Genomic DNA, 57,671 nt, shown 5'->3' on the forward strand with positions numbered 1-57,671 from the left:
AGTTCAAAAAGATATGATAATAAAAAATCAGATTATAAAAATAAGCGAAAAAGACAACACTACAATCACTATGTGAAAATGAACAGGAGTGTATGTATGCTTGGTGTTCTGATTAATGAGAAGGAACTGAAGGAGCTAGAATATTTAATAAAGAGGGAGATGGATGAAATCCTATTCGATCTCAAGGATGATCGCATTGATCATGTAGTGAAGAGATCCATGAAAGAAAGATATCAAATTCTGTTTTCTCTTTTTAAAAGAGTAGCATCACCAAAGGAATGTCTTAAGTATATGCCAGCAAAGAAAAGCATGTATAAAGGTCAATAAACAAGCGGGAAAACTTTTTTCGTAATTTTTATTGACGGAAAGAAATTATCCTGTTATATTAATAAACGTCGCTGCTGAGCCACTCGGAAACACGGTGATTCGGCGGTAAAAATAATAAAAATGTGGTTGACACTAAATCGGTCACATGTTATATTATGAAAGTCGCTTATGAGCGGCAAGACAACGAAATTGCTCTTTGAAAACTAAACAAACAAGCGTCAACAAACAATAAATGATCATGTTTCTTCTATAAGAACATGAGCCAACGTTTTAACTTATGAGCTAAACTCATAACTCTTTTTTGGAGAGTTTGATCCTGGCTCAGGACGAACGCTGGCGGCGTGCCTAATACATGCAAGTCGAGCGGATCTTCATTAGCTTGCTTTTGAAGATCAGCGGCGGACGGGTGAGTAACACGTGGGCAACCTGCCTGTAAGACTGGGATAACTTCGGGAAACCGGAGCTAATACCGGATAATCCTTTCCCTCACATGAGGGAAAGCTGAAAGACGGTTTCGGCTGTCACTTACAGATGGGCCCGCGGCGCATTAGCTAGTTGGTGAGGTAACGGCTCACCAAGGCAACGATGCGTAGCCGACCTGAGAGGGTGATCGGCCACACTGGGACTGAGACACGGCCCAGACTCCTACGGGAGGCAGCAGTAGGGAATCTTCCGCAATGGACGAAAGTCTGACGGAGCAACGCCGCGTGAACGATGAAGGCTTTCGGGTCGTAAAGTTCTGTTGTTAGGGAAGAACAAGTACCGGAGTAACTGCCGGTACCTTGACGGTACCTAACCAGAAAGCCACGGCTAACTACGTGCCAGCAGCCGCGGTAATACGTAGGTGGCAAGCGTTGTCCGGAATTATTGGGCGTAAAGCGCGCGCAGGCGGTTCCTTAAGTCTGATGTGAAAGCCCCCGGCTCAACCGGGGAGGGTCATTGGAAACTGGGGAACTTGAGTGCAGAAGAGGAGAGCGGAATTCCACGTGTAGCGGTGAAATGCGTAGAGATGTGGAGGAACACCAGTGGCGAAGGCGGCTCTCTGGTCTGTAACTGACGCTGAGGCGCGAAAGCGTGGGGAGCGAACAGGATTAGATACCCTGGTAGTCCACGCCGTAAACGATGAGTGCTAAGTGTTAGAGGGTTTCCGCCCTTTAGTGCTGCAGCAAACGCATTAAGCACTCCGCCTGGGGAGTACGGCCGCAAGGCTGAAACTCAAAGGAATTGACGGGGGCCCGCACAAGCGGTGGAGCATGTGGTTTAATTCGAAGCAACGCGAAGAACCTTACCAGGTCTTGACATCCTCTGACAACCCTAGAGATAGGGCGTTCCCCTTCGGGGGACAGAGTGACAGGTGGTGCATGGTTGTCGTCAGCTCGTGTCGTGAGATGTTGGGTTAAGTCCCGCAACGAGCGCAACCCTTGATCTTAGTTGCCAGCATTCAGTTGGGCACTCTAAGGTGACTGCCGGTGACAAACCGGAGGAAGGTGGGGATGACGTCAAATCATCATGCCCCTTATGACCTGGGCTACACACGTGCTACAATGGATGGAACAAAGGGCCGCAAAACCGCGAGGTCGAGCCAATCCCATAAATCCATTCTCAGTTCGGATTGCAGGCTGCAACTCGCCTGCATGAAGCCGGAATCGCTAGTAATCGCGGATCAGCATGCCGCGGTGAATACGTTCCCGGGCCTTGTACACACCGCCCGTCACACCACGAGAGTTTGTAACACCCGAAGTCGGTGGGGTAACCTTTTGGAGCCAGCCGCCTAAGGTGGGACAGATGATTGGGGTGAAGTCGTAACAAGGTAGCCGTATCGGAAGGTGCGGCTGGATCACCTCCTTTCTAAGGATATTGCCGTAAAGGCAATCGGAATGCGAATCTTTCGATTCGTACTGTGGATGTAATCCACATAGTTGTACGCTTGTTTGTTTAGTTTTGAGGGAGCAATTCTCTCAAAGCTTTTTTGTTCCTTGAAAACTAGATAATCGTAAGTAAGAAGAACCAAGAAAAAACCGAGTGATCGCCATTTTAGTTTTTCTCTCTATTTAATAGAGAAATGACCTTTTAGGTTAAGTTAGAAAGGGCGCACGGTGGATGCCTTGGCACTAGGAGCCGATGAAGGACGGGACTAACACCGATATGCTTCGGGGAGCTGTAAGTAAGCTTTGATCCGGAGATTTCCGAATGGGGAAACCCACTGTTCGTAATGGAACAGTATCTTTGCCTGAATACATAGGGCATTGAAGGCAGACCCGGGGAACTGAAACATCTAAGTACCCGGAGGAAGAGAAAGCAAACGCGATTCCCTGAGTAGCGGCGAGCGAAACGGGACATAGCCCAAACCAAGAGGCTTGCCTCTTGGGGTTGTAGGACACTCAACATGGAGTTACAAAGGAACGGGGTAGATGAAGTGGTCTGGAAAGGCCCGTCAGAGAAGGTAAAAACCCTGTAGTTGAAACTTCGTTCCCTCCTGAGTGGATCCTGAGTACGGCGGGACACGAGAAATCCCGTCGGAAGCTGGGAGGACCATCTCCCAAGGCTAAATACTCCCTAGTGACCGATAGTGAACCAGTACCGTGAGGGAAAGGTGAAAAGCACCCCGGAAGGGGAGTGAAAGAGATCCTGAAACCGTGTGCCTACAAGTAGTCAGAGCCCGTTCATGGGTGATGGCGTGCCTTTTGTAGAATGAACCGGCGAGTTACGATTACATGCAAGGTTAAGTTGAGAAGACGGAGCCGCAGCGAAAGCGAGTCTGAATAGGGCGAATGAGTATGTGGTCGTAGACCCGAAACCAGGTGATCTACCCATGTCCAGGGTGAAGGTTGGGTAACACCAACTGGAGGCCCGAACCCACGCACGTTGAAAAGTGCGGGGATGAGGTGTGGGTAGCGGAGAAATTCCAATCGAACTTGGAGATAGCTGGTTCTCTCCGAAATAGCTTTAGGGCTAGCCTCACGTTGTAAGAGTCTTGGAGGTAGAGCACTGTTTGGACTAGGGGCCCTCATCGGGTTACCGAATTCAGACAAACTCCGAATGCCAAAGACTTATCCGTGGGAGTCAGACTGCGAGTGATAAGATCCGTAGTCAAAAGGGAAACAGCCCAGACCACCAGCTAAGGTCCCAAAGTATACGTTAAGTGGAAAAGGATGTGGAGTTGCTTAGACAACCAGGATGTTGGCTTAGAAGCAGCCACCATTTAAAGAGTGCGTAATAGCTCACTGGTCGAGTGACTCTGCGCCGAAAATGTACCGGGGCTAAACGTATCACCGAAGCTGTGGATTGACATCTTAGATGTCAGTGGTAGGAGAGCGTTCTAAGGGCGTTGAAGTCAGACCGTAAGGACTGGTGGAGCGCTTAGAAGTGAGAATGCCGGTATGAGTAGCGAAAGATGGGTGAGAATCCCATCCACCGAATGCCTAAGGTTTCCTGAGGAAGGCTCGTCCTCTCAGGGTTAGTCGGGACCTAAGCCGAGGCCGAAAGGCGTAGGCGATGGACAACAGGTTGATATTCCTGTACCACCTCTTTATCGTTTGAGCAATGGGGGGACGCAGGAGGATAGGGTAAGCGCGCTGTTGGATATGCGCGTCTAAGCAGTTAGGCTGCAAGTGAGGCAAATCCCGCTTGCGTGAAGGCTGAGCTGTGACAGCGAGGGAAATATAGTACCGAAGTTCCTGATTCCACACTGCCAAGAAAAGCCTCTAGCGAGATAAAAGGTGCCCGTACCGCAAACCGACACAGGTAGGCGAGGAGAGAATCCTAAGGTGAGCGAGAGAACTCTCGTTAAGGAACTCGGCAAAATGACCCCGTAACTTCGGGAGAAGGGGTGCTCATTTGGGTGAATAGCCCGGATGAGCCGCAGTGAATAGGCCCAGGCGACTGTTTAGCAAAAACACAGGTCTCTGCGAAGCCGCAAGGCGAAGTATAGGGGCTGACGCCTGCCCGGTGCTGGAAGGTTAAGAGGAGGGGTTAGCTCACGCGAAGCTCTGAATCGAAGCCCCAGTAAACGGCGGCCGTAACTATAACGGTCCTAAGGTAGCGAAATTCCTTGTCGGGTAAGTTCCGACCCGCACGAAAGGCGTAACGATCTGGGCACTGTCTCAACGAGAGACTCGGTGAAATTATAGTACCTGTGAAGATGCAGGTTACCCGCGACAGGACGGAAAGACCCCGTGGAGCTTTACTGTAGCCTGATATTGAATTTTGGTACAGCTTGTACAGGATAGGTAGGAGCCTGAGAAACCGGAGCGCCAGCTTCGGTGGAGGCGTCGGTGGGATACTACCCTGGCTGTATTGAAATTCTAACCCACGCCCCTGATCGGGGCGGGAGACAGTGTCAGGTGGGCAGTTTGACTGGGGCGGTCGCCTCCTAAAGAGTAACGGAGGCGCCCAAAGGTTCCCTCAGAATGGTTGGAAATCATTCGCAGAGTGTAAAGGCACAAGGGAGCTTGACTGCGAGACCTACAAGTCGAGCAGGGACGAAAGTCGGGCTTAGTGATCCGGTGGTTCCGCATGGAAGGGCCATCGCTCAACGGATAAAAGCTACCCCGGGGATAACAGGCTTATCTCCCCCAAGAGTCCACATCGACGGGGAGGTTTGGCACCTCGATGTCGGCTCATCGCATCCTGGGGCTGTAGTCGGTCCCAAGGGTTGGGCTGTTCGCCCATTAAAGCGGTACGCGAGCTGGGTTCAGAACGTCGTGAGACAGTTCGGTCCCTATCCGTCGTGGGCGCAGGAAATTTGAGAGGAGCTGTCCTTAGTACGAGAGGACCGGGATGGACGCACCGCTGGTGTACCAGTTGTCTTGCCAAAGGCATCGCTGGGTAGCTATGTGCGGACGGGATAAGTGCTGAAAGCATCTAAGCATGAAGCCCCCCTCAAGATGAGATTTCCCATAGCGCAAGCTAGTAAGAACCCTGAAAGATGATCAGGTTGATAGGTCAGAGGTGGAAGCGCGGTGACGTGTGGAGCTGACTGATACTAATCGTTCGAGGACTTAACCAAATTGATTACTCGATCTTCTTGTTTTCTTCTTACAAACATTATCTAGTTTTGAGGGAATAAAGTTTTCTTGCGATAGCAAAATATCTTAAATTACCTCTTGAAAAATGCATAAAAGGCAGTATAATAAATATTGTCCTTAAAAATTGTCTGGTGGCGATGGCGAGAAGGTCACACCCGTTCCCATACCGAACACGGAAGTTAAGCTTCTCAGCGCCGATGGTAGTTGGGGGTTTCCCCCTGTGAGAGTAGGACGCCGCCAGGCAATGATGCATGATCATCTTGGATAAGTTCTAAGATGTGGCATTCGAATCATCTGCAAGAGTTATGAAAAATACCATTATTCCGCAGTAGCTCAGTGGTAGAGCACTCGGCTGTTAACCGAGCGGTCGTAGGTTCGAATCCTACCTGCGGAGCCATTATCTCTAAATGACGTAAGTCATTTGAGCTGGCAGCAAAATGCTTCCATAGCTCAGCAGGTAGAGCACTTCCATGGTAAGGAAGAGGTCAGCGGTTCGAGCCCGCTTGGAAGCTCTGAAAATACTATTATATGGCCCCTTGGTCAAGCGGTTAAGACACCGCCCTTTCACGGCGGTAACACGGGTTCGAATCCCGTAGGGGTCACCAAGATTTTTTTGCGACAGCGAAGTTGAATATGGAGGATTAGCTCAGCTGGGAGAGCATCTGCCTTACAAGCAGAGGGTCGGCGGTTCGATCCCGTCATCCTCCACCATTTATTCTTATATAACTTTCCTTAATGCCGGTGTAGCTCAATTGGTAGAGCAACTGACTTGTAATCAGTAGGTTGGGGGTTCAAGTCCTCTCGCCGGCACCATCTTTCTAACTTACCTGAATAAACTTCAGCGGAAAGATGCGAAAAGTCCCGAAGGGATTTTGAGCATGTACCTAGTTAGGAAGTTCTATTATGTGGAGGGGTAGCGAAGTGGCTAAACGCGGCGGACTGTAAATCCGCTCCCTCAGGGTTCGGCGGTTCGAATCCGTCCCCCTCCACCATTTTAATACATATTAAAATTGGACAAGCTACTAATGTCCTTTTTATTTTTTCATTGGGCTATAGCCAAGCGGTAAGGCAACGGACTTTGACTCCGTCATGCGTTGGTTCGAATCCAGCTAGCCCAGCCATTTTTGAGCCATTAGCTCAGTCGGTAGAGCATCTGACTTTTAATCAGAGGGTCGAAGGTTCGAGTCCTTCATGGCTCACTCATGTTAAGACCCCTAAGAATGAACTTAATCCTTTATTTTTAGGGGTCTTATCTATATAATAAAATCATGCGGAAGTAGTTCAGTGGTAGAATACAACCTTGCCAAGGTTGGGGTCGCGGGTTCGAATCCCGTCTTCCGCTCCAAATGGGGCCTTAGCTCAGCTGGGAGAGCGCCTGCCTTGCACGCAGGAGGTCAGCGGTTCGATCCCGCTAGGCTCCACCATCACACTACATAAATACCATTTCAGCCATAAATCCAACGGATTTATGGCTTTTTTATTTTTATCCAATAGAGTTTAGACAAGTTTGAAGGAGAAGAGACCAAAGCTATCAAGAAAAAGCCGTTATTCTGACAGTTTACAGGGGGTAAAGCCTAGAGCTGTCCAGAATACTACCTATTAATCCGACAGCATTTGCTTTTTCTCATTTTTCTCATATTTCAAGTCTATTCCAATTCGCCGGTGAAGCTGTTATAAATTTTTCATATTAAGTATCCTTACCCAATAAATTCGCTCAATTCCAAACCGTATATATATTCATGAAATTGTCCGGTTGAGTCATTTGAATGAAAGCGTTTAAAATAAGGAGTAGACGAGAGATAGCAAGGGGGAGAAAACAATGAAGAAACTTTCGATTATTGGTATGCCGATGGATTTGGGTCAGATGAGAAGGGGAGTCGACATGGGCCCAAGTGCAATCCGTTATGCTGGAATAAATGAAAGACTGAGAGTGTTATTTGATGAGATAGAGGATTTGGGAGATATCGCAGTTGGCAGACCTGAGGTGAAGATTGATCCTAACAGCAATCTTCGCAACCTGGAATTAGTTGCTGAGAAAAATAGTTTGCTTGCTGATGAGGTAGACAGGATTATAGAATCAGGATCATTCCCGCTTGTATTAGGCGGTGATCATAGCATTGCGATCGGGACATTGGCAGGTGTATCCAAGCATTATAAGAACCTGGGTGTCATCTGGTATGATGCGCATGGTGACTTGAATACAGCGGAAACTTCTCCGTCTGGTAATATCCACGGAATGCCGCTGGCTGCGAGCCTGGGTTTGGGTCATGAAATGCTGACTCAATTAGGCGGATTCGCGCCAAAAGTAAAGGCGGAAAACATTGTCATTATCGGAGCACGTGCGCTGGATGAGGGTGAGAAGGACCTGATTAAGGAAATGGGCATTAAAGTGTTCACAATGCACGAAATCGATCGCCTAGGAATGGCAGCGGTCATTGAGGAAACAGTCAACTATCTTAAAGATAAGACGGATGGTGTCCACCTTTCTCTTGATCTGGATGGGCTGGATCCAACAGATGCACCTGGTGTCGGTACGCCGGTAACGGGAGGCATCAGTTATCGTGAAAGCCATCTGGCAATGGAGATGCTGGCTGAATCAAAAATCATCACATCAGCTGAATTTGTCGAAGTCAACCCAATCCTTGATGAAAAGAACAAGACAGCTGTCGCGGCAGTGGCGTTGATGGGGTCTTTATTTGGTGAAAAACTTCTGTAATGTCCATATAGTTTGGGAATAGACTCATATTAGTGAGAAAAAATAGGAGCAGCGGCCAGGTGGCTGCTGCTCTCTTATTATTAATATAGGAATGTCTTTTTTGAAGATAAGTGATAATATTTATTTAGTAAATGGTCGAGTTTAGTGCTGATGTCTACAACCCGTTGATTTGCCAGCGAGGTTTTTGCGGCTAATTCAACCATTTCTTTACGGCAATTTTCAATATCCTTCAGCAACGTTTCTGCACACATTGATTATTTCCTCGCTTTCACTGAAATATAGTTCATTTATACCCCTGAAAAAAACTTTTTAAACCAAACTGGTAAAAATTTGTTAAAATTGACTTAGCGTGCTTTTTCGCAAAATAAGTCAGTTAGTAGATGATTTTGTCAATTACATACATAAATAAAGTTTTTATAAAAAAAAACGAAACCTTTTACGGAATCGATTCGTATATCGATTAGCCGCATGAAGCGCGGAGGTAAACTAATGGAGACAATCGTAAAACACAGAATAAAGCAAGTACTCAAGGGAGACCAGAATGCCTATGGAGAGATTGTTGAGGTATACAAGGACAAGGTATTCCAACTTTGCTACCGTATGCTCGGGAATCGGCACGAGGCAGAAGATATTGCACAGGAGGCTTTTATCCGTGCATATATCAATATTAACAGCTTCAATCAAAACTTGAAGTTTTCTACATGGCTGTATAGAATAGCTACTAACCTATGTATTGACCGGATCCGCAAAAAGAAACCGGATTATTTCCTTGATGCGGAAGTACCTGGAACAGAAGGCTTGACGATGTATTCCCAGGTTCCATCTGAAACACCCTTACCAGAGGATGAAGTAGAAAGTATCGAATTGCATGATACCATCCAAAAAGAAATATCAAAACTACCCGATAAATATCGGTCTGTAATCGTATTAAAGTATATTGAAGAACTTAGCCTCAATGAGATCAGTGAAATACTGGATTTGCCGCTTGGCACGGTGAAGACGAGGATCCATCGAGGAAGAGAAGCCTTAAGGCAGCAGTTGCGACACGTATAAGGTGAGGTGAAAGAATATGAAATGTTCCGAACAAATTATCGACTATATGCATGAATACTTAGATGAAGAAATCTCCGAAGAACATGAAAAGGTACTAAGAGAGCACCTGCAAAGCTGTTCAGATTGCCAGGAATACTTCAGGGAGATGAATAAGTCAATCGCTCTTGTGCAGAGCACTTCCCATATCCAGGCACCAGATGATTTTACTTCAAAAGTGATGGCCGGCCTGCCGAAGGAAAAGAAAAAGACGGAAATCCAACGCTGGTTCAGGAGCCATCCATTTATAACGGCTGCCTCGCTTTTCCTGGCGTTGATGACTGGCAGCATCTTTTCGACTTGGAATGAAGAACACCAGTTTTCCGTATCGAAGCAGCCTAATCTGATTGTTGAGAATGATACGGTTATCGTACCTGAAGGGGAAGTCGTCAAAGGAGATGTCGTTGTCAGGAATGGCAAGGTGAAAATAGAAGGCGAGGTCCAGGGTAATGTCACAGTGATCAACGGTGAGCTGATCAATGCTGAGAATTATATGGCATCAGCCGGAAATGTCACCGGTGAAATAACAGAGGTTAATGAAGTGTTCGAGTGGATCTGGTACCATATTAAAAAAACAGCTAAAAACACGGCAGATCTTTTTGAGAACGACGAAAAGGAACAGTCATTCCAATAGGAATGGCTGTTTTTTAAGGCTCCCTTTTGCAAGGGTTGGTTGGGGGTCAGCAGCCAAGGTGACATCATTATAATTTGAACAAAGCTTATGGTATAATAAAAAAGTTACCTTTGTTTATAGCTGAAACAGATTGGTCATCTTTTGTATTTTTTACAAAGGGCGATTTTGCTTTGTATGATTTTTTACACCGCATTTTGAAAGGTTTCATCTTTCTGGCTGCTCATTAACTGTGTGCACTCGAAAACCTTGAAGCTGATTTTTTACTTTTCTATAGTTAACAACAAAGATACAAAGAAGCCTTTAAAAAAGGCTGATGAACCTTCAGGGCAGTCTTAGAGACTTCTGAAGGAGCCTTACTAAACTACTGGAGGAAGTGCAATGTCGTTTGCGGATTTCGATTTTTTAGAATATCTAGCTAATATTGTTGACATTCTCCTGGTTTGGTTCGTCATTTACAAGCTGATTGCAATTATTCGAGGTACGAAGGCTGTCCAGCTTTTAAAAGGGATTTTTGTCATCCTGATTGTAAAGTTTATCAGTGATTACTTCGGATTGAATACGCTCAGCTGGATGATGGAACAAGTACTAACCTGGGGATTCCTGGCCATTATCATCATCTTCCAGCCTGAATTGCGGCGGGCACTCGAACAGATCGGCAGAGGGCGGCTTTTTTCCAGAACAGGTCTGCAGGAAGAAGAAGACGAAGAGAAGATGGTGGAGGCTATTATCAAGGCAACCGATTATATGGCCAAGCGCCGGATCGGGGCATTGATCTCAATTGAAAGAGAAACAGGAATGAGTGATTACATAGAGACAGGCATCCAGCTTCAATCAAAAATCTCCTCTGAACTGTTGATTAATCTTTTTATACCGAATACGCCGCTTCATGATGGAGCTGTGGTGATACAGAAAAACATCGTCGCTGCGGCTGCTTGTTATTTGCCGCTGTCGGAAAGTCCTTTCATTTCGAAGGAACTGGGTACAAGGCACAGAGCCGCGCTCGGAATCAGTGAAGTAACCGACAGTATCACAATTGTCGTGTCTGAGGAAACAGGGAATGTATCGGTTACCCGGAATGGCGAACTTTACAGGGACTTGAGCGGGGAAACGCTAAGGGAACTGCTTACAGCCGAGCTGGTTTCGCCATCAAGAATCAAGCAGGCAGCTTCTACCCGCTGGAATTGGAGGGGGAAGAAAAATGGATAAATGGATGGATAATCCCTGGTTCATAAAAGTCGTTGCCCTTGTTCTTGCTGTCCTGCTGTTTGGATCTGTACCTAAAAACGATCCAGATAAGCCTGGCGATGTGAATGTACCATCAGATGAAAAGGTGGAGACGATTGAAGAAGTGCCGGTAAAAAGGATTTATGATACCGATACTTTGGTAGTATCAGGTGTTCCTGAAACAGTTTCCGTCACGCTTCAAGGACCGAAGAATTTGGTGCAGCAGGCGAAGACACTGAGGAACTTCGAAGTGTTCGTTGATTTAACAGATGCCGAAATCGGCAATCAGCGAGTGCCGATCACGATTAAAGATGTCTCAGACCGCCTGACCGTAACCATCGAACCTGGGTATGCAAATGTTTCAATCCAGGAAAAGGTTACGAAGGAATTCAGTGTGGAGGCAGAATTCAACGGGAATATAGTGGAGGAAGGCTATATAGCTGAAAAGCCGTCAGTAAAGCCTAATAAAGTCCAAATAACAGGTGCAAAGGATGTTATCGACAGAATCACGTATGTGAAAGCAACTGTCAATTCTTCCGGGAAGGTGTCAGACACCATCACGCGAGAAGCAAGTATTCTTGCGCTGGATAAAGATATGAATAAACTTGATGTTGTTGTCGAACCTGGCGTTGTCGAGGTAACGATTCCGATTAAAAGCTCAAGCAAAAAGGTACCAATTGATATTGTCCGGAAAGGAACTCCTCCAAGCGGGGTAACAATCGATTCAATCACTTTGGAAACGAAGGAAGCTGAGATCATCGCTGACCCAGGTGTTCTCGAGAAATTTGATCGTGTCAGGGTCGAAGTGGATGTAAGCAAGATTGAGGAGGATACGGAAATCACCCTTCCAGTCATTATTGGTGAAGGAATTGTCCGGGTTTCCCCTGAAACGGTAAAAGTGGCTGTAAAAGTCACAACGGCTTCCGAGATAAACATCTCTAATGTTCCAATAGAAATTGATGGGATGGATGCCGGCTATGAAGTCAATTTCCTTGATCCCGCAGATGGCCAGACTAATTTGACCGTTTCTGGACCGAGTGAGATTGTTTCGGCCCTGTCATCCGATGATTTTAAAGTCTTGATCGATGTGTCGGAACTTGAGGAAGGGAATCATGAAGTCGAGATGAAGGTGACAGCACCTCAAAATATAACGTGGAAGCTGGCTAAAGAAACGGCCAGTATATCGGTTGCGAAAAAAGATGCGTAATGACTGCAATTTTTCATACAAGGAGAGATTCTAAGAATGGGTAAATATTTCGGTACAGACGGAGTACGTGGTGTTGCGAACAGCGAATTAACGCCAGAATTAGCTTTCATGCTTGGACGCTTTGGAGGCTATGTCCTGACAAAGGAGCATGATCGTCCTAAGGTATTGATCGGAAGGGACACTCGTATTTCCGGACATATGCTTGAAGGTGCGCTGGTAGCCGGCCTATTATCAATCGGAGCAGAGGTCATGAGGCTCGGCGTTATCTCAACTCCAGGGGTGGCCTATTTAACGAAAGCTCTTGGCGCGCAGGCTGGCGTCATGATTTCTGCCTCTCACAATCCAATAGCTGATAATGGAATTAAATTCTTTGGGCCGGATGGATATAAGCTGTCTGATGATCAAGAGAATGAAATCGAACAATTGATGGATATGGACAAGGATGAGCTGCCTCGCCCAGTAGGTGCTAATCTTGGACAGGTAAATGATTACTTTGAAGGCGGACAAAAGTACCTTCAGTATCTAAAGCAATCTGTAGATGAAGAATTCACAGGTCTTCATATCGCGCTTGACTGCGCACATGGAGCAACTTCATCATTGGCTACGCATTTATTTGCTGACCTTGATGCTGATACTTCTACAATGGGTGCATCGCCTAACGGTTTGAACATTAATGATGGCGTCGGATCGACACATCCGGAAGCACTTGCTGAATTCGTAAAGGAAAAGGGAGCGGATTTAGGCCTTGCTTTTGACGGAGATGGCGACCGCCTGATTGCGATTGATGAAAAAGGAAACATCGTTGACGGCGACCAGATCATGTATATCTGCGGAAAATTCATGAAGGAACGCGGACAGCTGAAACAAGGTACTGTTGTATCAACTGTGATGAGCAATCTTGGTTTTTACAAAGGCCTTGAGGAAAATGGAGTTCAAAGTGTTCAAACAGCGGTTGGTGACCGTTATGTAGTGGAAGAAATGAAGAAGAACGGCTATAATCTCGGCGGCGAGCAATCCGGCCACATCATCTTCCTGGACTACAACACGACTGGTGATGGCCTGCTTACTGGCCTGCAGCTTGCCAATATCATGAAAGCTACGAAAAAGCCGCTTTCAGAGCTGGCAGGGGAAATGAAGAAATTCCCTCAGGTTCTCGTGAATATCAGAGTGACGGATAAGCACCACGTAACAGATAACGAGAAGGTAAAAGAAGTAATCGAACAGGTTGAAGCAGAAATGAACGGCAACGGCCGTATCCTTGTTCGTCCTTCAGGAACAGAGCCTTTGGTACGTGTCATGGCAGAAGCAGCAACAGCAGAGCTTTGCGAAGAATATGTAAGACGAATTGCTGTCGTGGTTGAAGAAGAAATGGGATTAAAAGAATAATAATCAGTCATATGCATAAGGGCTTCGTCACATAAAAGAGCCCTTATGCATATTTATTTAGGAAGGGAGTTTTCAGTCGTCCGGTATAGGGTAATTGTACGGGAGGGCTGTTTTCCTTTGTTTTCTATTGACGGATAGGTATGTATCATGTATGATAATCCTGTTTTTGAAAAAGGTTGTTTTTTGCCTTGAAAACAATTTTTCGAAAGGTGGGCAGAGGTAGATCAATGGAAAACTAAAAGCGCCAGGACTAATCCCTGACCGAAATTGTGGATTAGTTGACGAGGTGGAGGTTTATCGAAGTTTCGGCGGATGCCTCCCGGCTGAAAGCACAGCCGCGAATTCCATCTTCAAAACATTAGGGCAACTTAATGCACAAAAAGATGGGGATGCTAAAACTAAAGAGGATTGGATTTTTGAAGTCTGACCTCAAACCAATTATATGAGATAAGGGGGCAAGCTGCCCCTATATAAGAGGCTTCTTGCCCCCTGTCGTACAGGAGGAAAAGAAGTTATGTGTGGAATCGTTGGATATATCGGAAGTAATGACTCGAAAGAGATTTTATTAAAAGGTCTGGAAAAGCTTGAGTATAGAGGGTATGACTCTGCGGGGATCGCAGTCATGAACGAAAAAGGAGTTCACGTTTTTAAGGAAAAAGGACGCATCGCGGACCTTCGCAATGCAGTGGACAATGATGTAATGGCCAACGCTGGAATCGGCCATACTCGTTGGGCAACTCACGGTCCTCCAAGCAAGGTGAACGCTCACCCTCACCAGAGCACAACTGGCAGACTGACTCTTGTCCACAATGGTGTCATCGAGAACTATGATCTATTGAAGCGCGAGTATTTGCAGAATGTCGAATTGAAAAGTGAAACAGACACTGAAATTATCGTCCAGTTAATCGAACTGTTCGTAAAAGAAGGTCTGAGCCTGGAAGAAGCCTTCCGTAAGACGCTTACACTTTTACATGGTTCATATGCACTTGCCCTTATAGATGAGCAAAACGAAGACACGATTTTTGTGGCAAAAAACAAGAGCCCGCTTCTAGTCGGCCTTGGCGATGGCTTCAATGTTGTTGCCAGTGATGCAATGGCAATGATTCAGGTAACAAACCAATACGTTGAACTGATGGACAAGGAAATGGTCATTGTCACGAAAGACGAAGTGACAATCAAGAACCTTGAGGGAGAAGTGGTTTCACGCGCTCCTTACACTGCAGAACTTGATGCAAGCGATATTGAAAAGGGAACATACCCGCACTACATGCTCAAGGAAATCGACGAGCAGCCGCTTGTGATGCGTAAAATCATCCAGAACTACCAGGATGGCGAAGGCGCGCTTGAAATCGACTCTGACATCGTCGCTGCGATGAAGGAAGCAGATCGCATCTATATTATCGCTGCTGGTACTTCTTATCATGCAGGTCTTGTCGGCAAGCAGTTCATCGAGAAATTGGCGAAGATTCCTGTTGAAGTTCATATCTCAAGTGAATTCGGCTACAATATGCCACTTCTATCTGAAAAGCCATTGTTCATCTTCATTTCACAGAGCGGAGAAACTGCGGACAGCCGCCAGGTTCTTGTTCAAGTGAAGGAAATGGGCTACAAGGCTTTGACGATTACGAACGTACCAGGTTCAACACTTTCCCGTGAAGCAGATTACACTCTTCTTCTTCATGCTGGTCCGGAAATCGCGGTAGCTTCAACAAAAGCATACACAGCACAGCTTGCTGTCCTGTCAATTTTGGCTGAAGTGACAGCTCGCGGTATGGGCCATGAAGTTGACTTCGACCTTGTACAGGAGCTGGGAATCGTGGCAACAGCGATGGAAGCTCTTTGCGATGACAAAGAAGAATTCGAAAGCATTGCACACGAATACCTGACTGTTACAAGAAACGCATTCTTCATCGGACGCGGAATTGACTTCTACGTGGGACTTGAAGGCGCGTTGAAACTGAAGGAAATCTCGTACATCCAGGCGGAAGGCTTTGCTGGCGGAGAATTGAAGCATGGAACAATTGCTTTGATCGAAGAAGGCACACCAGTCATCGCCCTTGCAACACAAGAATTTGTTAACCTGAGCATCCGTGGAAACGTCAAAGAAGTCGTTGCCCGCGGAGCAAACCCGTGCATCATCTCCATGAACGGACTGGAAACAGACGAAGACCGCTTCGTCATCCCAGAAGTGCACAGCCTATTAACACCTCTTATCTCAGTAATCCCGCTGCAGTTGATCTCATACTACGCAGCGCTGCACCGCGACTGTGACGTCGATAAGCCACGTAATCTGGCTAAATCAGTTACGGTTGAATAAATGTGTGTTGGAACCCAGTCAGCATTTGATGCTGGCTGGGTTTTTTTTGTTTTATTTAAGCCTCTGCATTGCCCGAAAAAGGAGACTGAGCATTAAAACGGTAAAAGAAATGCCTCTTCATTTACCGAAAAAGGAGACTGAGCATTAAAACGGTAAAAGAAACACCTCTGCATTTACCGAAAAAGAAGAATGAGCATTAAAACGGTAAAAGAAATGCCTGTTCATTTACCGAAAAAGGAGACTGAGCATTAAAACGGTAAAAGAAATAGCCTGTTCATTTACCAAAAAAGAAGAATGAGCATTAAAACGGTAAAAGAAACACCTCTGCATTTACCGAAAAAGAAGACTGAGCATTAAAACGGTAAAAGAAATGCCTCTTCATTTACCTAAAAGGGGACTGAGCATTAAAACGGTAAAAGAAACCTCTTCATTACCTGGGACTGACATTAACGTAAAAAAAGCCTGTGCATTACCGAAAAGACTGAGCATTAAAACGGTAAAAGAAATGCCACTCATTTACCTAAAAGGGACTGAGCATTAAAACGGTAAAAGAAACACCTCTGCATTTACCGAAAAAGACTGAGCATTAAAACGGTAACAGAAATGCCTGTTCATTTACCGAAAAAGGAGACTGAGCATTAAAACGGTAAAAGAAATGCCACTTCATTTACCTAAAAAGGGGACTGAGCATTAAAACGGTAAAAGAAACACCTCTGCATTTACCGAAAAAGAAGACTGAGCATTAAAACGGTAAAAGAAACACTTCTGCATTTACCGAAAAAGAAGAATTAGGATTAAAATGGTAAAAGAAATGCCTGTTCATTTACCGAAAAAGGAGACTGAGCATTAAAACGGTAAAAGAAATGCCTCTTCATCCTAAAAAGGGGACTGAACATTAAAACGGTAACAGAAATGCCTGTTCATTTACCGAAAAAGGAGACTGAGCATTAAAACGGTAAAAGAAATGCCTGTGCATTTACCGAAAAAGAAGAATGAGCATTAAAACGGTAAAAGAAATGCCACTTCATTTACCTAAAAAGGGGACTGAGCATTAAAACGGTAAAAGAAACACCTCTGCATTTACCGAAAAAGAAGAATGAGCATTAAAACGGTAAAAGGAGCGTCTCTTCATTTACCGAAAAAGTGAATTAGTGCTGAAAGGTAAAAGCAGAGTCTCTCCTCTACTGTCACTATAATATGAGGGATCAAATTAAAGAAAATACCGTGTATTTCTTTCGCCCAGTGATTCCAAATTCGAAAGAAGTATCCGTCTAACCGATTTTAAGGGTACTACGCCATTACACCATTCATGAACCAAAGATGTGGTCACTTTTTTATCTGGTAATAAGAGCTTGAGTTCACCTACACTCCGGAGTACTGCAGTATCAATTTTTTCATGACTGCCGCAGTGACTGCACACTAACTCCCTTTTCACAACCACGTCCACAAACGAATGACACTCTCCACAAACAATACCTTTTTTCAACTGTTCATACTCATACTTCGGTACTCGTTTATAGGGATTATCCACTGTATGCAACTCAAGCAGCTTGTCGGCAATCTTCTGATGAAGGTTATTCAGAGTGGATTGTCTTTTATTCAACTTTTTCATAAAGCGGTTCAGCTGGCTGGGTAAGATGATAGGTGCATTCTTTGGGGCCTGATACAGGGTGAACTCGGGGTTGATGAATAAGACATAGGATTCAACCTCTAGGTGAAAGCCGAGGCTGGATAGCAGTTGGCGAAAGAGAGAGGTACTACGCTTTAACTGGATCAGGGGATCTTTAATTTCTTCGCCATTGATGATTTTGAGGCGTTCGTCTTCGTAGTAGTAGTCACCTTCGTAATCTTTTACCTCGAATAGTAGAATTTTATTCTGCGTAATGACACTAGAATCAATCTGGAACGTGGTGCTGCTTGCCTCGAGGAGGAGGTCGTTCAACGTCAGGTTTTGTATCTCAAGGCTTTGCATCCATATGTCGTATTGGACTTCACCTTTGTAGCCTTTCCTCAGGCTATAGTGTCTCTGCTTGTCTTTTTCCGTGAAGATCATTCGTGGTTCCAGGAGATTCATAATTTTTAATTCATCTGATTCATAACGGTATTTTAGAATCATAGTCCACATCCTTTCAACTTATATTCTGATGTGAAAAATGACAAATATCCAGTGAACATTTTAAGGCAAAAAAGCCTGCAATCCTTAGACTGGCAGGCTTTTTTGAAATTTGTACGACAGTCAGTCATATCTGAAAAAATGATTTTCGCACGACAGTCTGTTAAATCCAAAAAAGTGAAATTTGCACTACAGGCATGTTTAATACAAACCCACCATCAAAAGGTAACGCTAATAATCATTCCTCCACAACCGGCAGCACAATCGATGACGGATATTTTGAGTTATTTAAAATCGTCGCGATTCCGCCGAGCTGATTGAGCAGCTGCGGTGCCGGCGACATGGAGTGCGGGAAGTCGCTTGGCCCGATGGCGACGCGGAGTCTGTGGCCTTCTTTGATGACGAAGTTGCTAGGGAAGATCTCGACGTCCAGCTCCATAACTTCATATGGCTTGACCTCCTGGATAGCTGCCCTTGTAAATGGATGCCATGGCTGTATGTTCTCTCCATCGAGGAAGCGGCTCTTGCTTTCGTCGACTGCACGGTGCGAAGCGGCAAGCCAACCTGCAGTAATTTCGCGCGAAGAACCATCAGGCGCAACATCTGTTACACGCACTGATAGAACTAGTTCCCGTGCCGTTGTTTTGGCAAAAATCTTAGCGGCAATTGGACCGGATACACGAAGATCAGTATTGACTGGTGCGGTTGTATAGGTGAGCTCACCCATTTCAGTCAGTCTGTTATCTTTCGTACATGGCAGGGCATCCGGAATTCCGGCCATCCACTGGTTCGTGCTGCCTGAACAAATACCGTTCAGCGGCTGCTGGAGCATAGTGCTCGACGGCTCTAAAGAGGAGGGAGTCTCCTTCGTCAACTGCTTGCCGCTGCGCAGGTAAAACTTCTCGGCGTTCACATTCTTATGCGGCCAGCCTGGCTGGACCTCAAAATGATTCTCTCCCAATACAAACTGAGTGACATCAGGAATCTTATTGATGTTCGTGTTGATTCCCATCAAATATTGGTCAAACCATCGTAACGCTAGCTGGTCAAGAGCAGGGACGTTATCGGCCGGCAAGCCGCTCCCGTAGTTTCCGTGCGTCCAGTTTCCCATAAGCAGCTTTGTCTGCACACCATTCGCTTTTAATTTTTCATAAAGAAGCGGGGTGCCGCGCTGGAAAAGGTCATGAAGTCCACCGGTGAAAAATGCGGGAACTTCAATTTGATCGGCAACCGCCAATGGAGAGCGCAGCTGTGCGGCTGGCCCATCGTATGCGAAGTCGCCGCCTGTAATCGCAGAGCTCAGGGTGCTTACTGGAAAGCCGAGCAGTTGTCCTGTATGGTTTAACAAAACGGTCGTGCCCATGATGGGTTCTGACAGAGTGTAGGTAGGAGGGAGCAGGCCGCTGCCGGTCACAAGGCCGAGCCAAAGCGGGATGAAACCTGTGTTCACCATTCCCCCGGACATAAGGATGTCGCGGTACATGTCACCCATCGGCACGATCGGGAAAATGGCTTCCAGTCCTTCAGGCTGCTGGGCTGCCGTTAAAAGCTGGTTGATGGCACGATAAGAGGAGCCGTATAAACCGACCTTGCCATTGCTCCACGGCTGGCTTGCTGCCCATTCGACGAGTTCCTTGCCATCGCGCTGTTCGGCTTCACCGAATGAATCCCATGCTCCCTGTGAGGCACCGGTTCCGCGGACATCGACTGCAACATGGGCATAGCCGCGCTTAATAAAATACTCATTAAGGTTTTCTGTACTTCGTACGTTCTTGTTATATGGAGTTTGTGTCAGGATGACAGGAAACGGTCCCTGGCCATCAGGGAGATGCACATCTGCTGCTAGAATAACGCCATCTCTCATTGTGATGAAAACATCTTTTTCCGTGGTGTAGTTTGAATGCTGTTCCGGGCGGTCGTAAATCGTCTCTTCCCATTCGTTACTTGAGGCAGAAGCCTGGGAAGAACCCAGCCCCTGGGACAGGCTGAAGAATATCAAGAAAGTTAGTCCGACTTTAAATAATCTCATGGGCAAGCCTCCTGTAAGGGTTTTCAATACAATGTTACGAAAAATAGATAGGCACTTATATACGATAAATGTCGTGTTCTGAAAATCAACGAAAATAAAACAGTGTGATCCGCCAGGGGAGGGGAATCACACTGTCAAAATGTCTATTCGTCCGCTTCTTCACTCTGCCTGTTCGTCTGCTCAGGCAGCGTATCCCAGAAGCTAGTATCCATTGTTTCAATAGAGTCATCCGCAATGGCTCTGACGGCCGCATCCAAAGTGGTGATGGTCTGCTTGATCAGGTAGCCGTTGCTCTTCTGACCAAGTGCATAAGATTCGATAAAGTGGTCGGACATTCCGCGCATTTCGAATAAAAGAGTCGATATGTCATAGCGGACAGCCGCTCCGTTACGGCCAATGTTTTCTCCAGTACCGCCGCGGTATTTGCCGATATGGCCCCAGCCAGTATCCTCAAGCGCATTGTAAACGACTGCACCAAGCTTCTTGGAGCCTTCGAGCACCTCTGGCTTTACATTTTCATTTGTAGGATAAAGAATCGATCCAGAAACAAGTTCACCTTCTGTTTCACTGAGCGTGCCCTGGTGATGAAGGTCGATCATGTAATCGATATCATATTTAGCAAAAACATTCTCGTGAAGCGCGCGGGCCTCTGGCTCCATCTCGCTAGTTTGCTTTGCGTGTTCACGATTTAAATCAACATAATTTGCATTATAGCGGGTAAGGTGACGGTCGCCATCAGCATGATAATCCTCAAGTGAGAAGTCGACATCACCCATTGCTCCGTCCGCATTCAGCATCGGAATAACAAGAATGTTGACATTATCGAGAACTCCGCTTGTTTTACCAGTGCCTAAGTGTTTGATGAATTCAAGTGCACCTTCCGTTGTCAGCTGCTCATTGCCGTGCTGCTGCGTCAGGAACAAGATCGTTGGGTTTTCTGGGTTGGAAAAATATTTTGCCATGTGAATATCGCGGCCCTTGACTGTCTGGCCAATCACTTCGAGCTCCATTGCCTCCTGTTTGGCATCTTGAGTCTTTAGGTATTCTGTTAAGCTTTCATATGTATGCAGAATCGATGTTTGTACGGAGCCATTTCCGGCACTCGGACCATTCCCGACTGCACCTGCAGGCAGGGCAACCGCCGTCACCGCGCCAAATGCCATCATGCTTGATAAAGATACGGATAATACCTTCTTCTTCAAAGTCATTGTCATTCCTCCTATGAAACTAGATTCAACTCTATTTTACGGAATATTATAAAAACAATTAATAGAGTAAGATGCCCATTTTATAGACAAATTTCGGGACGCTAAATAAGTAGTTTGGATAGAGTTTAATATTCGGGAATTTGGGTTATATAGGAAAAAAGTAGTGAATGAGCAAGAAGGATTGGAAGAGAAAATAAAAAAGCGTGCTAAATGGCGCACGCTTGGTGTGATCTTTCTTTTTGAAATTTAAAGATGGAGCGGAAAAGCAAAACAAAGAAAAAAGCCAGGAATCCCAGCTTCTAGATTTTCGTCAGTTCTTCCTCAAAATAAAAGGTACTCGGATATTCTTTTACAGTGTATGAATATCTTTTCATGTTTTTCACATATTGGGATTTCATGATTGTCACTGTTTCACCGGATTCTTTAATATTGACCATTTGACCTGTTTTGTAAAGGTTGCTTGCGCTCTTCAATTACCCACGCCCTTTCATGTTCTCTTTATTATACCACATTTTCTGGCGCACTATTGTTATTCCATTATGGTCTTTAGGGCGATTATTTATAAAAACCTATTTTTGGAAAATTCCTTAATGCTTGCACTATCCTTTCAATTCTGTTATTCTTAGGAAGAATTATTTTTGTTCGGTATGCAAGGAAAGAACATGCACTGCTTGATTCGCCTGGATATCACTGAGACAAGAATAGTAACAAATTGTGTGGATATCACACTAGGAGGCAACAAAAATGGAAAACGGTAAAGTAAAATGGTTTAACGCAGAAAAAGGTTTCGGATTCATCGAGCGCGAAGGTGGAGAAGACGTATTCGTACACTTCTCAGCTATCCAAGGCGAAGGCTTCAAGACTCTTGAAGAAGGCCAAGAAGTTTCTTTCGACGTTGAGCAAGGTGCTCGTGGACCACAAGCAGCTAACGTTACAAAACTATAATAACGGATTAGCCCATACAAACAAGCTCTGTGTGATCAGAGCTTGTTTTTTTATGTCCAGAAATAAAAAAATCAATAAAAAAACCCCGCTCAAAATGAGTGGGGTTTTAATGCGGTAAAGCAATGGTTGTTTTTATTATAGCATAACTTCTACAGCCACTGTTAAAAAAGTTTTTTGTTCGTAAATATTGTTGCCTGCACGATCAAAAGCTGGGTACTCTCAATAATAATTAGTGAATCCAAAAACGGTTGATACATTTATTTTTGATAAAATGATATAGTTTTCTAGAAAAATCTGAATTTTCCATTGAAGTATCCATACAGGGAGTAGATAATAACCATATAGGTATATATTCATAAAATGGAGATTTCCGGGGGATGCAATGATAGAGTTTGTAAAAGATTTGATTCTGCATTTTTCAATTATATTATCACTCGGTTTCATGTATAACTTTCTATGGATGCAAAAACGTTCGGTTTATAAAAAACAAGTCTTTAAAATGGCAATTTTAGCTGCGCTTTTAATGACCATGGCGCTGCCTGTAAGATTCCATGGCGGGTTGGAGTTCGATTTGAAGCTGATTCCTGTCTTCATTGCCTTTTTTTATCTAAGCAGGACGGATAGCTTTTTGCTTGTGGCTGTACTGTTGTTATTGCAGGGGTTTGTTGGGATTGACAAGATTGCCGTTACATCTGTCAATTATATCGTCATATTGATTTTATTTTTTTCAATTGAAAAAGTATATAAGAGTACAACTATTAACAGAAAAATCGCGCTTGGCCTCTTTGTCTATGGCCTGATCACAACGACAAGACTTGCGGCAATGATTAATGCCGGCCATGCGGGAGATTATCTGTATTTGCTTGTATTCTCACTCGTATCTTTCATTGCACTGTCGGTAACCATTTATATCATTGAAATGACCAACCTACAGCGGAAATTAATGCATGAGCTTCACAAGGCAGAGAAATTTTCAGCCATCAGCCAGCTGGCAGCATCGGTTGCCCATGAAATTCGCAATCCAATGACCACAATTAGAGGATTCATGCAAGTCCTTCAAGGAGAAAGGAATTTGAATGACAACCAGAATCTCTTCATCTCGATTTCACTTCAAGAGCTTGATCGTACCCAAACAATCATTGACAATTTTTTATCTTTGGCTAAACCGAATACAGGAAGCATGGCAAAAATAAATCTAAGTGAACTCTTAAAAGAAACGATCGATTTCATGAGATCCTACTCACATCTTGCCAATACAGAATTGGTGGAAGCGATTGATAAGGACCTCTGCATCAAAGGCGATGCCCATGAAATTAGGCAGGTTTTTATCAACATCCTGAAAAATGGCATTGAAGCAATGCCCACAGGAGGGAGCATCTACATCATCGCCAAGGTAGACAGGGAAAATGTAAGGATTCAATTCCGTGATGAGGGCGTCGGCATGAAAAAAGAACAGCTTGACAGACTCGGCCAGCCTTACTACTCGACAAAGGAAAAAGGGACAGGTCTCGGAATGATGATTTCCTTTGATATCATCCAGAGGATGAGAGGAAAAATTAATGTCGAAAGTGAAGAAGGAAAAGGCACCACATTTACGATCCTGCTGCCATGCGAGTAAAAGAATACATTTCTTGTAGAAGGGCTCTATCAGCCAAACGAAAGGCGAAAGCAGGAGAAAGTGTCCGATAGGAGGGCTCTATCGGCCAAACGGAAGGCGGAAGCAGGAGAAAGTGTCCGATAGAAGGGTCTTTCGGCCAATTGGAATCCAGAATACGAAATTGTAATTGAAATAGAAGGCGGATAGCCTTCTCCTTTTATAATCGCCCTTTTCGGAGTTAACCAGTCGCCTTCGATTTCTTGGTTGGAAGTTTTTTTTAGTGCGTCGAAATACATTATTAAGCTATAATAATTTTTAAAAGATTTTCATAATTGTTTGCGGGAAAGGGGAAGGACTGCATGTCTGATTTTAATACTTATTTTTTGATGAAGGCTGATGAGGTCATTTCATATGTGAAGGAAAAGACCGACTTTTTTGATAGAGACGCTGAATTGAGCTGTACCGAAATTGGGGATGGCAATTTGAATTACGTTTTCCGCGTAATTGATGGGAAATCGGATAAATCATTGATTGTGAAGCAGGCTGGTGATACAGCGAGGATTTCCGATGAGTTCAAGCTTTCTACAAACCGGATCAGAATTGAGTCCAATGTGCTTAAGCTTGAGGGTGAACTGGCACCGGGTCTAGTTCCTGATGTATACCTATTTGATGATGTAATGAACTGCTGTGTAATGGAGGATCTGTCTGATCATACAATCCTACGTACAGCGCTTAATGAAGGCCGCATTTTTCCGAAGCTTGCGGATGACCTGACGACTTTCATGGTCAATACGCTTCTGCTGACTTCTGATGTGGTCATGGAGCATAAAGCAAAGAAGGCGCTTGTTCAGGACTATATCAACCCTGAATTGTGCGAAATTTCAGAGGACCTTGTATACTCTGAACCTTTCACTGACCATAACAGCCGAAATGATCTGTTCCCGGCCAATAAGGAATGGATTGAAGAGAATATTTACGGCGATGATAAATTGCGCTTCGAAGCGGCAAAGCTGAAATTTGCTTTCATGACCAATGCCCAGGCGCTTGTGCATGGTGATTTGCACTCAGGATCTGTTTTTGTAAAAGAAGATTCTACAAAAGTAATCGATCCTGAATTCGCGTTTTACGGACCGATGGGTTACGACGTTGGAAACGTAGTGGCTAACCTGATGTTTGCCTGGTCGCGTGCATATGTGACAAACGCTGATGAGAAGTATGTTTCCTGGCTTGAGGGAAGTATTAAAGATACGGTGAACCTTTTTGCAGAAAAATTCCTGGCAAGCTGGAAGGAAAATGTAACGGATGTCATGGCAAAAGAGCAGGGCTTCGACCGCTGGTATCTGGATTCTGTCCTTCAGGATACGGCTTCCGTAACCGGAATGGAAATGACACGCCGTATTGCAGGATTGGCAAAGGTGAAGGATTTGACGACGATTGCTGACGAAAAGCAGCGTGTCACCGCGGAGAGAATTTGCCTGTCTGCAGCAAAGCAGTTCATCTTGAATTCTGCAGACTACAAAACGGGAGAGCAGTTTTTACAAGTACTAAAGGATTCAGCTTCAAGCCATAATATGCGATAATAAGACGTTCCCTATCTAGATTTTTAGAGAAAGAGAGGCGCATCCTATGTTGCTTCTGGAAGAACGGATGAAAGTCGTAGAATACGGCAAGAAAATCATTACAAGCGGCCTGACGAAAGGGACGGGCGGAAATATCAGCATTTTCAATCGTGAAAAGCAGCTGGTTGCCATCAGCCCGAGCGGGATCGACTATTTTGAAACGAAGCCTGAAGATGTGGTCATCATCAATTTGGATGGCGAAATCGTCGATGGCAGTAAAAAGCCGTCGAGCGAGCTGGATATGCATTTGATTTTTTACCAGCGACGGGAGGATTTGAATGCGCTTGTCCACACCCACTCGCCATACGCAAAAACGATTGCGACACTTGGATGGGATATCCCGCCAATCACATATTTGGTGGCGTTTGCCGGTCCGAATGTCAGGTGCGCTCCTTATGCAACATTCGGAACGAAGGAGCTCGCCGAAAAGGCATATGAAGGCATGGTGGATAGGAGAGCCGTACTGTTGTCCAATCATGGCATGATTGCTGGTGCCCATAATATCGAAACCGCTTTTACAGTTGCTGAGGAAATTGAATTCAGCGCCCAGATATATTATCAGGCAAAAGCGATTGGTGAACCTACAGAACTATCTGATGAAGAAATGGCAAGGCTGTCAAAGAAATTTGAGAGCTACGGCCAGAGATGACCCTCTTTCTAAGAGGGTTTTTTCTATGATCTCAGGCTTCGAAGTGAAAAATAGAGGGGCACAAATTCATCAGACTATGCTATGATTATTTAAAAGAAAAAATTGGACTTAATGGATAGTTTTACTAGAGGGGGACAGGCTGGCTATGAGAGCAAGGACTAGGAAAAGTGAACCTTTTTCATTTGACAAACTGAAGGAATTTTTCACTACTGTGCTGCTGCATCTTAGTTTTTATGCCTTCATCGTGTTTCTCGTAATTTTTTTTATTGATAATTTCAGCTAATAATATGCCGTACAGAGCTGATTTCTGTACATTATCCGGAGATAGGGGAAGTTTATGGCGGCTATACAGGACCGAATAATTGAGCATCTCAGATTTCTAACAGAAGAAGTTGGCTGCAGGCCAGTTGGCTCAGATAAAAATAACGATGCAGCTGAATACATAGAGAATGTTTTTAAAAAGGCTGGAATGGAAATTGAAATCCAGGAGTTCGCTGTGCCGGACTGGGAGGCTGAAGAAGCTTATCTGCTCCTAAATGGAGAACGAATAGATGTCAGAAGCAACACGTTTTCAAGCCCCTGTGAGGTAGAAGCGGAGATTTTTTCGTTCTGCACAATTGAGGAGCTTGAAAGAGCATCGGATCTCGAAGGGAGTATCGCTTTTCTATATGGCGAGCTGTCGAAAGAAAATTATGTAGCCAAAGGGTTTACTATTTATAATCCTGAGCACCATCAGAAAGTTATCCGCTTGCTGGAACAGAAAAACCCTGCTGCAGTCATCACTATTAGGCTGGAAAAGCAGAGTGATTCCCCAATTTTCAATGATTGGGATTTTGCTCTCCCTTCAGTGACGATAAGGCCAGAAACGGGTTTGCGGGTTATGAATGGCTCTTGGGCGAAATTAGTGATAAAAAGTAAAAGGAATCCTGGCACGACAAAAAATGTCATTGGCAGAGTGAAGGGATCACGTCGCGAAAGAATCATCCTTATTGCCCATTATGATTCTGTATTTCATACACCCGGTGCATTTGATAATGCCTCGGGAGTTTCCCTGCTGCTTATGCTTGCTGAGGAAATAGCAAAACAAAAGTATTTGCCTGTATCGTTTGAGTTCATCGCCTTTAGTTCGGAGGAGTATCTTGGACTTGGTGATCAGGTTTATTTAAGGAAACAGGACGAAGGCTTTCAGAACGTTATTACAGTCATGAATTTTGATGGGATTGGCCAGAAACTTGGGACCAATAATATCACATTAATGGCAGGATCTGCTGAACTTGAAAACCAGTTAAAGACTATCAAAGAAAGGTTTCCGGCAGTACACTGGACTAAACCCTGGTATGAAAGTAACCACACCACCTTTGTTCTTCAGGGGGTGCCGAGCATCCCGTTCAGCTGTGCTGGAGTAGCAGATTTATTGCACACTCCTGATGATCAGATGAGGTGGATCAGTTCCGAAAAAATGGATGAAGTTTATAGGCTGGCACACAGTGTTATGGACGTATTGCAGGATAAAAATGCTGATTGGACCAGGGGTTCACAGTAAAAAAGAGCTTGGATATATTCCAAGCTCTTTCTGTATTTTATGGATTCAATGGGTTGTCGCCGTTATGCGGATCCATAGGGTTATTGTTTCTGTTCTGGTTCGGGTTGTTCAAGTTTGGCGGTGTGCCAGGGTTCGGATTGTTCAAATTTGGCGGTGTGCCAGGATTCTGGTTCAGATTGTTTAAGTTTGGCGGTGTAGCAGGATTCGGGTTGACCGGATTGTTCTTTTTCATTTTCTGCTGTTGGACCGCTGCCTGATCAATGCTGGTTTTTTCGATTTTCTCATCGAACTTGGTCAGGTATTTTGAAGCGAAGTTTTTGCCGCCTAGTCCGAAAGCCAGTCCGAATGCGAGCGCCAATCCTCCAAGGGTAAGGATGAAGGCTGCGTTTACGATGGCAGGCGCGACTCCAAGCTGGTCAAGCGCCATGAAGACTGCAATGGTAATGATCGCATATTTTGCGACAGTTGCCAGCACGTTTGAAGAATCACCCTGCAGGATGCTGCTTAGTACTTTCTTCGCAAGGCTGCCAAGCCATAGGCCGACTCCAAGGATGACAATCGCAGCAATGACATGCGGAAGGTACGCGATTACACCACGTGCAAGGTCGACGAAGAAATCAAGCTTCACGACGTTCAATGCTTCTGCTACAAACAGAAGGACGACGATGACCTGGACGATATAGCCTACAATGTCAGATAAGCTTAACGAGTTTGGACGGTTAGCTGCGCTGTTTAAGCCCATGCCTTTAAAATATGAGTCGAAGCCAATTCTTCTTAACAAATCAGCAGTGAATTTCTTCAGCCATTTTCCAAGCCATAAGCCAATCATGACAAGAATGATGGCAACGACGATATTCGGAATCATCGTCAAGATGTCATTCAGCATTGCGATCGCTGGTTCAGATATTCCTTCGACATCGAGACGCTCAAGGGCAGCGATGACGGTCGGAATCAAAATCAATACGAAAGCAATCGTGCCGATCACTCGTGAAAGGCTTGTGCCCTCGAATAAACGGGAAAGCCCGAAACGCTGGACTAATTTTTCAGTGCCAATGCTTTGTAAAAAGTTGGTCAGGATATCGCGGACGATTTTAGCGACAAAGTAGCCGACTAAAAGAATCAGTGCTGCCGCGAATAGTTTAGGAATGAAGCCGAGGATTCCCTCAATCATGTTTTCGAATGGCTCTGAAACGCCATGCAGATTAAGGGCTGACAGTACTGCCGGCAATGCCATCAGTAGTACCAGATAGAATACAATATTCGCAACCGTGTCTACCACGTTTGTAGTCTGCTGGTTGTCCTCTGTAAGCTTGTACTTGCTTAATTTTTCATGGACACCAAGCGTCTTGCCGCCTTTCTGAATCAGGAATTTCAAGCCTGAAGCGATCAGCCAGGCAAATAGAAGGATCAATCCAGCTTTCAGGATGTTCGGAATTGCTGCGGCAATCGTTGAGAACATTCCGACGAGCGGCTCCGTCAATACATATAAGTCTAAGATATTCAGGAACATGATGAAGACAAATACTAGAATTAAAATATAGACAATCTTGCTGATGATTTTTTCAGCTGAATACTTCTTATTGTTTACATTTGAAAAAAGCTTGTTATCAAGGCTGGTTTTCTGAAGTCCCTTGTAAACTGCTTTTTCGATTAATTTTGCGACAAGCCATCCGACAAGTAGGACTGCCAGCGCAATCAGCACATTTGGCAGCTTGCCAAGAATGCTGTCCCAGCCATTGTAAAAATTATTGTTCAAACTCCTCACTCCTTATTTAATTGGACTCCCAAGATAGGCTGCGAAATGCGTATTGATAAGAACGAGAACTGATACAGCCCTTAAACCCGATAAATAGTCCTTAGTTAGTTAGCAAGCTTACTTTAATCTACCCAATTGCTGCTGTTATAAACAAGCTGAGCACATTGGCTGATTAAAAGATAGGTCTACACAATATCGTAGATAAATAGAGGTTGGAGAGGAGTATATCAAAAATAGATGCTATCAATTTTTACTTTTGGTTTAGAAAGCAATAAAGTTTAAGAAAAGAGCCTTTATAAAAAGGCATGGAAAAAAATGAAACCTAAGCTTAACTCATTCGTCTTAGCATTAAACTGAAGTTGGGGTGAGAAATGTGTGAAAAAGATTAGGGAAGAAGGTCTATTAGATAGAGATGCCTGGCTGGAGTTTATTATGAATGAATACGGTGAACGGCTGACAAAGTTAGTTTATAACTATGTGAAGGACTGGAAGCTGGCGGAAGATATTGTCCAAGATGTATTCATAGCGTGCTACAAAAATTATGACAAAGTTGATGAAGTGATCTCATTCAAATCATGGATTTATCGAATGGCTATTAATAAATCAAAGGATGTATTGAAGAGTTCGGCGTTTCGAAAAGTGGTGATGAATTCAAGCTTGTATTCTCTTTTTTCATCAAAGGAATTGTCGCCAGAAAAAGATTTTTTGAAGCGCAGTGAAGAAGAGTTTCTTTCTTTGTGTGTATTATCTTTGCCTGTTAAATACCGGGAAGTGGTTACGCTTTATTATTATGAAGAATGTTCGATTGAAGAAATCATAGGAATATTAGAATTGAACCCCAATACGATAAAAACCAGATTGAGCAGAGGCAGAATGAAGCTGAAAAAAATGATGGAGAGGTGGGGATATAATGGAGAGCAAGCTTAAGCAGCTGCGTAACGCGATGGACTCGACGACCCATAAAGGTGTTCACTTTACGGAGTTCCAAAAAATGAATATCCGAAGAGCCGTCCTTAAAGGTAAAATAGAGAAGCAAAACAGACCCAATAAACTAGTTATATTCGCCATTTCCACTTTTGCTGCTTTTTTATTAGCCTTCTTCATTTCGACTGAGCTTCTGGTCAAGCATGACAATGAAAGGATAAATGGTGCTCCAACTGCTCATGGCCAGTGGGATATACGCCATGAATATAAGGAGAATCAAGATACTAAATTCAGCATACTTCCTGATCCAAAATTGAAAGCAGCAACGCCCTCTGGTTATATCTTTAGTTTCGAAGAACCTTTCTACACGTATAAAGGAAAAGACCTTTCTATTTCTGCCATTCATAAAGAAACAGGTAAAAGAATACAGGTTGCACCGGCTCAAGAAATAATAGAACCATCACCGGGATACCCAAGTTTGCAGCGTTTTTCGATTACATTCACAGTTCCTTACGATGGCTTGTGGAAGTATGAGGTGTATCTGGATGGCAAAGCCTATGGCGATGTAGTTGTCAGGGTGGCTGAAAAATCAGAAGACGCCCCTATTACTCTACCCGAAGATATACCAGATTTTGTTCAAATAAGTGAATTTGAAAATATTGATTGGTCGCGAAAAGCAGTGGAGTTCGGTGACAGGGGCATTCTCGGGAATGAAAATAAGTCAGGGGTTATAGGTGCTGACATGCCAAGTCTAAATGGTCAAAAGTGGATGTGGCATCTATGGGGTGTAACGGATGTGGACTTGACAATAGTAGGGTTTCATAGGGAATCCAAAACAGTCCACAAAATCTTAACGAATGGAATGGGTTGGACAATTCGTGCTTATGGTCCAAATAACGGGGCAGATGCGCATACACCCTCATCAGTTAAAATTCCTTTAAAAGGAGAATGGGCAATTATGCTTTATGTTGATGGGAAATTATTTGATCAATTAATTTACGATATAAATGAGTGACACTTTATAATCAGTTCTTCACAAAGGTAATATTTTGTCAGATTTTTATAGCCACTAGTAAAAAAGATGCTTGAAGCCGACAATAGGCTTCAAGCATCTTTTTGTGAGTTTATGCTTTTTTCGATCTTTTCAAGTATGCGTAAATTAAATACCCAGCAATTACGACGACTCCGAGGACGATTGTCAGCATCGCGAAGTTATCCTCGATGAATGGCATGGCTTTGTCGCCTAGTGCGACGATGATCGCTGCTTCAAGGAAGAAACGAAGGCCGCGGCCGATGATCGACCAGATAATGAGCGTCGGAATCCTTACATTCGTGATCCCTGAAAAAATCGTGAAGACCTTATATGGAATAGGAGTGAAACCGGCAATCAGAATAGCCATTGCACCGTATTTTTCAAAATAGCGTTCGACCAGGACAATTTTCTCTTCTTTTATAAAATAACGCAGAATTGGACGGCCGACTCTTTTACCGATGTACCAGCCAAGCAGGGCACCGAGTACAGAGCCTGCTGTTGTGATGAAGGCATACCAGAGAGCCTTGTCAGGATTGGCAATACCCATAGGGATCATCAATACATCGGGTGGAATCGGGAAAAAGGAAGATTCCAGGAAAGACACGAAGAATAATCCCCATGAACCAAATTCAAGCAGCCAATCTTCAATCGCGTGGATCCATTCAGACATGAAACAGTTTCTCCTTTGAGTTGTTATAGTGAAGTCTTGAAAAATAAACCTAGTTAGAAGTATACCATTTTTACTTCTTCCAGAGCCAACTATTTCAGCAATGGGAGAGCTTAACTGCGATTTCATGCTTCTCCTATCGCATCTATAAGTAAAAGAATGCCACCCATTCTTTATTTGTAGGTTAAAAGTGGTAATCTATAAAAGAACAGTATTAGAAAAGGGAGTTGTCTATGGAATACATACTTTATCTACTGCTGGGCGGCCTGATCAGTGTCCTCTCTGGTTTTTTCGGAGTGGGAGGCGGCTTTATCCTGACGCCCATTTTACTTTTGATAGGCTTTTCGCCGCTTGAGGCAATCACAACGAGTTTGTTTTTTACTGTGGGTACATCCATTTCGGGAATTACAGCCCATATCCGCCTGAAGAATATCCTCTGGAAAGAGGGGTTGATTATGGGATTGAGCGGAATTGTTGCGACGCAGCTGGCAAGGCCACTGGTGTATGCCCTTGAAGCGAGGGGCTGGGATGAAATCGTCATTCCGTTCCTTTATATTGTGCTGCTTGCTTATTTTGCGGTAAAAATGATCCGCCAGGGAAGAAAGAAAGACGAGGAGATCCCTGCACCTGCCAATTTTTCGCTGCCAAAGCTGTTGGCCGTTGGCTTCCTCGGCGGCTTCGTCTCGGCAACGCTTGGTGTGGGCGGCGGTTTTATCATCGTTCCGCTGATCATTACATCGCTTGGCTTCGATCCGAAAAAGGCAGTTGGAACGAGTTTATTTGCGGTTTTGCTCATCGTTTCAGTTGGTTTCATTTCTTATGCGGTCAATACGGAGATCGATTACTTAATTGGCCTGATGCTGATTGCTGGCACCCTGGTCGGCTCCCAGTTCGGCGCAAGAATGACTGGTTATTTTGAAAACAGGGAAATGAACGCGATGCTTGGCCTGCTTTATCTTACAACTCTGGCAGGGGCTTTACTGAAGTTATTTGATTTAAATAAAATTGGGCTTTTGATCATGGGGCTGTTCATAGCATTTTTCTTTGCACGTTCGATAGTAAAGATAACGAAAGCAAAACAGACGAATAAGTCCGATTAAAATGTCTCCCAAACACCTTCCTGTAATGGTAAAATTATACATAGTCAGGAGGGATGCTGTTGAATAAATGGTTTCTGGTATTCTTGCTATTGACCTCAGTTTTATGGGGCTGTGAGAAAAGCGAAGCGGGATACACTGACCGGGGTGACCACCTCCCGGAAAAGTTGAACACAGCGATATCGAACTTCGTTATCGATGAATATGCAGATATATACGACGATAAAGACCAACTCTTCGAAGTGCATAAGGTTTATGGCACCCACGAAGAAAATGGGAAAATGACCGTATATCTGTACTCTTATATGGTCGGGATGAAAAAAGGGTCGGAACCATCTGGCCATATTGTTCCTGCGGTCATAAAACTTAAGAAAGAAGCTGAGGGTTATACATTTATCAGCTATAAAGAACCAGAAGATGGAACAAGAAATCAGTCGTCTCTGGAAAAATTATTTCCTGACAGGTACCTGGAATCAGTGCGGGCGGATACCGGAAACCTAGATGAGTTAATGGAGGAAATGGAAAAGAAAGTGGAGCAATGGGTAAACGAGGATCAGAACTAGAAAAGGAGCAGATCTGCTCCTTTATTCCTTACGCTTCGGATGTAAAAGGATGCTTCACAAACCGCGGAAACTCCAGTCCGTTTTTCTTTTTTACAAACAATGCTCCATCTCTCTTAAAAGGAATGCGCTGATATTGGAGATCACTGTCATCGGGTGTGAAGTGGAATTGAATAGTATCTGTGTCTCCGAAGGTCGCCATAATGTCTTTGATGTCTACCGGCGCACTGCTGATGAAATCATACAGTTGTACCATCCCGTTTTCCTTCGTGAAAATAACAATAGCGTCTTTTTCTGCATGATAGTAAAGGTGGTCAGGAAAAACATTCAGAATATGATACATCGTAATGCCAGCGGAATTGGCAGTCGAAAAAGCTTGGGAAACCGGCACTCTTCCGTAAACCGCTTTTTCGATAAGCTCTAGGTCACGTGCCAGTTCGAGTTTCCTCAAAACAAATTGGCTCTGCCCAGCAGAAACCTTTGTCGAATACAGATACTCTTCAGCTTCTTTAAACCCGAATCTCGGATAAAAATCAAGCACACTGTCATTGGCGAACAGGTAGATAAAATCATATTTTCCCTCGTACACATCCAAAACATGATTCATCAGGCTTGCTGACAACCCTTTGTTCCGATATTCAGGGTGGGTCATGACGGTGCCAATCTGCAGGGCTTTATAGCTTTTTCCTTCGATGATAAAATCGAGATCGTTGACCGATACATTGGCCACGATCCGGTCGCCTTCGGCATAGGAAAACGGGATGTATCGATCTCCCCAATAGCCCTTTTCATGCCAGCTCGTAAAATCAAGGCCGAAAATGTCAGCAGCCAGCTGGATAAAACTTTTCCTCAAAACCTCATCCTCACGGTAATGGCTTACTAGCTTCATATATCAAAACTCCATTCACTTGTTAAGGGCTACTAACTTCATATATCAAAACACCATTCCCCGATAAGGGCTGACTAGTATCAGATATCAAAGCTCCTGTCTCTCGAGGCGAACATATACGTTTTATGATGGAACCGGATTCCGTAAATCAACCCCATCGCGAGCATATTGCCCATGAGCGAGCTTCCGCCATAACTGATGAAGGGCAGCGGGATGCCGGTAATTGGCAGCAGCTGGATTGTCATCCCGATATTCTGGAAGACGTGGAAGGTGATCATGCTGATGACTCCTGCGCTGATGTAGGTATTGAATGGGTCATTCGTATCCAGTGCGGTTTTCGTCAGATGGTAGATTAACAAGAAGTACAGGCTGATGACAAAGCTGCCGCCTGCAAAGCCAAATTCCTCGCCGATCACACTGAAGATGAAGTCCGTATGGCTTTCGGGAATGTAGACTTCACTGCCATTCAGCCCTTTCCCGGTAAGCATGCCGGAACCAATGGCACTGAGGGATTTTTGCAGGTGATAGCCATATTCAGGGTAGCTCTCTGGATCAAGCCACGCATAAATGCGGCCGAACTGATATGTTTTTACACCCAGGTATTCTTTTAGGATTTCCGGCTTCCAGATGACGAGATACAGTATGCCTGCTCCAAATGCGGCACCTCCGCCATAGAGCGGAAGGATGATTTTCCAGGTGATGCCTGAAACCAGAATGATTCCGGTGAAAATCGCAAGCACGACGAGAGAGGTGCCCAGGTCGGGCTGAAGCATGATCATTCCTAGTGGCAAAGCGGTTATGAAGCCAAGCTTGATGAAAAGCAGGAAGTCAGTTTGCAGTGTTTTTATTGAATGTTTTTTATGGTGAGCATAGATCGTGCTGCTCATGGCAAGAATCAAAAAGACCTTCATGAATTCTGAGGGCTGGATCGAACCGAATGGCTCGATGAAGAACCAGCTTTTAGCGCCATTCCTTTCCTCGGCTATGCTGGCAGGAGCGAAAAACAGGAAGATCAGCAGGAAGACTCCGAAACCGTACAAATACCATGAAAGTTTGCGGTACTGCTCACTGTCGAACATCATGACGACGCCAATAATCCCCGACCCAACAATGTACCAAAAGATTTGCTTATATAAAAAGTTCTGCCCAACATATTGGCCTGTTCTCTGGGCGCTGTAAATCGCTAAGCAGCTTGTCAGAAAAAACAGCAATAAAAGGAGCGTCAATGTCCAATCAAACCGGTCAAATTTTTTTAGAGGCTTCTCCATTTGCCACACCCTGTCCGATACGTTTCTACAATACTATGCTAGCAGAGATAAAATATCCTTACAATCCCTTATGAGGTAACATTTTCCTATAAATAATAGACGAATAGTAAGGAAGAATAGTTTCTTCTTTGGCGGGGATTATTTTACGGAAGAAGCCGATAATAATTATGTTTTTGAAGGGTCAGAATAAGATATTTTCTGCTGTTTTTGTTAGAATGGAAGAAGTGTTATTTTGTACGGAGCCGCTGGCAATTTTGCAGCTGAGAATTTTTCCGGGAGGTTTTGCCTTTGAAAAAGAACCATCCTTATAGCAGGGATTTACTTTATGTCCATATGAATGAACGGGACCAGTACGTGCTCTCGCATGGAATAGAATTCCATGAATTCGCCAGATCATTGTCTGATTCGCTCAACCATCTGCTGCTGTTGAAACATCGCTATGAAGATGGTGAGTTCAACAGACATACTTTATTTGAGTATGTCCCCGAGGACAGCGTCGAAAAACTGGTCGGAGCCAATGTCCATGCATTCGGCGATTTCTGCTGGATTGATTTTGAGGAAGTGGAGGCATTGAATGTGCTGTCTGCCCAAGAGATCGCTGAGCTACTATATCTTGGGCACATCAAGCACCATTTGAAACTGCCCTTCTATAATCAGCTTAATAATCGTTTTGTGTTCCTGTCCACTGAAGATGGCTGGTACAACAAAACCTATTACCGAAATCTCAATGACTTTTTCCGTATGCTTGGCTTTGTCCTGTCAGGCAAACTTGGGGAAATGAAGCCGGAAAAAACGCTGCTCGGGATTCGGAAAAAGAAATCCTATCCTTTTGTCAGCAAAGAAATCCTGAAATCATTGACACCAGCCTTGAAGGAAGGGGCGGTTTTTTCGCTGAAGAACATCCAGCAAAACCGCAACAGAATTGAAATACCAATCTGGATCATCGGGGACTTTGCCAACATGGATGACATGTATGATGAATATAAGGAAGCAAGCCGCAGCAATCCGGATGGAAGGATTGTCTTCGATAAAAAAGCGAAAGAATGGAGCTTGCTCGCTCAATAAAGTCGAAAAAGCAAAATTTTTGGAGCAATTTTTGGCAATTCGTGTATAATTGGATGTAGCGGAAAATTACATATCGAAATGAACAGGTGTCTTTTAAAAGAGACTTAATAGGGAAGTTGGTGAAAATCCAACGCGGTCCCGCCACTGTAAATGGGAGCAAGCTGCAACGGCCACTGTACAAATGTATGGGAAGGCGCAGCGAGCATTGACCATGAGCCAGGAGACCTGCCTGTCCATTGCACCAGCAAACCTACGAGGATAGGGAGGTGCCGACAGGCTCTATGTCTTTTATGATGATAAAAACATTTGCTTACTCGGACATCTCCCCTCTGGTGGAGATGTTTTTTATTTATCAAAGGCTTTGTGAGTGTTCTGGAATGAAAAACAACCGCGCAAAGTTTATTAAAATTCGGAGGAGAAGCAAATGAAGAAGTTATTAATGTTAATGATGGCAGCAGCCATGATCCTGGCGGGCTGCGGTACAGAAGCACAGCCCGAAAAGAAGGAAAGCGAAAAAACCGCACAGGAGCAAAAGACAGGATTCCCTGTCACGGTAAAAGACGCAATTGATGAAGAAGTTGTCATTGAAGATAAGCCTGAAAGGATCATTTCCCTGATTCCGAGCAATACGGAAATTGTCTACGCACTTGAGAACGGAGAGGCGATTGTCGGTGTCACTGATTTCGACAATTATCCAGAGGACGCAATGTCGAAGGAAAAAATCGGCGGCATGGAATTCAATATCGAGAAAATGATCTCACTGAAGCCAGATCTTGTCCTTGCTCCTGGATCAACTGCGGACACTGTAAAAGAAGGCCTTCAGCAACTAAAGGATGCAGGAATCGATGTTGTCGTTGTAAATGACGCACAGTCATTTGAAGAAGTGTATCAATCAATTGAGTTGATTGGCAAGGCCATTGGCGAGACAGAAAAGGCGGATGAACTTGTAGAAAATATGAAAAATAGTTTTGCAGAATTGAAAAAGAAAGCTGAAACAATCAAACCGGAAGAGCAAAAGACGGTCTTTGTGGAGGTCTCACCAGCACCGGAAATCTACACAGCCGGCAAGAATACTTTTATCAATGAAATGCTTGAATTGATTGGGGCAAAGAACGCTGCCGGAGATATGGAAGGCTGGCCGAAGGTCGACCCGGAAGCAATTGTTGAGCGTAATCCCGATGTGGTTGTGACAACCTATGGATATTATACAGAAAAGCCAGTTGAGCAGGTGCTCGCACGGCAGGGCTGGAATAATGTGAAAGCGGTCAAGGAGCAGCAGGTTTACGATGTCCACTCCGACCTTGTAACCCGTTCAGGTCCAAGGCTCGCTGAAGGAGCAGAGGAGCTTGCAAAAGCCATTTACCCGGACATTTTTAAATAACAAATCAATCGCCTATCTAATTACGGCGGTGTTTTTGATCATATCGATGCTGCTGGGCATATCCATCGGAAGTGTTTCCATCCCTGTACCCGCCATTATAGAAATCATTGGTGCTGAGATTTTCCGCTCTCAGGGACAGGGAATCGATCCGATGCATGCAAGTATTGTCATGGAGATCAGACTGCCGCGCGTATTGCTGGCAGGACTTGTCGGGGCGTCGCTGGCAATCGCCGGTGCCGCTTTCCAGGGCCTGTTGCGCAATCCACTGGCAGACCCCTATACGCTTGGGATTTCATCAGGTGCCTCCATCGGCGCAGTTGTTACGCTGTTTTTCGGCATTTCGCTTCCGCTGATCGGTGCCTTCACCTTGCCGGTGCTGAGTATTTTGTTCGCCTTCGCCACCGTCTTGTTTGTGCTCTTTTTTGCCAGGAGAATTGACAGGCTCCTAAGGGTGGAAACCATAATATTAACCGGTATTATTTTAAGTTCATTTCTTGGTTCATTCATTTCTTTAATGATTGCTTTATCTGGCGAAGAGCTGCGGCAAATCATCGGCTGGCTTCTTGGCAGTGTGTCAATGCGCGGCTGGGAATACATTAAGATTATTTTTCCTTTCTTTTTGGTTGGTCTGGTGATTTTGCTTGCCAATACAAGGGAACTGAATGCGATGTCCTTTGGTGAGGAAAGGGCACAGCATCTCGGTGTCAATGTCGAGCGCCGCAAGCTGCTGATTTTATTGTCTGGTTCTCTTTTAACAGGATCGGCCGTAGCTGTTTCAGGGACGATCGGCTTCGTCGGTCTCGTCATTCCGCACCTGACAAGGACAGTCTGGGGGCCTGACCATCGCCATCTGCTGCCGTTATCCGTCCTGATTGGCAGCGGCTTCCTGATTCTCGCAGATCTGATCTCAAGAACGATTATCGCGCCTTCGGAATTGCCGATTGGCGTAATCACGGCATTAATCGGTGCTCCGGTTTTTGCGTTTATTTTAATGAAAAATCGCAGGGAAAGAAGTGCTGGCCGATGATCACAGTGAAGAGTTTGACAGGCGGATATGCAGGCGGCGAGGTCCTGAAGAACATCAGTTTTCAAGTAGGCAAAGGGGAGCTGTTCGGCATCCTTGGCCCAAATGGAAGCGGGAAGACCACACTGTTAAAAATGATCAGCGGCGCTTTGGAATTCAGGGAAGGCACCATTGAGCTGGATGGCCGGCCATTGACTCAGTATTCACCAAGGCAGCTTGCCAGGATGATGGCAGTCCTGCCGCAGCATGCGGACCAAGCGTTTCCCTATAGTGTAAAAGAAACCGTTTCGCTCGGCCGCTATGCGCACCAGAAAGGCTGGTTTACTAGCTGGCGAGTTGAGGATGAAGAGATTGTCCAGAAGGTAATGGAACAGACGGGCATCACCCACCTTCAGGAAAAATCAATCGTAGAACTATCCGGCGGCGAGAAACAACGGGTCTACCTCGCACAAGCACTTGCGCAACAGCCGAGGATTCTGTTGCTCGATGAGCCTACGAACCATCTCGACCTGAGTTTTCAAAAAGAGCTGCTGGACCTGCTGAAAAAATGGGCATCAGATGAAGAGCTGACAGTCGTCTCAATTTTCCACGATTTGAACCTGGCATCATTGTATTGTGACAGGCTGCTGCTAATGGAAAACGGCGAGGTTTTGATTGTCGACACTCCTGCCGAGGTTTTAAAAGAAGAACGGATCAAGAGTGTCTATAAGACGCAGATCAAAAACCATCCTCACCCGGAAATCGCCAGGCCGCAACTGCTTCTGGTGCCTGAAACCGACGTCGGTCAAAAGGACGACCTTAATATTGATGCCAGGTATCTTGACGTCGGGCAAGACCGGATTGTCCTGCAGTCACCGGTAAAATTGCGGACGATGTCATCGGGAATAACCGGTGCCGGAATCGGCTGGCATAGTTCCTTTGTGCACCGGATTGTACCGATGGAGTATGACTGCAGCGACCATAAGGCGGAGATGGCCGAGTATTTGCAGGGAAATGGGTTTCTTCCAAGCGAAACTGTTGGGATGATGACGGCCGTGCCAGCGGACACAGCTTCATACCGTTTTTTTCAGGCAGACGGAATGTCGATTTTTATCCTGGTTTCCGCTGGTCACACTCATCGGGACAGACCACGGAATATCAACACATGGCTGTTCATTAACCACAAGATTTCCGAGGAAGCTTTTATCCAGAGCGCAATGACTGCAGCAGAAGCCAAAATTAGTGTTTTGCAGGAGTTAGAGGGAAGCGGGGCTGGCATTGGTGGCCAGTCAGCTGGCATTTCTACTGATAGTATCTGCATCGCTGCCACCCAGCAGGGAGGAACAATTTCTTACGCAGGCACCGCGACTCCGCTCGGCAAGCTGATCAGCGAGGGGATTTATACCTGCACGAAGGAAGCGATATTGAAGTATAGAGCGAGTAAAAACGCGATTCAACATAAATGAAGGAAACTCGACATTCCATCTCGAATTTATTTTTAAGAGGTGATGAGGATGGAATTGAAAATGGGCTATGTCATTTTATATGTTTCTGATCTGGAGAAAACAAAGCAATTTTACGGTGAGCTGCTTGGCCTTAAACTTCGTAATGAATTTGGGACCTATATCGAGTATGAAACGGGCAATACCGTTCTTTCGATGAACACCCGGGAAAGCGGCCGCGAGATCACGACGCTCCCAATCCCCGATGGAATAAGGAAGGAACAAACCTTTGAGCTCGGTTTTGTGACAGAGGACGTCCAGGGTGCAGTAGAAAAACTGCGGGCCGCCGGAGTCCCAATCCTGCTCGAGCCAACCGAGAAGCCATGGGGCCAGGTCGTTGCCTATGCAGCCGATCCAGATGGGCATTATATCGAAATATGCACTCCGATTGGATGAAAAACAAGTCCTGCAGTTCTTTGAGCTGCAGGATTGTTGTTTCAGGTGAGCTGCTAAGTATTATAGTGACTATTAAGGCCAACTTGTTCCCGAAAATCGGGAGGCCAAATGATTTCGGTAACAAGCAAAATCCTGCGTTTAATATTAGTTGCAATTATCTAAGGAACACGTCGATCAATTGCTAATCACAAAACTTCCTTCACCGGTTTCTTGGCAAGAAGTGCCGCTGCCATCCCCAGCACCGGAAGGGTAATGGACATCAGCAGAATTTCCTCATACCCGGCAAAATAATCGTAAGCGAGGCCAAATGGAAGAGGACCCAAGGCGGAACCGAGCACAGTGACGGTCATGGCCGATCCTTTGATGCTGCCAAGCGACTGTCTTCCAAAGAAGCTGGGCCATACGTAGTTCAAGGTAATCCTTTCAAATCCCCCACTGATTCCCCATAATACCCCGAATGCAATCGCAATCGCTGTTTGATCAGCTGCCAGCAGCACGAGGATGAAAATGATTTCCCCTGCAAAAATCCCTGCGAGCACGTACTGTACTTTTACCCGGTCGAGCAGGGGGCCTGCAATCAGAGTAACCGGAAAACCGATCAAAGCCATCAAGCTTAATACAAGTGCGGCAATTCCCGGCGAAATCCCATTTGTTTTAAATATAGAAATCAAGTGAAAAGTTAGTCCAGTGTTTACGAGTGCTGGAATCCCCACACAAAACAGCAATAGCCAGTATGCACGAGTTTTGACTGCTTCCTGGACAGTCCAGTTCACCTCTTCAAAAGGATTGCTTGTTCTGTTTGGAACGGAAGGATCATTTGTCCACTCAGGCTTGACTCCATCTGGATATTCTCCAATATCCTCCGGTTTGTTTCTAATTAAAATATAGGCAAGCGGAACAAAGATGACGAGAAGCAGTACGCCCCAGACCTTCCACGAAAAGCTCCAGCCCCATGTGGCAACCAGCCAGGCATTTAATGGCGGAAGCGCCGCTGAGCTGGCAAATCCGCCGATGGCCATCAGGCTCATTGCCTTCCCGCGTTTCGTAATGAACCACTGCGGCACCAAGGTGTTTGGAATCAGGCTCATAGAACCCTGACCGAGGACCCGGATCAGGAAAAAACCAATGAACAGCATCGCGGTGTTAACGACCATGCTGTTCCAAAAGCTGGCCAGTGCCAGCCCGATGCCAACAATAACAGACATTTTTCTTTGTCCCCATTTATCAACGAAGCGGCCGACAAAGAACATACAGATGCCGGCAGCAAGGGTCGCAAGTGAGTAGACTGCGGATACATGCGAGCGGCTCCAGCCGAAATCTTTTATGTAGGAATCAATAAATACAGAAACAGAATATGTTTGACCCGGGCCAGAAAAAAACACACCGAGCCCTGCGATGAAAACGATGACCCAGCCATAATAAAAATTCGTCTTGAATGGTGCAGATAATCCTGATGTCTTCATGTAAAAACCTCCCAAATCATCATATCAAAATGTCCTCGTTAAAAGCTTGCAGGAAGCTAATCAGTTGAGATGAATTTACATTTTAAGGTTTTTAACATGTATAGGTGAAAAACGTAGATATCGGGTCGAATTTAGCAGATAAGCACATGTTATAACGCTTACAATGATGGTTGCTCGTTTTTATAAATATGTTATGATAAATCCTGTTTTTATCGGACCCGGCTTGCTTGAGAGTAGGAAGCCACAAAAAAACTTAAGGGGTGTTTACTTGAATACTAATACAATTAAAGAACAATGGTTTGGCAACGTTAAAGGAGATATCCTTGCAGGAATTGTCGTTGCGCTTGCTTTGATTCCTGAAGCGATCGCCTTTTCGATTATTGCTGGTGTTGACCCGATGGTAGGACTTTACGCTTCATTCGCTATTGCTGTGACAATCGCGATTGTCGGCGGCCGTCCTGGCATGATTTCAGCAGCGACCGGTGCGATGGCGCTGTTGATGGTGACGCTTGTTGCTGACCATGGTTTGCAATATTTGATGGCAGCAACGATTTTGACAGGTCTCCTGCAGATTCTGTTTGGTGTGTTTAAATTGGCAAGGTTCATGAAGTTCATTCCGCGTTCAGTAATGATTGGATTTGTGAATGCACTGGCCATTTTAATCTTCATGGCACAGCTAGAGCAGTTTGTTGACGCAACATGGGTAATGTATGCGATGGTCGCAGGCGCACTTGCAATCATCTATCTTTTTCCGCGCATCACAAAAGCAGTTCCATCACCGCTTGTGGCGATTATTGTTATTACAGTTATTGCGCTGATGACCAAGAGTGATGTGAGAACTGTTGGTGATATGGGTAATTTAACAGCTGCATTGCCAACTTTCCTGATTCCTAATGTTCCATTCAATCTTGAAACGTTAAAAATTATTTTCCCATATTCATTGGCTTTGGCGATTGTCGGCTTGCTTGAATCTTTGCTGACTGCCCAAATCGTTGATGATATGACAGATACTTCTAGTGATAAAAATAAAGAAAGCCGCGGTCAGGGAATTGCAAATATCGTTGCCGGATTATTCGGGGGTATGGCAGGATGCGCAATGATCGGCCAGTCTGTAATCAATGTTAAATCTGGCGGCCGAGGCAGATTGTCTGCACTTGTTGCCGGTACTTTCCTGATGTTCCTGATTATTGTTCTAGGAAATATCGTTGTCCAAATTCCGATGGCAGCCTTGGTTGGCGTTATGATCATGGTATCAATCGGAACATTTGACTGGTCATCAATCAAAGGCATGGCAAAGACACCTGTAACCGATTCAATCGTTATGGTTGTTACAACCGTCACAACCGTATTCACTCATGATCTATCAAAGGGCGTATTTGCCGGAATCATTTTGAGCGCGATTTTCTTTGTAGCGAAAATCTCCAAGGTGAAAGTTACATCAACATTTGATGTTGCAATGAATCGCCGAACGTATTTTGTAACAGGACAAGTATTTTTCGCTTCAGTAACTGACCTGATTGAATCCTTCGATTTGAAGGAAGATGTAAAAGAAGTTGTCGTCGACCTGACACATGCCCATGTATGGGATGATTCAGCGGTTGCAGCAATTGATAAAATTGTCATTAAACTAAGAGAGAACGGGACAGTTGTCCGTCTGCACGGTCTCAATGACCCAAGCTCTCACTTGATTGACAAACTAGCCGTTCACAAACAGGAAGGCGCTAAGCTATCCGGACATTAAAACGCAAAATATATTTTGGGAAAGCGCGTTGACGAATCAGCGTGCTTTCTTTATATATAAGATAATGGAAATAAATGTAGGGGGAATAGCATGTTTAAGAGAATCTTGTTAGCATCTGATGGTTCTGACCATTCGGTGCGCGCAGCGAAAAAAGCGGTTGAACTGGCAAAGCTTAACGGAGATAGTGAAATTACGGTTGTTTATGTTGTCGATGGGCAGACTTCCAAGGAAGATGTCCTGCACAATCCAGATCGGACAGTAGTCGAGGAAAAAAGAAAAATCAGGCTCCAGCCAGTAACAAACATGCTAGAAGAAGAGAGCTTGAACTTCAGGTTTGAAAAATTGCTCGGTGAACCAGGCCCGGCCATTGTTGACTATGCCAACAAGAATGCATTCGATGTAGTCGTCGTTGGCAGCCGCGGTTTGAACGGCCTGCAGGAAATGGTTCTTGGCAGTGTCAGCCACAAAGTCGCAAAACGAGTAAAAGCACCGGTATTAATCGTAAAATAACCAGCGTTCAGGGCAGCCTGAGCGTTTTTTCTTTGTAGTTTTAATTTTTGTAGTGTAATAGGCCGGATGCTGACTAAACAATGGGAGAATTTTAGTTTTTTTAGCGGAAAAATAAATTTTAAGAGCCGAAATCCATCATTATTATATAGCGATAGTTGATTAATATAGCGGAAATTAAATTTATATAGCGAAAATCCAATTTATATAGCGAATTGGAAATTCCCCTCGATTTTTCCCAGCTAAAAGAACATGGATTAGGAGATGTTATTAAGAGATTTAAATATTCACCGAATTGTTAGTTAACTCATATTGTAAACTAGGCGCTAAAATTAGGTTAATTACCTATAAGTGGCTTTTAAAAAGGTAACTTATTCTCTGAATGTTAACTTTTAACTCTCCAGCAGGTTTCACGCCTAAAAAACAGGAAATAGTATAGCTTGAGAGTTATTATTAAAAATTGATAACAATTCCGTAATTTAAAAATAAAGTGGTAAAATAGGAAGCGGAAAGTGGAGCCAGATTGAATTTATTGGAGGTCTATTTTTATGAAGACAAGAATCGGGCTGCTGTACGGCGGCAAATCGGCTGAACATAAAGTATCAATGCAGACAGCACTTGCTGTGACGAAAGCATTGGATTTTGAAAAATTCGAGATTTATCCTATATACATAACGGAGGAAGGAGAGTGGGTCAAGGGTCCTCAGCTCGGTGCTCCTGCAGGGAATGTAAAGGCGCTGGAGTTCTCCGACAACTCGAACCTTCCGACTCCTTCATTCACACCGGCATTATTCCAGGCTGGCGGAGCAGAATCCGGCCAGACTCTTGATGTCATTTTCCCATTGCTGCATGGGCCCAACGGTGAAGATGGAACAGTGCAAGGCTTGCTGGAATTATTGAATCTGCCGTATGTCGGCAATGGCGTACTCGCCTCAGCTGCCGGCATGGATAAAATCGTCATGAAAAATGTATTCGCACAGGCGGGACTTCCTCAGGTGGACTATGTGGCCGCTATTAGAAGCGAATGGGAAAAGGACAGTGAAAAGGTATACGGCCTTGTCGAAGAAAGACTTGGCTACCCTTGCTTTGTAAAGCCCGCCAACCTTGGATCCAGCGTAGGAATCAGCAAGGCAACCAACAAGCAAGAGCTTGAGGAAGCCTTCAAAGAGGCCTTCCAATTTGACCGTAAAATCATCATCGAACAGGGTGTTGTCGCGCGGGAAATCGAAATTGGCGTCCTTGGAAACGATGAACCTGAATGCTCGGTAGTTGGTGAAATCGTCCCTAAAAAGGATTTCTATGATTACAAAGCGAAGTATGAGGATGGCGATACAGCGATGATTATCCCTGCTGATATCACAGATCAGCAATATGCTGACCTGAAGGAGATGGCAGTCACTGCTTTCAAGGCGCTGGATTGCTCAGGTCTTGTGCGCGCCGATTTCTTCCTGACAAAGGATGGCCAGCTTCTGATTAACGAGGTCAACACAATGCCAGGTTTCACGCCATTCAGCATGTTCCCTCTACTATGGAAGCATACAGGTGTCGAATACCCGCAGCTGATCGAAAAGCTGGTGAACCTCGGAATCGAGCGCCATGCTGAAAAACAGAAGATCAAATATACCTTTTAACCTATAAACTAACCAGGGAGACACGGCAGCGGCCGTGTTCTCTTTTCGAATAAGAAAGCATAAAATTCAATTCAAGAATTGTCCAGCTCTAGCGCCTAGCCCCTCGAGTCGCTTGTCTAGCTGCGGCTCCTAACTCCTCGAGACGCTTCAGTCCTGCCAATGAAGTCAAAGAACGACTTCACTGTCAGGCCCTCCAGCGCTTGTCGGAGTTGGGCAGTCGCCTACGCTTTTCGAGTTCGGTCCGCCCGATGAAGTCAAAGAACGACTTCACCGGTCCGCCCACAAGCGCTTGTCGGGGCTGACCAAGGCGCTTGCGCTTTTCTATTGGGAGGAAATAAAAAATGATCCAAAAAACATTAACACAAATCGCTGAAATGGCAGGCGGATTGAATGATGTAAGCCAGTTTGCAGATGTCATCGTCAAAGGCGTTTCAATCGACACTCGCAAAATAGAGCCTGGAAATTTGTTCGTTCCTTTTAAAGGAGCACGGACAGATGGACATAACTTTGTGGCTGATGTCATCCAGAATGGGGGAGCTTCGGCAGCATTATGGCAAAAAGGTGTTCCGAATCCTCCGGAGGATTTGCCGGTCATTATCGTTGAAGATACAACGACCGCCTTGCAGGAGTTGGCTAGAAACTACCGCAACTCGCTTGATATCAAGGTTGTCGGGATTACCGGCAGCAACGGAAAAACGACGACAAAAGATATGACAGCGAATCTGCTGGCGCAAAAATACAAAGTGCAAAAGACCGAAGGAAACTTCAATAACCACCTTGGCCTTCCGCTGACGCTCCTTCGTTTGCGAGAAGATACGGAAGTCGCAGTACTTGAGATGGGCATGAGCAGCAAGGGTGAGATTGAATTTTTAACGAAAATGGGCCGTCCGGATGCTGTCATCATCACCAACATTGGTGAATCCCATCTGCTTGACCTTGGTTCCAGGGAAGCGATTGCCGACGCAAAGCTGGAAATCATCGAAGGCCTCCAGGAAAACGGGCTCATCATCTTCCATGGGGACGAGCCGCTTCTTCAAGAAAGACTGCAGGATTACAAAGGAAATGGCGTCCTGAAAACATTCGGGGCCAGCCAGGATAATGACTTGTATCCGGTCAAAATCGAGCCAATGGAAAATGGAAATAAGTTTACCACCAATCTTGGTAATGAAACTTTCTATCTTCCGGTACTCGGAAACCATAATATCCTGAATGCGCTGGCAGCCATGCTTGCGGCAGAGTTCCTCGGCGTTCCTTTTGAAAAAATGAATGATGGCTTTGCGAGCTTAAAGCTGACGCATATGAGGATGGAGCTTTCCGAAGGCGCTCATGGAGAAAAAATCATCAATGATGCCTATAATGCAAGCCCAACATCCATGAAGGCAGCAATTGACCTTGTCGCCAATCTGTCAGGCTACAGCCGCAAAATCCTTGTGCTGGGTGACATGCTGGAGCTTGGGCCAATGGAGGAGGAATACCATTACAAAGTCGGTTCTTCTCTCGATGCTGAAAAAGTCGACTATGTTTTCACATACGGCAAGCTTAGCGAATCCATTGCCAGAGGAGCAAAAGAGGTCCTTGGTGAGGATAGGGCATTTGCTTTCCAAGATAAACAACAATTAAGCGACAAACTGAAAAAGTATGTAACCGGTGAAACGATCGTCCTCGTCAAAGCATCACGCGGAATGGCGCTCGAAGAAGTCGTCCAATCGCTGCAATAATTATGACCCGCATCTAGATGTCCTGCTCCCAGGGCATCTTCTTGTTTTTAATCCAGCGCCTAGCCAGTTTCATACCTAAAACAGCTTCCTCAGGTGTCTTACGCTTTTTGTTCTTTTTAACTATATGATTACAAAAGCCTTTATCAAGGAAATTCCGGGTTAAATGATTTAAAATGGGGAAAGATTAAATACGAGAAAAACTAATGGGTGATTGGTTATGATAGGTTGTCTGTTAATCCATGGTTTTACCGGGTCTCCGTTTGAAGTGGAACCACTTGCCCAGTCGCTGAAAAAGAGGACCGATTGGAAAATAGTTGTTCCTACCCTGCCTGGCCATGGCAATGAGCTGAATTTGAAGGGAATCAAACATAATGAATGGATTGGCCATGCTGAAAACGAACTGAAGGCGTTATTGAAAGAGTGTGATACCGTCTATGTTGTTGGATTTTCGATGGGCGGGCTGATTGCCAGCTATCTTGCCTCGACTTATCCTGTTGATAAGCTTGTCCTGCTCAGCGCTGCTGCTTATTATGTGAACCCAAAACAGCTTGCATTCGATATTAAGGAAATGATGAGGGACACGTTTAAAGGAAAACTTAGAGAAAATGAATTATTCAAGCGTTATACACGAAAAATCAAAGAAACACCCATGACCGCTACCTTGCAGTTTCGCAGGCTTGTGACTAAAATCAAGCCTATTCTCAACGATGTAAAGGTGCCTACCTTGATCGCACAAGGCGAGAGCGACGGCATCGTGCCCCCGAAAAGCGCCCGTTATCTATATGAAAATATTGGCGCTGAAGAAAAACGGCTGATTTTTTATAAGAACTCCAAACATCTGATCTGTCACTGTGATGAAAAAGAACACTTATTTAATGAGGTATATGCTTTTTTGACCGCCAAGTCGATTGAAGGAATTAGAAGTTGAAGCAATTCCTCAAAAATTGCTTTTCCTTCCTAAAGATGGTATCATGAATATTGAGTGTCTAACTGAGAAAATCCTTTAAGCGGACATACTCCCGTGCTGGAGAATGTCTTTTTTTGCTAATATTTCAGGTTCTGTGCTTCAGCGTATTGTAATTGCTGATTCAGCCCTGCTTAAAACACAAGGTGCAAACACCTATTTGCCGTATAGGTACGATAAAATTGACCAGAATCAGAAATGGTTTGGATCCTTAAACAGCCACTTAAATAACGATGCATCGGAGAAACCGGTGCGGGATAAATGTGAACATAAAGGAGAATGAGCAAAGTTGACAATGTTTCAAGACATGGGCATTAGCCCCGCAACATTAAAAGCTGTAAAGAATATGGGTTTTGAGGAAGCAACTCCAATTCAGGCAGAGACGATTCCAATCAGCCTTCAGAATAAAGACGTGATTGGCCAGGCGCAGACAGGTACTGGGAAGACTGCTGCTTTCGGTATTCCTCTAGTGGAAAAAATCAAGAAAGAAAACCATAATATCCAGGGAATCATCATCGCGCCAACTCGTGAATTGGCCATCCAGGTTTCCGAGGAATTATATAAAATCGGTGCTGGCAAGAGAGTAGGCGTTCTTGCAATCTACGGCGGCCAGGATATCAACCGCCAGATCCGCGCATTGAAAAAAGGGCCTCACATCATCGTCGGAACGCCAGGGCGACTTCTTGATCACATCAACAGAAAGACAATCCGTCTTGATAATGTTGAAACTGTGATCCTTGACGAAGCAGATGAAATGCTGAACATGGGCTTCATCGAAGATATCGAATCTATCCTTGCGAAGATCCCTAGCGAACGCCAGACATTATTGTTCTCGGCAACAATGCCAGGACCAATCCGCAAAATCGCTGAGCGCTTCATGAAGGACCCGGAAGTTGTTCGTGTCAAAGCGAAGGAAATGACAGTTCCTTTGATCGAGCAATTCTATGTTGAAGTACAGGAGAAGAACAAGTTCGATGTTCTTACACGACTTCTTGATATCCAATCTCCGGAATTGGCAATCATCTTCGGACGCACGAAGCGCCGTGTTGATGAGCTTGCTGAAGCATTGAACCTTCGCGGCTACACTGCTGAAGGAATCCACGGAGACCTGACCCAGGCGAAGCGTATGTCCGTTCTAAGAAAGTTCAAGGAAGGATCAATCGACGTATTAGTTGCGACAGACGTTGCAGCACGTGGACTTGATATTTCCGGAGTAACGCATGTTTACAACTTCGATATCCCTCAGGATCCTGAAAGCTATGTACACCGTATCGGTCGTACTGGCCGTGCAGGTAAAGAGGGTATGGCGATCACTTTCGTTACACACAGAGAGACTTCTTACCTTCATGTAGTCGAAAAGACAACTAAGAAGCGTATGGAAAAAATGACTGCACCTACCCTGGACCAAGCACTTGAAGGCCAACAAAGAGCAGTTGTTGACAAGATTACACAAACAATCGAGTCAAATAACCTTCAATACTACCGCCAGGCTGCAGATGAGCTATTGAAAAATCATGATGCTCAAACAGTCGTTGCTTCCGTATTGAAAATGCTGACTAAAGAGCCTGATACAACTCCTGTTAAGCTTACTGAGGAAAAACCTCTTCCAAACAGAAGAGACAAAAAGCCTCAAGGAGACCGCAGAAGATACGATAACAGAGGCGGCGATGGACGCAATAAAAAGCCTTATAAGCCACGCTCTGGAACAAAACGCACTAGCGGCGGCAGCAGAGAAGGCGGCGGCTACAAATCAAGACCTTCACGCTAAAATAAACACACAACCCCCGGTTTTTAACTAAACCAGGGGTTTTTACATGCTTTTTTCAAGTGAAAGGCGACCAATTTATATGAACCCGACTATTTTGACCCAAACTCTAGAGAGATTCTTTAACATTTCGCGATAATTCGACCACATTTCAGGATAATTCGACCACATTTCGTAATAATTCGACCACATTCCGCGATAATTCAACCACATCACAGGATAATTCGGCCAACCTCATCTAATGTATTAATTTTACCAGTCCACCATCTATCGACTTTGGACATACTACCAATAAAAAAACGGGGGTGGCTGATATGACGATTGTTAGGCTTGGATATGTAGCGATGAGTGAGGAGTTGAAGAATGCCTCTCCGTCACAGACGATGACATACAAGCAATTCCAGGGAATCAAGGACAGGGACGCAGCCATCAATAAGCTGGAGAGAATCGCGGTATCCAATCTTGAGAACTGCCTGCGCCTTCTCAGGCACAGCAAAGCGAACGAAATTCATTTTTTCCGGCTGAGCTCGAGGCTGATACCGCTCGCCAACCATGAGGAACTTTCCGATTGGAAGTATATGCGTGCGTTAAAGGAGCCATTAAAGGATATAGCAGACTTTTTACAGGAAAATCCGATGCGTGTTGATTTTCACCCAGATCATTTTGTACTGCTGAATACGCTGAAGACCGAAACCCTGAACAATTCAATCAAGACTCTTGCAATGCATCATGCCTTATTAAAGGGGATGGAAATCGATCCCGAACATCGATGTGTCCTCCATGTCGGAGGTGTCTATGAGAACCGGGAAAAAGCACTGGAGCAATTCATCCATAATTGGGGACTTGTTTCAACCAGGCTGCAAGACATGATCATGCTGGAAAATGATGATACATCGTTCACGCTGCATGATACGCTGTACCTTTGCGAAAAGCTTGGGATCCCGCTGGTCTTCGATTACCATCATCATCTAGCTCATTATGAAAACATAAACTGGCAGGAGCAGTGGGGTCGAATCGTCGGCACATGGGAGAACTCGAAGCTGCCGGTGAAAATGCATATTTCTAGTCCTCGTTCCGAAAAAGAGTTCCGGGCGCACGCCGAATATGTGGATACTGATATGTTCATGGATTTTCTTAACGGAATAAAAGGTTCAGTCCCAGAAATCCACTGCATGATTGAAGCGAAAAAGAAGGATTTAGCCCTGTTCAAGCTTGCTGAAGAACTAAAACTAAAGCCGGAAGTGGAGGCCATTGACGGCAGCAGCTTCAAGATAAAATAATAAGAATCCTCATGCCGATAGCGCATTTTCCTCCCAATTTAGTGCCATACTGATGTGTTATTGTTGTATACTTAGGAAGGTGCTATTAAATGGAAAATTAGGAGGAAGCTTTTATGACGATTTCTGAGCCGCAAAAGCGGATTTCCGAGCAGGCGCTGACTGTCTGGAAAATTGCCGCTGGCCTCCATTCCCTGGTGGTATGGATATTAGCGGGCGGTTTGATCGCCATTACAATTATATTTGACTTACCTAAATGGATTATTGCTGCAGCTATAGCTGTGGCTGCTGTATATAGCTATTTATTCATCATTTTATTGCCAACGCTGCGCTGGAAACGCTGGCGCTATGAAGTAAGGGAGCAGGAGATTGAGCTTCAATATGGCGTATTCATCATAAAGAGGACGCTTATTCCGATGATCCGTGTCCAGCATGTTGATACACAGCAGGGCCCTTTATTGCGAAAATACCGTTTATCGACGGTGACGGTCTCGACTGCTGCGACCATCCATGAAATACCTGCGCTGGATATGGAAGAAGCCGAAAATTTGAGGACCTCCATCTCGAGGCTTGCAAGGGTGGCGGATGAAGATGTCTGATCCGAAAAGGCTGCATCCGATTGCCGCTGTCGTCAATGCGCTTCGCCAGCTAAAGGAAATGATCATCCCGTTCTTGATCTTCGTCGTTTTTGGCAGCAGGGGAACGGACTGGGACCTTTTTTATTTTTTTGGTTCAATTGGGGTTGTCGTGCTTGTTTTAGTTTACGGAGTTTTGTCATGGTACAGATTTACATATCGCATCGAGCAAGGCGAATTGCGAATCGAATACGGGTTGATTGTCAGGAAGAAGCGATACATACCGTTCGACCGGATTCAAAGCCTTGATTTGTCAGAAGGAATTTTACAGCGGCTGTTCGGCCTTGTGAAGGTGAAGGTGGAGACAGCCGGCTCAGGCGGAATGGGACTCCAGGATGGAGAGGCGGTCCTTACGGCGATCACAAAGCAGGATGCACAGGAAATCCACGATTATCTCGTTTCTATCAAAAAATCCGGGCAAATCCTGGAGGGGGAAGAGGTACCCGAATCCTCCGATGATCTGCTATATAAAATCTCTGTTTCAGAGCTATTGATGCTGGCATCAACATCAGGCGGGGTCGGTGTAGTCATTTCCGCGGTGCTTGCGTTCGTATTCCAATTTGAAGAGTTCATTCCGTATGAACAGATTTTTGATGGAGTCGAGCACTTTGTCCAGAACGGGGTTGTTTTTATCAGTGTCGTAGTTTTTCTCGGGTTCCTGCTGGCGTGGATCATTGCGCTATTTGGCACGATGCTGAAATACGCTAATTTTACCGTAAGAAAAGTGGATAATGACCTTGTCATCACACGAGGGTTGCTGGAAAAACGGCAGTTCACGATTCCGCTTAATCGGATCCAGGCCGTCCGCATCAGCGAAAACCTCGTCAGGCAGCCGCTGGGCTATGCTTCGGCATTTGTGGAAAGTGCGGGCGGGTCGGCGCTTGACCAGGAAAGCTCGAAGGTCCTCATCCTTCCAATCGTAAAAAAAAGAAAAATCCCCGGCCTGCTTGAACCGCATTTGACGGAGTACCACTTCCGTGTCAATATCAATCCTGCACCAGGGCGGGCCTACAGCAGATACTTATTAAAAGGCTGGCTGTTTACACTGCCGGTCCTCATCGCAGCCATCTGGTTTTTGAGACCATGGGGCTTTGGCTCGCTGCTCTTGCTTCCAGTCTCGGCGGTATGGTCCTATCTTAATTATAAGGATGCAGGCTGGAGCCTTGACAATGGGATGCTGACATTCCGATATCGCAATATTGTTAAGAACACGGTGTATATGAGGAAAAATAAAGTCCAGTCCTTCAGCATGAAAGAAAGCTTTTTTCAGCGGAAAAAGAAACTGGCTACCGTCGAAGCAATTGTCAAATCCGGGCATGGCGGCGCTGGCGGCAAAGTCATTGACCTTGAAAAAAAGCATGTTGACATGATGTATAACTGGTACTCACATGAAGTTAATGAGTAAGAACAAAAAAGCGCCCTTGAGGCGCTTTTTATTACCTTTTATAAATGGCGGCTCCGGTTAGAAAACCTGCAAGCATACCAAAAATATGTGCCGTAATATTGATGTTCGATTGGACGAATGTCATGACCACGGCAATGATGGCAATCGTCATGATTGTCTGGGAGTTTTCACGTGACATCATGGCTTTTCGGAACATTGTGATAGAAATATAGAAACCGAAAAGTCCGAAGATGGCTCCGCTAGAACCAACATGTGTGTAGGTCAGCGGCTCGAGAATCAGGGTAGCGATGTTTGCGGCGATGCCTGTAGCGAGATAGAGCAGGATGAATTTTGTTTTGCCAAGCAGCTGCTCGAGTGCCGGGCCGAACAACACGAGCGAAAAGCTGTTGAACAGCATATGCGCAAACCCTGCATGCATGAAGATCGGTGTGACAAGCCGCCAGTATTCGCCGTTCACAACGTACAAGTTCACACCGGCCAGAAGTCCAAACAGGTATTTGCTCGGGAAGATTGGCAATGCCGTCAACAGATATAATATGATATGGATGGCAATGATGATGGTAATAACAGGGTAAAATCTAATGAAGTCGCGCAAGCTTTCTGTTCTTGTAAACATGGAAACCTCCTCGGTCCTCATAATCGTGAGGTTTGGTTATTTTTAAATTGGTAAAAGTCCTAATCTAAAGGATAGCCCTAATGAACGAAAGTTGTACACTATTTTCTATGCGCATTTCATCTTTTTTAGAAGGGAGCTGGAAAAATGATCATCGGAACAGGAATCGATATCGTGGAAATCGGAAGAATCCGCAAACTGGCAGAGTCGCAGCCGCGCTTTGCCGAGAGGGTTTTAACGGAAAAAGAAAGAGAAGTTTATAAACAATATAATGAACGGAGAGGAATTGAATTCCTTGCCGGACGCTGGGCAGCGAAGGAAGCTTTTTCAAAAGCGAAAGGGACTGGCATCGGCAAAGAATTGTCCTTCATGGATATCGAAATCGAGCACGACCCACACGGAAGGCCAATCGTCACAAAGCCTTATATGGAGGGGGTACACCTTTCTATTTCTCACAGTGAGCATTATGCTATCGCACAGGTGGTCATCGAAAAAATTTAAAATGCTTGTCAATCCCGGGGGCATATTCGCCCAGGTTGTCTCATATATTCATAATGCAGTAAGGGAGACAAGGCTAGGGCGGCGAGAACAAGGCTGCACGAAGACAACTCAAGCATTTTTGCAGCCAGTGTCTTATTCCTGTCCTTTCTTTCCCTTTACACGTTTAAATGAGACTAAAAGGGGTTGGAAGAATGAAGAAAAGGTTATTGCTGCTTCTCGCCGGGCTCATGGTTATTTTTGCTCTGGCTGCCTGCGGTACAAAATCACAGGAATCTGTGGTTAAGGAGTTGGATGGAACGCTCGAAGATCTGAAGAGTTACAAGGCTAAGGCAAAGATGACATTACAAATGGGCACGGAGCCGCAAGTGTATGATGTGGAGATTTGGCATAAAGATCCGTCATTTTACCGCGTGAACCTGAAGAATGCCCAGAAGGACCAAAGCCAGATGATCCTCAGGAATGATGAAGGAGTTTTTGTTCTTACGCCTGCCCTTAACAAAAGCTTCAAATTCCAGAGCGACTGGCCGAAGAACAGCAGCCAGGCTTATCTGTACGAATCTTTAATCACTGATATTCTCGAGGATAAGCAAGCGAAATTCTCGGCGACCAAGGAGCATTATGTGTTCGAAACGAAAACAAGGTACCAGAACAATAAGATGCTTCCAATCCAGGAAATCAAGCTGAACAAAAAGAGCCTGGCGCCGGTTAGTGTGAAGGTGATGGATCCAGACCGCAATGCGCTGGTGACGGTTGAATTCTCTGACGTGAAATTCGACGCAAGTTTTGATAAAGATGCGTTTGATATGAAAAAGAACATGACAGGTGCTCAGCTTGAGGTACCGGTTATGGCAGATGTAGAAGACAAGGAATTCACAGTGAAATACCCAGTGGCTGAAATCCCAGGCGTGACTTTGATTGATGAAAAGGAAATCACGACTGAGGATGGAAAGCGCGTCGTATTGACCTATGATGGCGAAAAGTCCTTCACGCTGATCCAGGAAAAAGCAGACGCGATGCCTGCAATGTCCTCTGCGATCAACATGACTGGAAAACCTGTCGACCTAGGATTCACGATTGGAGCCATGAATGAAACCTCTGTATCCTGGACCCACCTTGGAGTCGATTATATGCTGGCTTCAACAGATCTATCACCAGAAGAACTGGAAATGGTCGCAAAATCAGTTCTGGCCGATATGGAAAAATAAAAATTCAAATGCAGGCTCAGTGTAACCTGGGCCTGTTTTTTTATGAGTATTGATGCAAGAAAAGGGATTATTTTGCTTATTTTTTTTAGCTAAACCTGCGTTTTTCTGCCACGAACTTTCCACTCGAAAAATCCGTATATATTATCCATTTGACATTGAGTTCTATCGGTTTGATAATAAAACAATAAAAATAATGTTCGGGTTGAAGGAAGTGGAGTTTCGTTGGAGGAGCAAGGATTTTTTTACCGTGATACATGGGCAGAGGTAGACCTTGATCACGTCAGGGCAAATGTGGAGCGGATTAAGGGCCACCTGCCTAAAAATGTTGAATTTATTGCCGTGGTGAAGGCCAATGCTTACGGCCATGGGGATTCACAGGTGGCAGAAGCGGCTATAGCAGCGGGAGCATCGATGCTGGCTGTCGCGTTCATGGATGAAGCCCTCGCGCTCAGAAAGAAGGGAATCACCGCACCGATCCTTGTACTGGGAGCCAGCCGGCCGGAGGATGTGAACATCGCGGCCGAGGAGGATATCATCCTGACTGTTTTCCAGAAGGATTGGCTGGAAAAAGCGCGTCAAGTACTAAAAGCAGATGCTTCCCTGTCACTTCATATAAAAATAGACACAGGTATGGGCCGTATCGGTATTCGATCTGTAGAAGAATTGAAGACTGCGGAAAAATTGATTGATGAGGATGAAAGACTCCAGCTGCACGGCATCTATACCCATTATGCGACAGCGGATGAATTGGATGACTCATATTTTAACAAGCAGCTTGCCTTGTTCCAGGAAATGCTCGGTGCCATAGAAACGCAGCCGCCTGTTGTCCACAGCAGCAACAGTGCCGCCGCTCTGATGCATGGAGATGCCCGCTTCAACGCGGTAAGGGTCGGAATTGCGATGTACGGCCTGGCCCCGTCAATGGAGATCGCACCTGAATTGCCGGTCGAGCTGCAGGAGGCATTCACGCTGCATTCCAGGCTCGTACATGTGAAGAAGCTTGAAAAAGGCGAGAAGGTCAGCTACGGAGCGACATATGAAGCGCCGGAAGAAATTTGGGTAGGGACGCTTCCAA

General features: G+C 45.0%; 45 protein-coding genes, 10 tRNA genes, 3 rRNA genes and 1 riboswitch (1 of these 59 only partly in view). Of the genes, 47 read left to right on the plus strand and 11 right to left on the minus strand.

The genetic code is table 11. The features are described 5' to 3' along the window. Window positions 1-96 precede the first annotated feature (96 nt). The 15 genes from FOF60_RS00915 to rocF all read left to right on the plus strand — a co-directional run bounded on the left by FOF60_RS00915 (window position 97) and on the right by rocF (window position 8,070). Window positions 97-327 carry a hypothetical protein gene (locus FOF60_RS00915; protein ID WP_167834127.1) on the plus strand — a complete coding sequence of 77 codons (231 nt, stop codon included), beginning with the start codon at window positions 97-99 and terminating at the stop codon, window positions 325-327. A gap of 298 nt (window positions 328-625) precedes the next feature. Next, window positions 626-2,175 (plus strand): 16S ribosomal RNA (locus tag FOF60_RS00920). Window positions 2,176-2,400: 225 nt separating this feature from the next. Further along, a 23S ribosomal RNA gene (locus FOF60_RS00925) occupies window positions 2,401-5,335 on the plus strand. 146 nt (window positions 5,336-5,481) lie between these two features. Next, a 5S ribosomal RNA gene (gene rrf / locus FOF60_RS00930) occupies window positions 5,482-5,597 on the plus strand. Together the 16S, 23S and 5S rRNA genes with 10 tRNA genes alongside form the textbook arrangement of a ribosomal RNA operon. A gap of 79 nt (window positions 5,598-5,676) precedes the next feature. After that, window positions 5,677-5,751 (plus strand) — tRNA-Asn (locus tag FOF60_RS00935). A 42-nt stretch (window positions 5,752-5,793) separates the two neighbouring features. Then, window positions 5,794-5,866 (plus strand) — tRNA-Thr (locus tag FOF60_RS00940). Between the two features lie 18 nt (window positions 5,867-5,884). Further along, window positions 5,885-5,959: transfer RNA gene (locus FOF60_RS00945), tRNA-Glu, on the plus strand. Window positions 5,960-5,989: 30 nt separating this feature from the next. Continuing rightward, window positions 5,990-6,065, plus strand: a tRNA-Val gene (locus FOF60_RS00950). Window positions 6,066-6,091: 26 nt separating this feature from the next. Then, window positions 6,092-6,167 (plus strand) — tRNA-Thr (locus tag FOF60_RS00955). Between the two features lie 94 nt (window positions 6,168-6,261). Then, window positions 6,262-6,346, plus strand: a tRNA-Tyr gene (locus tag FOF60_RS00960). A gap of 54 nt (window positions 6,347-6,400) precedes the next feature. Continuing rightward, a tRNA-Gln gene (locus FOF60_RS00965) sits at window positions 6,401-6,475 on the plus strand. Window positions 6,476-6,480: 5 nt separating this feature from the next. After that, a tRNA-Lys gene (locus FOF60_RS00970) sits at window positions 6,481-6,553 on the plus strand. A 71-nt stretch (window positions 6,554-6,624) separates the two neighbouring features. Next, window positions 6,625-6,699 (plus strand) — tRNA-Gly (locus FOF60_RS00975). A 3-nt stretch (window positions 6,700-6,702) separates the two neighbouring features. Then, window positions 6,703-6,778 (plus strand) — tRNA-Ala (locus FOF60_RS00980). A gap of 395 nt (window positions 6,779-7,173) precedes the next feature. Further along, the gene (rocF, locus tag FOF60_RS00985; RefSeq protein WP_192472873.1) at window positions 7,174-8,070 is read left to right on the plus strand and encodes an arginase; all 897 of its coding nucleotides are present in this window, start codon (window positions 7,174-7,176) and stop codon (window positions 8,068-8,070) included. A gap of 80 nt (window positions 8,071-8,150) precedes the next feature. Here rocF and FOF60_RS00990 read toward each other — a convergent pair whose 3' ends face one another. Next, complete coding sequence (locus tag FOF60_RS00990) at window positions 8,151-8,321, minus strand: aspartyl-phosphate phosphatase Spo0E family protein (RefSeq protein WP_192472874.1); 171 nt, start codon at window positions 8,319-8,321, stop codon at window positions 8,151-8,153. Window positions 8,322-8,559: 238 nt separating this feature from the next. Between FOF60_RS00990 and sigW the strand changes: the two genes are divergently transcribed. The 6 genes from sigW to glmS all read left to right on the plus strand — a co-directional run bounded on the left by sigW (window position 8,560) and on the right by glmS (window position 15,927). Continuing rightward, window positions 8,560-9,123 carry an RNA polymerase sigma factor SigW gene (gene sigW, locus FOF60_RS00995; RefSeq protein ID WP_167834292.1) on the plus strand — a complete coding sequence of 188 codons (564 nt, stop codon included), beginning with the start codon at window positions 8,560-8,562 and terminating at the stop codon, window positions 9,121-9,123. A 16-nt stretch (window positions 9,124-9,139) separates the two neighbouring features. Further along, on the plus strand, window positions 9,140-9,793 hold the full coding sequence (locus FOF60_RS01000) for an anti-sigma factor family protein (RefSeq protein ID WP_192472875.1): 654 nt from the start codon (window positions 9,140-9,142) through the stop codon (window positions 9,791-9,793). Between the two features lie 378 nt (window positions 9,794-10,171). Next, window positions 10,172-10,999, plus strand: a complete 828-nt coding sequence (gene cdaA, locus FOF60_RS01005) for a diadenylate cyclase CdaA (protein WP_192472876.1) — start codon at window positions 10,172-10,174, stop codon at window positions 10,997-10,999. Then, entirely contained in the window at window positions 10,992-12,224 is a 1,233-nt protein-coding gene (locus tag FOF60_RS01010; protein ID WP_192472877.1) for a CdaR family protein, read from the plus strand. Before cdaA ends, FOF60_RS01010 begins: the two co-directional genes overlap by 8 nt. 36 nt (window positions 12,225-12,260) lie before the next feature. After that, on the plus strand, window positions 12,261-13,610 hold the full coding sequence (glmM, locus tag FOF60_RS01015; protein ID WP_192472878.1) for a phosphoglucosamine mutase: 1,350 nt from the start codon (window positions 12,261-12,263) through the stop codon (window positions 13,608-13,610). Between the two features lie 514 nt (window positions 13,611-14,124). Next, on the plus strand, window positions 14,125-15,927 hold the full coding sequence (gene glmS / locus FOF60_RS01020; protein WP_192472879.1) for a glutamine--fructose-6-phosphate transaminase (isomerizing): 1,803 nt from the start codon (window positions 14,125-14,127) through the stop codon (window positions 15,925-15,927). 1,210 nt (window positions 15,928-17,137) lie between these two features. Here the strand turns inward: glmS and FOF60_RS01025 are convergent. The 4 genes from FOF60_RS01025 to FOF60_RS01040 form a co-directional block, all read right to left on the minus strand. Then, the gene (locus FOF60_RS01025) at window positions 17,138-18,043 is read right to left on the minus strand and encodes a nuclease-related domain-containing protein (RefSeq protein ID WP_192472880.1); all 906 of its coding nucleotides are present in this window, start codon (window positions 18,041-18,043) and stop codon (window positions 17,138-17,140) included. Between the two features lie 235 nt (window positions 18,044-18,278). Further along, window positions 18,279-20,069: a CocE/NonD family hydrolase gene (locus tag FOF60_RS01030; protein ID WP_192472881.1), complete on the minus strand. Its 1,791-nt coding sequence runs from the start codon at window positions 20,067-20,069 to the stop codon at window positions 18,279-18,281. Between the two features lie 143 nt (window positions 20,070-20,212). Beyond that, on the minus strand, window positions 20,213-21,277 hold the full coding sequence (locus tag FOF60_RS01035) for a M14 family zinc carboxypeptidase (RefSeq protein ID WP_192472882.1): 1,065 nt from the start codon (window positions 21,275-21,277) through the stop codon (window positions 20,213-20,215). A gap of 299 nt (window positions 21,278-21,576) precedes the next feature. Continuing rightward, complete coding sequence (locus FOF60_RS01040) at window positions 21,577-21,750, minus strand: hypothetical protein (protein ID WP_192472923.1); 174 nt, start codon at window positions 21,748-21,750, stop codon at window positions 21,577-21,579. 271 nt (window positions 21,751-22,021) lie between these two features. Between FOF60_RS01040 and FOF60_RS01045 the strand changes: the two genes are divergently transcribed. The 5 genes from FOF60_RS01045 (at window position 22,022) to FOF60_RS01065 (ending at window position 27,630) form a co-directional block, all read left to right on the plus strand. Then, entirely contained in the window at window positions 22,022-22,222 is a 201-nt protein-coding gene (locus FOF60_RS01045) for a cold-shock protein (protein ID WP_023626356.1), read from the plus strand. 382 nt (window positions 22,223-22,604) lie between these two features. Next, on the plus strand, window positions 22,605-23,840 hold the full coding sequence (locus FOF60_RS01050) for an ATP-binding protein (RefSeq protein WP_192472883.1): 1,236 nt from the start codon (window positions 22,605-22,607) through the stop codon (window positions 23,838-23,840). Window positions 23,841-24,178: 338 nt separating this feature from the next. After that, the gene (gene mtnK, locus FOF60_RS01055; RefSeq protein ID WP_192472884.1) at window positions 24,179-25,399 is read left to right on the plus strand and encodes an S-methyl-5-thioribose kinase; all 1,221 of its coding nucleotides are present in this window, start codon (window positions 24,179-24,181) and stop codon (window positions 25,397-25,399) included. Window positions 25,400-25,445: 46 nt separating this feature from the next. Further along, window positions 25,446-26,087, plus strand: coding sequence for an L-fuculose-phosphate aldolase (locus FOF60_RS01060; protein WP_192472885.1), 642 nt, complete (start codon window positions 25,446-25,448; stop codon window positions 26,085-26,087). A gap of 337 nt (window positions 26,088-26,424) precedes the next feature. Next, a complete protein-coding gene (locus FOF60_RS01065) occupies window positions 26,425-27,630 on the plus strand; it encodes a DUF4910 domain-containing protein (protein ID WP_192472886.1) in 1,206 nt (401 codons plus the stop codon). A gap of 37 nt (window positions 27,631-27,667) precedes the next feature. Here FOF60_RS01065 and FOF60_RS01070 read toward each other — a convergent pair whose 3' ends face one another. After that, window positions 27,668-29,386, minus strand: coding sequence for a mechanosensitive ion channel (locus FOF60_RS01070; RefSeq protein WP_192472887.1), 1,719 nt, complete (start codon window positions 29,384-29,386; stop codon window positions 27,668-27,670). Between the two features lie 375 nt (window positions 29,387-29,761). On the opposite strand from FOF60_RS01070, the gene FOF60_RS01075 reads away from it, so the two are divergent. Both FOF60_RS01075 and FOF60_RS01080 read left to right on the plus strand, forming a co-directional pair. Further along, entirely contained in the window at window positions 29,762-30,313 is a 552-nt protein-coding gene (locus FOF60_RS01075) for a sigma-70 family RNA polymerase sigma factor (protein ID WP_192472888.1), read from the plus strand. A 64-nt stretch (window positions 30,314-30,377) separates the two neighbouring features. Further along, the gene (locus tag FOF60_RS01080; protein ID WP_264647626.1) at window positions 30,378-31,325 is read left to right on the plus strand and encodes a DUF4871 domain-containing protein; all 948 of its coding nucleotides are present in this window, start codon (window positions 30,378-30,380) and stop codon (window positions 31,323-31,325) included. 109 nt (window positions 31,326-31,434) lie between these two features. Here FOF60_RS01080 and FOF60_RS01085 read toward each other — a convergent pair whose 3' ends face one another. Beyond that, window positions 31,435-32,013: a YqaA family protein gene (locus tag FOF60_RS01085; protein WP_192472890.1), complete on the minus strand. Its 579-nt coding sequence runs from the start codon at window positions 32,011-32,013 to the stop codon at window positions 31,435-31,437. A gap of 230 nt (window positions 32,014-32,243) precedes the next feature. On the opposite strand from FOF60_RS01085, the gene FOF60_RS01090 reads away from it, so the two are divergent. Then, window positions 32,244-33,110: a sulfite exporter TauE/SafE family protein gene (locus FOF60_RS01090; RefSeq protein WP_192472891.1), complete on the plus strand. Its 867-nt coding sequence runs from the start codon at window positions 32,244-32,246 to the stop codon at window positions 33,108-33,110. A 59-nt stretch (window positions 33,111-33,169) separates the two neighbouring features. Further along, window positions 33,170-33,670, plus strand: a complete 501-nt coding sequence (locus FOF60_RS01095) for a hypothetical protein (RefSeq protein WP_192472892.1) — start codon at window positions 33,170-33,172, stop codon at window positions 33,668-33,670. A 28-nt stretch (window positions 33,671-33,698) separates the two neighbouring features. Here FOF60_RS01095 and FOF60_RS01100 read toward each other — a convergent pair whose 3' ends face one another. Both FOF60_RS01100 and FOF60_RS01105 read right to left on the minus strand, forming a co-directional pair. After that, a complete protein-coding gene (locus FOF60_RS01100) occupies window positions 33,699-34,556 on the minus strand; it encodes a GNAT family N-acetyltransferase (RefSeq protein ID WP_192472893.1) in 858 nt (285 codons plus the stop codon). An 80-nt stretch (window positions 34,557-34,636) separates the two neighbouring features. Continuing rightward, on the minus strand, window positions 34,637-35,824 hold the full coding sequence (locus tag FOF60_RS01105) for an FtsW/RodA/SpoVE family cell cycle protein (protein WP_192472894.1): 1,188 nt from the start codon (window positions 35,822-35,824) through the stop codon (window positions 34,637-34,639). Window positions 35,825-36,112: 288 nt separating this feature from the next. On the opposite strand from FOF60_RS01105, the gene FOF60_RS01110 reads away from it, so the two are divergent. The 5 genes from FOF60_RS01110 to FOF60_RS01130 all read left to right on the plus strand — a co-directional run bounded on the left by FOF60_RS01110 (window position 36,113) and on the right by FOF60_RS01130 (window position 41,171). Beyond that, a complete protein-coding gene (locus FOF60_RS01110; RefSeq protein WP_192472895.1) occupies window positions 36,113-36,889 on the plus strand; it encodes a hypothetical protein in 777 nt (258 codons plus the stop codon). 67 nt (window positions 36,890-36,956) lie between these two features. After that, a riboswitch (cobalamin riboswitch) is annotated at window positions 36,957-37,137 on the plus strand. Window positions 37,138-37,313: 176 nt separating this feature from the next. After that, a complete protein-coding gene (locus FOF60_RS01115; protein WP_192472896.1) occupies window positions 37,314-38,270 on the plus strand; it encodes an ABC transporter substrate-binding protein in 957 nt (318 codons plus the stop codon). After that, window positions 38,236-39,297 carry a FecCD family ABC transporter permease gene (locus FOF60_RS01120; protein ID WP_192472897.1) on the plus strand — a complete coding sequence of 354 codons (1,062 nt, stop codon included), beginning with the start codon at window positions 38,236-38,238 and terminating at the stop codon, window positions 39,295-39,297. Before FOF60_RS01115 ends, FOF60_RS01120 begins: the two co-directional genes overlap by 35 nt. Then, a complete protein-coding gene (locus FOF60_RS01125; RefSeq protein ID WP_192472898.1) occupies window positions 39,294-40,739 on the plus strand; it encodes a heme ABC transporter ATP-binding protein in 1,446 nt (481 codons plus the stop codon). The genes FOF60_RS01120 and FOF60_RS01125 overlap by 4 nt, the downstream gene beginning before the upstream one ends. A 48-nt stretch (window positions 40,740-40,787) precedes the next feature. After that, the gene (locus FOF60_RS01130) at window positions 40,788-41,171 is read left to right on the plus strand and encodes a VOC family protein (RefSeq protein WP_192472899.1); all 384 of its coding nucleotides are present in this window, start codon (window positions 40,788-40,790) and stop codon (window positions 41,169-41,171) included. A 185-nt stretch (window positions 41,172-41,356) separates the two neighbouring features. Here FOF60_RS01130 and FOF60_RS01135 read toward each other — a convergent pair whose 3' ends face one another. Continuing rightward, entirely contained in the window at window positions 41,357-42,634 is a 1,278-nt protein-coding gene (locus FOF60_RS01135; RefSeq protein WP_192472900.1) for an MFS transporter, read from the minus strand. 268 nt (window positions 42,635-42,902) lie between these two features. Between FOF60_RS01135 and FOF60_RS01140 the strand changes: the two genes are divergently transcribed. From FOF60_RS01140 to FOF60_RS01180, 9 genes are all read left to right on the plus strand, one after another. Further along, entirely contained in the window at window positions 42,903-44,375 is a 1,473-nt protein-coding gene (locus FOF60_RS01140) for a SulP family inorganic anion transporter (RefSeq protein ID WP_225650359.1), read from the plus strand. Between the two features lie 90 nt (window positions 44,376-44,465). Further along, window positions 44,466-44,885, plus strand: a complete 420-nt coding sequence (locus FOF60_RS01145; protein WP_192472902.1) for a universal stress protein — start codon at window positions 44,466-44,468, stop codon at window positions 44,883-44,885. A gap of 545 nt (window positions 44,886-45,430) precedes the next feature. After that, window positions 45,431-46,513, plus strand: a complete 1,083-nt coding sequence (locus tag FOF60_RS01150; RefSeq protein ID WP_192472903.1) for a D-alanine--D-alanine ligase — start codon at window positions 45,431-45,433, stop codon at window positions 46,511-46,513. 341 nt (window positions 46,514-46,854) lie between these two features. Beyond that, window positions 46,855-48,231, plus strand: a complete 1,377-nt coding sequence (locus FOF60_RS01155) for a UDP-N-acetylmuramoyl-tripeptide--D-alanyl-D-alanine ligase (protein ID WP_192472904.1) — start codon at window positions 46,855-46,857, stop codon at window positions 48,229-48,231. 217 nt (window positions 48,232-48,448) lie between these two features. After that, window positions 48,449-49,159 carry an alpha/beta hydrolase gene (locus FOF60_RS01160; RefSeq protein WP_192472905.1) on the plus strand — a complete coding sequence of 237 codons (711 nt, stop codon included), beginning with the start codon at window positions 48,449-48,451 and terminating at the stop codon, window positions 49,157-49,159. 325 nt (window positions 49,160-49,484) lie between these two features. After that, a complete protein-coding gene (locus FOF60_RS01165) occupies window positions 49,485-50,963 on the plus strand; it encodes a degradosome RNA helicase CshA (RefSeq protein WP_285891034.1) in 1,479 nt (492 codons plus the stop codon). A 311-nt stretch (window positions 50,964-51,274) separates the two neighbouring features. Then, complete coding sequence (gene uvsE / locus FOF60_RS01170; protein ID WP_192472906.1) at window positions 51,275-52,240, plus strand: UV DNA damage repair endonuclease UvsE; 966 nt, start codon at window positions 51,275-51,277, stop codon at window positions 52,238-52,240. A 113-nt stretch (window positions 52,241-52,353) separates the two neighbouring features. Beyond that, window positions 52,354-52,836, plus strand: a complete 483-nt coding sequence (locus tag FOF60_RS01175) for a PH domain-containing protein (RefSeq protein WP_192472907.1) — start codon at window positions 52,354-52,356, stop codon at window positions 52,834-52,836. Then, window positions 52,829-54,277 carry a PH domain-containing protein gene (locus tag FOF60_RS01180; protein WP_192472908.1) on the plus strand — a complete coding sequence of 483 codons (1,449 nt, stop codon included), beginning with the start codon at window positions 52,829-52,831 and terminating at the stop codon, window positions 54,275-54,277. The genes FOF60_RS01175 and FOF60_RS01180 overlap by 8 nt, the downstream gene beginning before the upstream one ends. Before the next feature lie 31 nt (window positions 54,278-54,308). Here the strand turns inward: FOF60_RS01180 and FOF60_RS01185 are convergent, their stop codons facing one another. Beyond that, a complete protein-coding gene (locus FOF60_RS01185; RefSeq protein WP_192472909.1) occupies window positions 54,309-54,893 on the minus strand; it encodes a rhomboid family intramembrane serine protease in 585 nt (194 codons plus the stop codon). Between the two features lie 144 nt (window positions 54,894-55,037). On the opposite strand from FOF60_RS01185, the gene acpS reads away from it, so the two are divergent. The 3 genes from acpS to alr all read left to right on the plus strand — a co-directional run. Further along, the gene (gene acpS / locus FOF60_RS01190) at window positions 55,038-55,391 is read left to right on the plus strand and encodes a holo-ACP synthase (RefSeq protein ID WP_192472910.1); all 354 of its coding nucleotides are present in this window, start codon (window positions 55,038-55,040) and stop codon (window positions 55,389-55,391) included. A 191-nt stretch (window positions 55,392-55,582) separates the two neighbouring features. After that, window positions 55,583-56,596: a LolA family protein gene (locus FOF60_RS01195; protein ID WP_192472911.1), complete on the plus strand. Its 1,014-nt coding sequence runs from the start codon at window positions 55,583-55,585 to the stop codon at window positions 56,594-56,596. A gap of 222 nt (window positions 56,597-56,818) precedes the next feature. Next, a protein-coding gene (gene alr, locus FOF60_RS01200; RefSeq protein ID WP_192472912.1) for an alanine racemase crosses the window boundary here: on the plus strand, window positions 56,819-57,671 show its 5' portion. Its footprint extends 305 nt past the window's final position; 853 of the gene's 1,158 nt are visible here — the first part of the coding sequence; its start codon is at window positions 56,819-56,821; its stop codon lies off the right edge, out of view.

The organism is Mesobacillus jeotgali, from assembly GCF_014856545.2.
Classification (GTDB): domain Bacteria; phylum Bacillota; class Bacilli; order Bacillales; family Cytobacillaceae; genus Mesobacillus.

Bases quoted from the DNA above. Each gene is read 5' to 3' on its own strand.
- FOF60_RS00915 (WP_167834127.1), top strand. From the start codon at position 97: ATGCTTGGTGTTCTGATTAATGAGAAGGAACTGAAGGAGCTAGAATAT.
- rocF (WP_192472873.1), top strand. From the start codon at position 7,174: ATGAAGAAACTTTCGATTATTGGTATGCCGATGGATTTGGGTCAGATG.
- FOF60_RS00990 (WP_192472874.1), bottom strand. From the start codon at position 8,321: ATGTGTGCAGAAACGTTGCTGAAGGATATTGAAAATTGCCGTAAAGAA.
- sigW (WP_167834292.1), top strand. From the start codon at position 8,560: ATGGAGACAATCGTAAAACACAGAATAAAGCAAGTACTCAAGGGAGAC.
- FOF60_RS01000 (WP_192472875.1), top strand. From the start codon at position 9,140: ATGAAATGTTCCGAACAAATTATCGACTATATGCATGAATACTTAGAT.
- cdaA (WP_192472876.1), top strand. From the start codon at position 10,172: ATGTCGTTTGCGGATTTCGATTTTTTAGAATATCTAGCTAATATTGTT.
- FOF60_RS01010 (WP_192472877.1), top strand. From the start codon at position 10,992: ATGGATAAATGGATGGATAATCCCTGGTTCATAAAAGTCGTTGCCCTT.
- glmM (WP_192472878.1), top strand. From the start codon at position 12,261: ATGGGTAAATATTTCGGTACAGACGGAGTACGTGGTGTTGCGAACAGC.
- glmS (WP_192472879.1), top strand. From the start codon at position 14,125: ATGTGTGGAATCGTTGGATATATCGGAAGTAATGACTCGAAAGAGATT.
- FOF60_RS01025 (WP_192472880.1), bottom strand. From the start codon at position 18,043: ATGATTCTAAAATACCGTTATGAATCAGATGAATTAAAAATTATGAAT.
- FOF60_RS01030 (WP_192472881.1), bottom strand. From the start codon at position 20,069: ATGAGATTATTTAAAGTCGGACTAACTTTCTTGATATTCTTCAGCCTG.
- FOF60_RS01035 (WP_192472882.1), bottom strand. From the start codon at position 21,277: ATGACTTTGAAGAAGAAGGTATTATCCGTATCTTTATCAAGCATGATG.
- FOF60_RS01045 (WP_023626356.1), top strand. From the start codon at position 22,022: ATGGAAAACGGTAAAGTAAAATGGTTTAACGCAGAAAAAGGTTTCGGA.
- FOF60_RS01050 (WP_192472883.1), top strand. From the start codon at position 22,605: ATGATAGAGTTTGTAAAAGATTTGATTCTGCATTTTTCAATTATATTA.
- mtnK (WP_192472884.1), top strand. From the start codon at position 24,179: ATGTCTGATTTTAATACTTATTTTTTGATGAAGGCTGATGAGGTCATT.
- FOF60_RS01060 (WP_192472885.1), top strand. From the start codon at position 25,446: ATGTTGCTTCTGGAAGAACGGATGAAAGTCGTAGAATACGGCAAGAAA.
- FOF60_RS01065 (WP_192472886.1), top strand. From the start codon at position 26,425: ATGGCGGCTATACAGGACCGAATAATTGAGCATCTCAGATTTCTAACA.
- FOF60_RS01080 (WP_264647626.1), top strand. From the start codon at position 30,378: ATGAATATCCGAAGAGCCGTCCTTAAAGGTAAAATAGAGAAGCAAAAC.
- FOF60_RS01085 (WP_192472890.1), bottom strand. From the start codon at position 32,013: ATGTCTGAATGGATCCACGCGATTGAAGATTGGCTGCTTGAATTTGGT.
- FOF60_RS01090 (WP_192472891.1), top strand. From the start codon at position 32,244: ATGGAATACATACTTTATCTACTGCTGGGCGGCCTGATCAGTGTCCTC.
- FOF60_RS01100 (WP_192472893.1), bottom strand. From the start codon at position 34,556: ATGAAGCTAGTAAGCCATTACCGTGAGGATGAGGTTTTGAGGAAAAGT.
- FOF60_RS01105 (WP_192472894.1), bottom strand. From the start codon at position 35,824: ATGGAGAAGCCTCTAAAAAAATTTGACCGGTTTGATTGGACATTGACG.
- FOF60_RS01115 (WP_192472896.1), top strand. From the start codon at position 37,314: ATGAAGAAGTTATTAATGTTAATGATGGCAGCAGCCATGATCCTGGCG.
- FOF60_RS01125 (WP_192472898.1), top strand. From the start codon at position 39,294: ATGATCACAGTGAAGAGTTTGACAGGCGGATATGCAGGCGGCGAGGTC.
- FOF60_RS01130 (WP_192472899.1), top strand. From the start codon at position 40,788: ATGGAATTGAAAATGGGCTATGTCATTTTATATGTTTCTGATCTGGAG.
- FOF60_RS01135 (WP_192472900.1), bottom strand. From the start codon at position 42,634: ATGAAGACATCAGGATTATCTGCACCATTCAAGACGAATTTTTATTAT.
- FOF60_RS01145 (WP_192472902.1), top strand. From the start codon at position 44,466: ATGTTTAAGAGAATCTTGTTAGCATCTGATGGTTCTGACCATTCGGTG.
- FOF60_RS01150 (WP_192472903.1), top strand. From the start codon at position 45,431: ATGAAGACAAGAATCGGGCTGCTGTACGGCGGCAAATCGGCTGAACAT.
- FOF60_RS01155 (WP_192472904.1), top strand. From the start codon at position 46,855: ATGATCCAAAAAACATTAACACAAATCGCTGAAATGGCAGGCGGATTG.
- FOF60_RS01160 (WP_192472905.1), top strand. From the start codon at position 48,449: ATGATAGGTTGTCTGTTAATCCATGGTTTTACCGGGTCTCCGTTTGAA.
- uvsE (WP_192472906.1), top strand. From the start codon at position 51,275: ATGACGATTGTTAGGCTTGGATATGTAGCGATGAGTGAGGAGTTGAAG.
- FOF60_RS01175 (WP_192472907.1), top strand. From the start codon at position 52,354: ATGACGATTTCTGAGCCGCAAAAGCGGATTTCCGAGCAGGCGCTGACT.
- FOF60_RS01180 (WP_192472908.1), top strand. From the start codon at position 52,829: ATGTCTGATCCGAAAAGGCTGCATCCGATTGCCGCTGTCGTCAATGCG.
- FOF60_RS01185 (WP_192472909.1), bottom strand. From the start codon at position 54,893: ATGTTTACAAGAACAGAAAGCTTGCGCGACTTCATTAGATTTTACCCT.
- acpS (WP_192472910.1), top strand. From the start codon at position 55,038: ATGATCATCGGAACAGGAATCGATATCGTGGAAATCGGAAGAATCCGC.
- FOF60_RS01195 (WP_192472911.1), top strand. From the start codon at position 55,583: ATGAAGAAAAGGTTATTGCTGCTTCTCGCCGGGCTCATGGTTATTTTT.